Origin of the sequence: Nocardia sp. NPDC050718 (assembly GCF_040654235.1) — a bacterium.
Lineage (GTDB): Bacteria > Actinomycetota > Actinomycetes > Mycobacteriales > Mycobacteriaceae > Nocardia.
The window spans coordinates 1-54,836 of the sequence record NZ_JBFAHQ010000014.1 but is presented as its reverse complement, the minus strand read 5'-3'; the positions used below and the strand labels follow the sequence as shown (position 1 = coordinate 54,836).

Here is a 54,836-nt window from a genome sequence, read left to right as displayed (position 1 = left end):
CGGGCAGCGCCACCTTCGGCGCGGCGTAGGTGATCGCGGTACCGCTCGCGGCGCTCTGGAAGGCCGAGGTCAGCGCGGGCATCTTCAGCACCACCTCGCGCAGCGATCCGACGTTGGCGCGCAACAACTTCACCAGCGGGACGGCGCCGTCGAGGGCGCCGATCAGCGGGTCACCGAGGATGGTGGTGACGTCGTTGAGCATCGGCAGCAGCTCGCGCAGGCCGTCGAACAGCGTGGTCGCGGGGCCGAGCAGGTCGTCGGAGGCCTGGTTGAGCAGCGGCGCCAGCCGGACCAGCATCGATTGCAGGTCACCCCAGTTGGCGGCGACCCGGTTCGAGACGGAGGCGAACGCGTCGAACAGACCGGCCAGGTGGCCGATGTCGGCGTCGGGCTTGTTCATCGCCGAGCCGAGCTTGTGCACCAGTTCGTTGACCGTCGGGCCGACGCCCTCGGTCGCGCGGTCCAGTGAGGACAGCCCGTCCACGAGCGCGCTCGGCTGCCCGGCCTCGACGCCGGAGAGCTCCTCGGACAGGCTCGCCAGCGCGGTCAGCGTCTCGGTGATGGACTTGGGCGTCAGCGTCTTGGTGATGCAGCCACCGGTGAACTTCGTGGTGTCCTTGCCGCTGGACAGCACGGCCAGATTGCGGTCGGCGGCAACGGAATACGCGACGGTGGTCGCGGAAGCGTCGGCGTAGACCGGATGGTCGGCGTCGACCTCGAACTCGACGCGCACCTTGGCGCCCTCGTTGCGCACCGCGGTCACCTCGCCGACGTCGATGCCGCGCATCGTGACGTGGTTGCCCGGGTAGAGCCCGATCGCGTCGGGCATGAGCGCGCAATAGGATTCGGTCTTCTTCAGCGGATCGAAGGTGACGAAGTAACCGGCGATCACCAGCACCGCCAGCACGCCGACCCCGGCGATCGACATGAACGCCTGGGATCCGAGCAGTCGTTTCAGCATCAGCACGCCTTCCCCGGCAGCGGCACGCAGACGCGCGCGCCGGACTGGTCGACCACGACGCCCGCGTCCGGGGTCACCAGCTGCGCCAGCTTGGTCTGCAGGTCGTGCACGGTCCCCAGGACCGGCTCGAACCCGCCTTCGAGCTGCTGCAGGCGCGGCAGCGCGTCGGCCAGCGCCTTGGCCTGCGGTTTCAGCGTGGAATCCCAGCTGGGCGCGAGCCCGGCGAGCCGATTCACCACCGAGACCAACAGCCGGACCGCCTCGGCCAGTTCGGCCTTCTTGCTCAGCAGCACATCCTCGAGCAGGTTCACGTTGTCCATCAGCCTGCCCAGGTCGGACTTGGCGCCGTCGTACATGGAGATGTACTCGTCGAGGATCGCGATCGACTTCGACACCTGCGAGCGCTGCCGGTCGAGCATGTCGACGTACTTGCCGACGGTGTCGAGGGTCGAGCGCAGCGCCTCCGGGGAGGCCGCGATCGCGGTGTTCGCGGCGGCCAGGTTCTTGCGCACGGTGTCACCGTCGACGGCGGCCAGCGGCGTGGTGGCGTCCTGGAACGTCTCGATCAGGCTGTAGGGCAGGCGGATTCGATCGGCGGGAATCGGCTGCTCACCCAGCGGTCGCGAACCGGCCGGGTAGAGCGCGACGTAGTGACCGCCGACGACGGTCAGCATGCGTACGTCGAGGGAGGTCTGATCGCCGACGAAGACGTCGGAGTCGACGGTGAACTCCATCAGTACCTTGTCCGGCCGCAGCTCGAGCGAGACCACGCTGCCGACCGAGATGCCGGCCAGGCGCACGTCGTCGCCCTCGCGCACGGACTGCGCCTCGCTCAGCTCGGCGGTGTAGGTGTGCTTGCCCAGCGGCACCACGTAGATCACCGCGGCGCCGATCATGAACAGCACCACCAGGCTCAGGCCGATGATGCCCATCCGCAGTTCGCGGGCGCGCTTGCCCGCCTCGTCCAGGATCGGCCGATCACCGGAGAAGAACTTCAGGCGTTGCATACCGTCACCTTCTGTCCGGCGATCAGCACCTGCAGCGGCGCGGGCACCTGGGCGGCGCCCTTGCTGCAGTGCGGCGTGAAGTCGGCGAAATCGCGGGACAGCGACGCGTCGACCGTGGCGAGCAGCCCGGGCAGCCGCCCGAAGACCGCGACCGCCTCCTGCGGGTCGGGGAACAGGCCGCGGATCATCGCGTCGACCTCGGCGCTGCCGCCCTCGACCAGGCCGAGCGAGGCCAGCAGCCGGTCGACCGGGGCGAGCACCGACGGCGCGGTGGCCGCGAACTGCGCGACACCGCCGATATTGCGCTGCATCGCCTCGAAGATGTCGGTGAGCCGGGCCAGCAGCGGCAGCAGGTAGCCGACGCGGCCGCCGTGCCGGTCGCCCAGCGTCGACAGGTTGCGGATCAGGGTGTCGATGACCTGCTGGCGATCCTCGGCGTAGCTCGCGAGCTGGTCGATCGCGGTCAGCGCGGGCCCGAGGCCGCTGCCGTCACCCTCGATGACGGCGAGCATGCTGGCGGTGAACTGGTTGATCGCCTCCGGCGACAGCGTCGCCAGCACCGGCTTCAGGCCGCTGAACAGGCTGGTCACGTCGAACGACGGGACGGTCATGTGCGCGCCGATCCGGGCGTCGGCGGCGATCCGCTTGCCCGGGTTGGGGGCCTGCTGCAGGTCGATGTAGCGCTGGCCGGTCAGGTTCTGGTAGCGGATGGCCAGCTTGCTGTTGTCGTAGATCGGGGTGTCGGTCTTGACCGTCAGTCCGACCTTGGCCTTGTCGCCCTCGAGGCTGATCTTCTCGATCTTGCCGACCTGCACGCCGAACATCCGCACGTCGTTGCCGACCTTGAGGCCGTTGGCGTCGGTGAACAGCGCGTCGTGAGCCTCGGTGTCACCGGAGACCGGGCGCTTGATGAGGGTGAAGACGAGTCCGAGCACGGCCAGCATGACCAGCGAGAACACGCCGAGTCGCAGTGCGACACCGCGAATCTTCATCACGCACCGGCCTTTCCGAACAGCGGCACCGCGATGGCGGGCACGCCGCTGAGCTCGACGTCGAGGTTGAGCACCGGGCCGTTCGGGCCGTCGGGCATGGCGCCGCGCAGGTTGGTCAGCAGGGCCTGCAGGTCGGCGCCGGTCTGCCGCGCGTTCGGCGACATCTGGGCCAGCGCGAACAGCATCGGCGCGAGCATGTCGGTGGTCTCGGCGAAGTGGCCGCCCGCGGTGGTCAGCGTGGTGGTCAGGGCGGGCAGGATGCTGCCGCCGATCACGCCGACGCCGATGTCGTAGCGGTCCTTGTCGACCTGGGTCACCTTGATGTCGCTGAGCCTGTCGATCACCTGCATGGTGGCGCCGGCGAACTGGCCACCGCCGTCGAAGGCGGGGCCGAGCTTGCCGAACAGCTCCGAAGGCGACACGTCCTGGTTGTCGGCGATGGTCTTCGCCATCGTGATCAGCGCCTGGACCAGCGGGGTGAAGGCCTTGAAGTCGGCGGCCAGCTGGGAGATGACCGTGGCCATCTGCGGGCTGGTCACCGTCATGCCGACCTGCGAGAGGCTGCGCAGGATCGCGCTCATCGTCGCGTCGTAGACCCGGCCGGAGTTGGCCCCGGTCAGGTCGAGCACCGTGCCCGCGCGCAGCGGCGCGCCGCCGGTGCCGCGGCGCAGTTCCAGCTCGGCGATGCCGAACAGGTTGGTCGGGGCGTAGTCGACGGCGAGACTGTCGTCGATGCCGTGCAGGCGGTCGGCGTCGAGCAGCAGCGAGATCTGCTGGGTGCCGCGCTCGCCGGGGGTCACCTCGGCGACCTCGCCGATGGTGACGCCGTCGATGCGGACCTGGCTGCCCGCGCCGATGCCGTCACCGAGGTGTTCGGTGTGCAGCGCGATCCGCAGGCCGTCTTCGGTCTTCAGCGTGCGGTAGCAGACCGTGGCGAGCACGACCGCGGCGATGAGGCCGAGGATGATCGCGCCGGTCAGCCGCGCGGTGCGCCGATCGGCGGCGACGCCGGGCATTCCGTAGTTAGGCACTAGCTCACCCCGTAAAACTGATCGCCGAGTTGAAGCCCCAGAGCACGATCGACAGCACCATGTCGATGGCGACGATGGCCACCGAGCTGGCGCGCACCGCGCGACCGGAGGCGATGCCGACGCCCTCGGGGCCGCCGGTGGCGAAGAACCCGAAGTAGCTGTGCACCAGGATCACCACCGTGCCGAACACGGCCACCTTGATGACGGCGGCGATCATGTCGAACCCGGAGATGAACTGGAAGAAGTAGTGGTCGTAGACGCCGGCCGACTGGCCGTAGACCATCGTGAGCAGGCCGCGGCAGGCGCCGTAGGACAGGATCAGCGCGATCAGGAAGGTCGGCACGATGGCGATCGCGCCCGCGATGACGCGGGTGGTCACCACGAACGGCACCGAGCGCAGGCCCAGCGCCTCGATCGCGTCGATCTCCTCGGAGATGCGCATCGAGCCGATCTCGGCGGTGATCCGGCAGCCCGCCTGGGCGGCGAAGCCGATGGCCGCCGCGATCGGGGCCAGCTCGCGGGTGGTGGCGTAGGCCGAGATCACGCCGGTCACCGGGCCCATGCCGAGCATGTCGAGCGAGGCGAAGGATTCGACGCCGACCGAGGCACCCATCACCAGGCCGAGCACGATCATCATCGGGACGGTGCCGCCGCCGACGATGATCGACCCGCGACCCCAGGTCATGTCGGTGACCGCGCGCAGCGTCTCGTCCCGGTAGCGGCGCAGCGTCAGCGGCACCGAGGACAGCACCTGCCAGACGAACACCGCGACGAAGCCGAGCGATTCGCCCGCCGAGCCGATCCGCTTGCCGAGCCGGGCCGGCTTGCGCAGCCAGTGCAGGGAGGTGGGGATATAGGAGGAGGCAGCCATCACGCCAACTTCGTCGGCAGGAACATGGCGCTGATCTGGGTGGCCAGCAGGTTCACGATCGCGATCGAGACCACCGAGAGCACCACGGCCGCGTTCACCGCGTCGGCGACACCGCGCGGACCGCCCTTGGCCTCGAGCCCGCGCTGGCAGGAGATGACGACGACCAGGAAGCCGAAGATCAGCGCCTTGAGCAGCGACACCCACACGTCACCGGCGGTGGCGAAGGAACCGAAGGTCGACCAGTAGCTGCCCGGGGTCACGCCCTGGCCGCCGACGGCGACCGCGTACCCGGCGAGCACGCCGACGAAGATGATCAGCACGTTGAGCATCGGCGCGACGATGAGCATCGCCATCATGCGCGGGATGACGAGCCGGTGCACCGGGCTGATGCCCATGGTGTTGAGCGCGTCGATCTCCTCGCGGATGGTGCGCGCGCCGAGATCGGCGGCGATCGCGGCCGCGCCCGCGCCGCCGAGCAGGAAGCCGGTGGCGATGGGCGCGCCCTGCTTGATGACGCCGAGACCGCCGGTCGCGCCGAGCATGGAGTCGGCGCCCAGGCTGTGGATCAGGTTGCCGACCTGGATCGAGACGATCACGCCGAACGGAATGGCCATCAGGATCGCGGGGATCGCGGTGACCGTGATCAGCCGCCAGGCCTGGACGAGGGTCTCGCGCCACTGGAAATGTCCGCGGGCGATATCGGCGACGGTGCCGGTGACCGACTCCTGCGCGAGGTCGACCGCGCGCCCGAAGGTCCGCAACGACGACACGACCGTGTCGGTGAAGTTCTTGCGGACGATCTGGGTGGCGGAATCCGGCTTCGCGGAATGCAGATCGGTGGACATCAGCGATGCCCCCGGCCCGCTCGCGAAGCGCGGAGCATGGTGATTTTCATACCGCACTCTCTGGCTTCGGCGTCGGTGCCAACTCCAGCAAGCTAGCCGGTACTCTGCGTCACAACAAAATTTCGGGGTGGTGACCCTCGTCGCTTTTTCGCGGTTTCAATGACAGATCACCACCCCCTGTGATCCGCAACACCTCAGCTACGGACTTGCGGCCAGGAACACAAAAGCGGCGAACAACGCCAGGTGAACGCCACTGTGCAGGAGGGTCGCGCGGCCGGGAACGATGGTCAGCGTGCTCACCACGACGGTCAGCGCGAGCAGCACCATCTGGGTGGCGCCGAGGCCGAGCACCAGCGGCCCGCTCAGCCAGATCGTCGCCAGGGCGATCACCGGAATGGTGAGGCCGATGCTGGCCATGGCCGAGCCCAGCGCCAGGTTCAGGCCGATCTGCACCTGGTTGCGGCGCGCGGAGTTGACCGCGGCCAGCGTCTCCGGCAGCAGCACCAGCATCGCGATCACCACGCCGACCGCCGACTGCGGCAGCCCGGCCGAGGCCACGCCCGCCTCCAGCGCGGGCGAGACCACCTTGGCCAGGCCGACCACGCAGACCAGCGCGAGCACCAGCATGCCCAGACTGATCAGCGCCGCCCGATTGGACGGCGAGTGGTCGTGGATATCGGCGTCGTCGACCGCGCCGCCGTCCTCCACCGGGAGGAAGTCGTCGGGGTGGCGCACCGTCTGCACCATCACGAACAGCAGATACAGCGCCAGCGAGGCGACGGCGGCGAAGGCCAGCTGCGCGGGCGAGAACTCCGGGCCCGGCTTGCTGGTGGTGAAGGTCGGCAGCACCAGGCTCAGCGTCGCCAGGGTGGCGACGGTGGCCAGCGCGGCACCGGTGCCCTCGGAGTTGAACACCGCGACCCGCCTGCGCAGCGCGCCGACGAGCAGGACCAGGCCGAAGATGCCGTTACAGGTGATCATCACCGCGGCGAAGACGGTATCGCGGGCCAGCGAGGCCGCCTTGTCGCCACCGGAGATCATCATCGTCACGATCAGCGCCACCTCGATCACGGTGACGGCCACGGCCAGCACGAGCGAGCCGAACGGTTCGCCGACCCGATGCGCGACCACCTCCGCGTGATAGACCGCGGCCAGTACCGCGCCGACCAGCGCGGCGCTGACCACCGCCACCACGAGTCCAGGCACGTCGCGCCCCCAGGTGACGGCGAGTACGAGCGCGGCGAGTATCGGGACTAAGAGGGTCCATCTGGTCGTCAACGCGGCAATCATGGCCTCCATCGTTCCAGCCGCGCCGGAGTGCGCCGGGATACGCGGCCGCGAAAGATCCGCCGATGGATTCCCCGGGACCGCCTCGATGGGGAACAATTCAGCCCGTGCGGACCCAGTTCACCCTCGAGCTCGTTGCCCTGTCCAACGATCTCACCCTGATGTCGCGCTTGGCCCATGATGCGACCGAGCGAGTCACCGAGGCGCTGGCAGGCGCCGACCTGACCGCCGCCTACGAGGTTTTCGCGCTCGACGAGCAGCTCCAGCAGATGTTCGCCGCCTGCGAGAGCCGCACCATGGCCCTGCTCGCGTTGCAGGCGCCGGTCGCCCGCGACCTACGACACGTGGTGACCGCGATCCAGATCGCCGGGGAACTCTCGCGGATCGGCAGGCGCACCGAGACCGCGGGGCAGTACGTGTACCGCGCGCATCCGCGCGCCGTCGCGCCGGAGCCGGTCGTCGCCGAGCTGGTGGCGATGGGCATGCTCGCCGCGGAAAGCGTTGCGCGAGTGAGCGCGTCGGTCGCGACCGGCCGTTTCACCGAGGACGACGGCACCGCGGCCGCCACCATGGAGACACGCTGCGGGCAGCTGCGCACGGTGCTGACCACGGCGGAGATCGGCGTCGGCACCGGCCCGGCGATCGATCTGGCGTTGCTGGGCAGCCAGTTCCAGCGCTGCGTCGACCACGCCGCCCGCATCGCCCGCCTGATCCGCTTCCTGGACACCGGGATTCCGCCGGAGACCGGCACCCTGCCCGACTGATCCGCTCAGTCGAGCAGCGGAAACCGTCCCGAGCCGAGCAATCCGGTGATGGCCGCGATCTTCTCCCGCGGCGCCGCGTAATCCGGGTGCGCGGTCAGCACCGCTGCCGCGTCCCGCAGGTCACGCAGCTGCGCCGCCGCCTCCGCGACCGTCCGACCACCCGGCCGCACCGCGTGTTTCGTGTAGACCGGGCGCGCGGGATCGATCCGCCCGAGCTCTCCCGCGCGGGTCACCCGCCGCGCGCACCGGCACGGCGCCGCCGGATTCGCCAGCCCGCACGCGCCGCGCAGGAAGGCGCCGAGCCGCTGTTTGGCCCGCTCCCAGCGCTTCTGGTACGCGGCCGGGGTGATGTCGAGCACCCAGGCCGCCTCGGCCACCGAGAGGCCGAACACCTCACCGAGGACGAAGGCGATCCGCTCGTCCCGGCTCAGGCATTGCAGGACCGCCTGGGTACAGCTGAGCCGGACCTCCTCGGCGAGCAGGGTGGCTTCGGGACCGCGATAGTCCTCGGTGGCCAGTCCGTCGAGCAGACTCGCGCCGAACTCGTCGAGGCCCACTTGCTCGCGCTCGACCGCCGAACGCCGGTGCTGGGAGATCAGATAGTTCGCCCCGACCCGATAGGCCCAGGTGCGCAGGGCGGCCTCGCCGCGCCAGGTCGACAACCGCGTGACCACCCGGATCAGGATCTCCTGCACCGCGTCCTCGGCGTCGGCGGGCCGGCCGGTCATCCGCAGCGCCAGGCGGTACAGGGGATCCTGCAGGTGCGCGATCACCTCGCCCAGCGCCGCCCGGTCGCCCGCGACGGCGCGGGCGACCAGTGCGGCCTCGTCGGTCTCCATGCCGACATTGTCGCCGGTCACGCCAGTAGCCCGTGCCGGTCCAGCCAGCCCGCAACGGATTTCGCGATGGCCACCGGCTGATCCTCCGGCGCGTGGTGCGAGCCCTGCCCCACCGATTCCACCTCGAGGTCGGCGAAGGTGGCCGTCGCCCAGGCGATCACCTCGGCACCGCCGAGGCCGACGGCGGGTTCGACCGTCATCAGCAGCTTGGGCACGCCCGCGCTCGCCGCCATCCACGCGCCGTAGGCGTCGACCCTGGCCGCGACGTCGGCCGGCTCGCCGTCGAGCGGGAACTCCCTGGCCCAGGCCAGCATCGGCGCCCGCGAGGCCGGAGTGGGATAGGGGGCGCGGTAGGCGTCGAGGTCGGCCTCGGTGAGCGCGGGGACCAGGGTCGGCAGGTTGTATTCGATGAACTTGTTCTCCGCGAGCACCGCCTGTTCGCCCGCGGGCGACCGGAACAGCCGGAACATCTCGGCCGAGCGGGCGGGCAGGTCCGACCAGCGCAGCGGGCGCAGGAAGGTCTCGATCACCGCGATCCCGGCGACCCGGCCGGGATGCCGGGCGGCGAAGTCCATGGCCAGGGTGCCGCCCCAGTCGTGGCCGACCAGGATCGGATCGGTCAGGTCGAGCGCGTCGAACCAGGCGTCGAGGTAGCGGGCGTGATCGTCGAGGCGGTAGGCGATCTCGGGTTTGCCGGAGGCGCCCATCCCGATCAGGTCGGGGGCCAGGCAGCGGGCCTGCTCGCGGACCACCGGCAGCACGTCGCGCCACAGGTAGGAGCTGGTGGGGTTGCCGTGCAGGAAGACGACGGGTCGGGTGTCGGCACCCGCGTCGCTGTAGGAGATGAACGAGTCGATGACGTCGACGGTCGGCATGGCCGGTTCCTTTCGCTGAATGATCCTTCCCCCGGTTGGACGCGCGGAACCGGCCGCCGCCGACACGGATTCATCGTGACGTGCGTCACTCCGGGTTTACGGCACTCCACCGCAGGTCACCACCCTCGATAGGCGAACGCTATTGAGCCGCAATTCCTTTGCGGTGCCGTGTGCCGAACGTCATAGCCGACAATCGGATACGACACCCGGCGCGGCCGTTAGGTTGTGCCGGTTCATTTTCGACGAAGGCATGTGGGTGGTACGGGCATGAAATGGTCATCGATCAGCAGCTCTCCGCTGGGCAAGGCGCTGCTGGCGCTGGCCGCGGCGGTGATCGTCGGCGTCGTGCTCACCGTGGCCAACTCGATGCTGGACAAGGTGAGTCCCACCGCGCCGGGGCCGGGTCCGGCGAGCGCGGCGACGGTGTCGGGCAAGGAGATCGGCGATCTGGTCGGCAAACTCGTTGTCGCCAAGGAAGGCCCGATGACGGGCTACACCAGGGAGAAGTTCCCGCACTGGGACACCAACAAGCCCGAACACGGCTTCGGCGGCGACCTGGCGCAGTACACCAAGTGCACCAGCCGCGACGTGATGATGCTGCGCGACGCGACCGGCAAGGTCACCCTCGACCCGAAGACCTGCGAGCTGACGATCCCCGCGGGCGCCGGCTGGCAGGACCACTACGGTTTCGTGGACAAGAAGACCGGCGAGCTCGGGCCGTACAAGTTCATCACCGACCCGGCCAAGGTCGACGCCGAGCACATCGTGGCGCTGGCCGAGGCGTGGCGGTCCGGCGCCGCCGACCGCGACGAGGACACCCGCCGTCGCATCGCCAACGACTCGATGAACCTGGTCGCCGCCGATCCCTCGGCCAACCGGTCCAAGGGTGATCAGGACCCGGCGAACTACCTGCCGCCCGGCAATTTCCGGTGCGCCTATATCGAGCATTACGTCAAGGTCAAGATAAAGTACGCCCTGACCGTTGATACCGCCGAGCACACCGCGTTGCGCACCGCAGTCGACGACTGCCTCCGCCGAGGAGAGTTCAAATAAGCGAGACGATCGAGATCACCGCCGAGAGCGCCGTCATGACCGAAGAGGAAGGGACGGTGTCCGGCGAGCTCGACGTCATGCTCGACGACGCGGGCAAGGGCCTCGTCCGCTACCGCGGTACCGATACCTGGTACACCATCGGCAACATCGACTGCGAACCCCCACGCGTGTGGGACACCGTCGCCGACCTGGTGAAGGCGATCAAGAAGGTCGCGGGCACCCGCGACGTGACGGGGAACACGGTCGTCTTCGAAGCATGAGGCCGGAGCTGGCAATCTGGTAGCTATGCCGATCGCCTCCCGCCGACCCCCGCCCGACGACCTCGCCTGGTCGGTCCTCGGCCGACGGCCACCGCTGGCCGCGGCCCTGCTCGCGACCGCCGCCGTGCTGCTGGCCGTGCTCACCTGGCAGGTCAACAACGACGCGGGGATCATCCGGATCGATCCACGCGTGCTGGAGTGGATGATCGCGCACCGCGGCGAACCGCTGACCTCGATCGCCCGGGTGATCACCGATCTGGGCGACACCCAGTCGATGACCATCCTGGCGGCCGTCACGGTCACCTGGTTCGCCTGGCGGCGCGAGTGGGCGAACGCCGCGCTGGTCGCCGTGACCTCGGTGGGCGCCGGGGTGCTGGTGGTGGTGATCAAACAGCTGGTCGGCAGGCACCGGCCGCCGGAGGTCACCCGCCTGGTCGCCGAACCGAGCCTGTCCTATCCGTCCGGGCACACGCTCGGCACGACGGTCGTGGTCGGCATCGTCGCGATCACCGTGATACCGACGGTGCGCAGGCGCTGGGTCCGCTGGGTGGCGACGGTGGTCGCGGTGCTGTTCCCGATCGCGGTCGGGCTGTCGCGGATCTATCTGGGCGTGCACTGGTGCACCGATGTGCTGGCCGGTTGGCTGTTCGGCCTGGCCTGGCTGGTCGTGTGCGTCACCGTGTTCTGCCTGCTGCACCGCTCCCCCACCGATCAGCCCACCGTCACCACCGCCGTGCCCGAACGCAGGTAGCAAGGGGCTCTCATCGCGACCCCTCGATGAACTGGTGGTCGGTGACCACGCGGCCGTCGCTGTCGAGGGCGAGCAGGTCGAAGCCGCCGCCCTGCGGTGTGCCGTCGTCGCGGCGGTTCATCGTCCAGGCGACGCCGACCGTGCCCGCCGGGAGTTCGACGGCGGGGCCCGCCGCCGCGAAGACGAATTCGCCGTCGGCCAGGAACATCTCGTAGGCGCGGGTGACCCGGCGGTCGAGCGCGTCGTGACCGTGCACCGCGAGCGGCGGCACCGCGATCGCGAGGTCGGCCGCGGCCGCACGGGCCTCGGCGGGCGGATCGACCAGGTACTGCGCGCCGTCGACGGCGAAGAGGTCCTCGATCAGGGTGCGGCGGGCAGTGGGGTCGGCTTCGTTCCAGAGGGCCACGTAGCGGGTGGCGATGTCGTTGTAGCTCATGGCGACAACTCTGGCGAGACCTGCGGCGCCGCGCGATTCCCCGCGGGGAATGACGGCGGCGCACGGTCGCGCACCGCGTCTCATTCCCTGCCGGGAATGGCGCAGGGCGCGCCTACGCGGTTGACTCGCACCCATGACGACCGCGCTGACCACCACCGCCTTCGGCCCGCAGTTGCGGCACTGGCGCACTCTGCGCCGGATCAGTCAGCTCGACCTGGCGATTCGCGCCGAGACGAGTCAGCGCTACCTGAGCTTCCTCGAACAGGGCCGGTCCCAGCCGGGCCGCACAATGGTGGTGCGGCTGGCCGAATCGCTGGACCTGACCCTGCGCGATCGCAACAATCTCCTGCTGGCGGCGGGTTTCGCGCCGGTGTTCCCCGAAAGCGACCTGGCCGCACCGGAATTGGCGCCGGTGCGGGAAGCGCTCACCGCCGTCCTCGACGGGCATCTGCCGTATCCGGCGCTGGTCGCCCGGCCGCGCGGGGAGCTGGTCACCGCCAATGCCGCGTTCGACCTGTTCACCGATGGCGTGGCCGATCACCTGCTGCGCGCGCCGATGAATGTGCTGCGCCTGGCCCTGCACCCGGACGGCGTCGCGCCGCGCGTGCGCAACCTGCCCGAATGGGGCAGGCACATCATCGACGCACTGCGCAGCCGGGCCGCCCACACGCCCGATCCCGCCGTCGACGCGCTGATCGCGGAACTGTCGGGCTATCTGCCCCCGGTGGCCCCTGGTCCCGACCATGTCGGCTTCGCCGTGCCCCTGCACCTGCGCACCGACGACGGCGACCTGCGCCTGATCACCACCCTCACCTCGTTCGCCACCGCGACCGACGTCACCCTCGCCGAACTCCACCTCGAGGCGTTCCTGCCCGCCGACGCGGAGTCCGCGCGCATCCTGACCCTGCGCGCGGCGCGGCGCCGACCCGCCGGTCGATAGGAATCGGCTATTTCCGGGTGCCGCGTCAGCCCGTCGCCGACACCAGCGGCCCCCAGGTGGCCCGGGCGCCCGAGTCACCGACCCGGACGACCTGCACGGTCGCGGCCACGCCGGCCGCCACCGCGAGCACGGCCACCACCGCGACCACGCCGCGCGTGAGCCGCCTGCCCGCGCGCTCGGCCAGGTGCACCCCGACGAGCAGGGCCGCGACCACCAGCATCGGGATCACGAAATACAGCAGCGTGCCGCCGAGATCGATGTGGGTCTGGATGGCGGGCGTGCGGCCGACCCGCTGCGCCAGCCAGCGCCCCGCGCTCACCGTCACCGGGGTGAGGGCCACGGTGAGCGCCGCCAGCGCCGCGGTCGGCCAGACCAGGACGCGGCGGGCCGCGGGCCAGAGCGCCGCCAGGATCAGCAGCAGCGCGGTCAGCGGGACGAGCACCACGAGCAGGTGCACCAGCAGGATGTGGGCGGGCAGTCCGTTGATCGTCGACACGAGCGTCTCCTGGCAACCAGAGTCTGTCGTCCCAGTATGCGCGCGCGAACGCCCCCGGTCGGCGAATACCGGCCGGGGGCGAGCGCGGATCAGGACCCGATCGTGGCGAGTTCCCGCTGGACCGGGGCGTCCCAGTCGATGCGGTAGCGGCGTTCGGCGCCCATCGTCTTCTCCGGGTTCATCACCGTCTTGACCATCAGCGGCATCATCGCGTTCATGATCCTGCGGGCGAACGGGCCCGGCGTCTTGCTGTGGTTGACCTTCGCCGCGCGCGCCGCGATGCCCTCCACCCTGGACCGGCGCAACCGCTCGTAGGCCGCGAAGGCCGCGGTGGGCGCGTCGATGTCGCGCAGGCAGCGGGCCAGCTGCACGGCGCTCTCGATGGCCAGCGACGCGCCCTGCCCCGAGCTGTTGGACGGCGCGTGCACGGAGTCACCGACCAGCACCAGCCGGTCGCGATACCAGTGCGGCACCGGCGGCATGATGTGCAGCGCCCCGGTGATCTCCAGGTTCTCGGCGGTCGTGCGGCGCGCGAACTCCCCACCCGGGGTGTCGGGCGCGTAGGTCTCGCGCAGCACGCGCAGCCAGTGCTCGGCCGGGACCGCGCGGGCCTCGGTCAGCGAGTAGTACTGCTCGCTGGGCAGATTCGCGCCCCACACGACGCGGCCGTCGGCGTGCTGCCAGTACAGGTAGTAGGCCTTGGCGCCGAAGGCGAACACCATGGTGTCGGCGGGCAGGTCCTGATCGCAGTCGACGAGCGCGCCGAAGCCGAGCATGCCCGTGTAGTCGGGTCCGGGCGCGGCCGGATCGATCAGGGTGCGGACGGTGGACCGGATACCGTCGGCGCCGACCAGGATGTCGGCCGACGCGGTGGAGCCGTCGGTGAAGTGCGCGGTCACGCCGTCGGCGTGCTCGTCGACGCGCACCAGCCGCTTGTCGTAGCTGAACGGCACGCCGGCGGCGACCGCGTGATCGTGCAGCGCGCGGTGCAGTTCACCGCGGTCCACGACCTGTAGCGGCGGCTGATCGGCCAGCACCGGCAGGACGTGTTCGCGGCCGCCGACGGCCAGCCGCATGCCGCGCACGGGCAGCGCGATCGCGCGGACGGCATCGCCGGCGCCGATGAGGTCGAGGGCCGCGACTCCGTTGGGAGCGAGGGCGAGCCCGGAGCCGATGCCCTCGGACGGCCCGGAATAGGCCTCGTAGACGTGGGCGTCGATGCCTGCCCGGAGCAGGGCGGTGGCGGCGACGGGTCCGGCGATGCCACCGCCGATGACCAAGGCGGAACGGGTGTTGGACATGAGTGATCTCCAGATCTGAGTCCGCGTCACCCGGGCTATCCTGTGGTAGCCAGCCTCGTAGCCGGGTGCGCGTATGTGTGAACACGGTGTCGGGACGGTTTCTCGGACTCGGTGGGGTGTTGCCGCACACCACCGGGTCCGGGGTCTTTTCTGGGCGAGAGCTAGCCGGTCCCCCCTTCGCCGAATTCCGGAATCCGGTCGGCGGGCATGCCGTCGGCATGCCACTGCCGCCACATCTCGAGGCCGTCGAAGGTGCCGTCGCGCAGTTCGTCGCGTAGCGAGCGCGCCCAGCGCGCCTCGGCTTCCAGCATCGCCACCCCGAATTCGGTCTCGACGAGGAACAACCGGGGCAGGGTGCCCGCCAGGCCGGCGAGTTCGGCCTTCGCGCGGTCGACGGACCGCTCGAGCGCGTCGATCCGCAGCCCGAGCAGCTCGACCACCTCGTCGGGCGGGAGCACGGCCAGGATCGACAGCCCGGCGGTGAACCGGTGGTGTTCGGGCTCGGGCGAGGCGAGCAGTTCCCTGGTCCAGTCGGCCATCTCGGCGCGACCGGCGTCGGTGATCCGGTAGATCACCCGTTCGGGGCGGGCGCCGTCGCGTTCGCTGCCGACGACTTCGAGGAAACCGGCCTTGGCCATGTTCTGGACGACCGTGTAGAGCGAACCCCACTTGATGTCCATGTCCTTGTCTTTGCCATGGGCCCGCAGGGTGGCGGCGATCTCGTAGCGGTGCATCGGCCGTTGCACGATCACCGACAGCACGGCGAGCGCCAGCAGGTTGTTCACCTTGCGCTTCGTGGCCATGCGCACCTCCTTACTCGTCTACGAATATACGTCTACGAGTATTCGGCGGCAAGGACTGTCCAGCCGACTGGACGAATCGGCTCAGACCTTGGCGACCTCGGCGCTGTCGGCGCCCTGGTCGAGCAGCTTGCCCGCGATGTTCGACAGCGCCTCGTCGAGCAGCGCGCGATCGGCCGGGTCCTGGTAGTTCCAGTCGTCGAGCCGGTCGCCGAGCCAGCGCCGCCACCCCGCCCGCAATCGGTCGACCTCATGGGTGCCCTGCTCGGTCAGGGCCAGCGTGCCGCCGTCGTCGAGCAGCAGACCGTCGTCGACGGCCTGCCGGAACACCGGCGAGAGCACCTCCACCGGCAGCCGGTGCCGGAACGCGATGCCGTGCACCCTGGGCGACAGCCCCTGCTTGTCGTACAGGTACACCTGCCCGAGCGCCCAGGCGGTGTCCGGTTCCAGCGAGCTGCCCGCCGCCGCGATGAGCTCGGGGATGATCGGTTTCTGCGCCCTGGCCTTGCGCACGGTCGCCGCGACCGCGCGTTCCAGCTGCACCACCCGGTCGTCGGAGTCCGGCACCGAGAAGCCCTCGCCGATATCGCCCGCGCCGTGCCTGGCACTGTCGCGCAGCCGGACCTGCGGCAGGAACCAGGCGACGACGAATCCGAGCAGCGCGACCGGGACCACCCAGCGGAAGACGTAGTCGATCGAGTCGGCGTAGGCGTCGATGATCGGCGCGGTCTGCTCGAGCGGCAGCTCCCGCAGCAGTTTCGGATTCGCGATCACCTCCGGGGTGAGGCCGGGGGTCTGCTGGATCGCCCCGGCCAGCGCGGTCTTGCTGTGGTTGTTGTAGAGCGTGCCGAAGACCGCGGTACCGAACGCGCTGCCCAGCGTGCGGAAGAAGGTCACGCCCGAGGTGGCGGTACCGAGGTCGGCGTAGGGCACGGTGTTCTGCACGACGATGGTGAGCACCTGCATGGACAGGCCGAGCCCGGCGCCGAGGATCAGCATGTACAGCGATTCCAGCCAGACGCTGGTCTGGCGGCCCATCGTCGACATCAACCACAGGCCGAGGACCATCACCGCCATGCCGACGATCGGGAAGTACCGGTACTGCCCGGTGCGGCCGACCACCTGGCCGGAGAAGACCGAGGTGACGAACAGGCCGACGACCAGCGGCAGCGTCCGCACCCCCGAGATCGTCGCCGTCGCGCCGTCGACGTATTGCAGGTAGGCGGGCAGATACGTCATCGAGCCGAGCATCGCGAACCCGACGATGAAGCTGAGCACCGACGACACCGTGAACACCCGGCTGTTGAACAACCGCATCGGCAGCATCGGCGCCACCGCCCGCTTCTCCACCATCACGAACGCGGTCAGCAGCACGGCCGCCAGCACGAACAACCCGATGATCTGCCACGAGGCCCACGGATATTCGTTGCCGCCGAACTCCAGACCGAGGATCAGCGCCGAGACGCCGAGCGCGACCAGCCCGATCCCGAGGTAGTCGATCACCGGCCGCGCGACCGCGCGCAGATGCGGCAGTGTGCGCGCCGCCATCGCCACCATGATGATCGCCAGCGGCACATTGACGTAGAAGCACCAGCGCCAGCTCGCGTGATCGGTGAACAGCCCACCCAGCGTCGGGCCGATCACCGTGGTGATGCCGAAGACCGCGCCGAGCGCGCCCTGATACTTGCCGCGTTCGCGCAGCGGGATGGTGTCGGCGATCAGCGCCATCGAGGTCACCATCAGCCCGCCGGCGCCGACGCCCTGGATGCCACGGGCCAGGATGAGCACGCCCATGCCGGGCGCCATGCCCGCCAGCGCCGAACCCGCAATGAAGATGACGCCGCTGATCTGGAACAGCAGTTTGCGGCCGAACAGGTCGCCGAGCTTGCCCGCGAGCACGGTCGCGACGGCCTCGGCGAGCAGATACGCCGTCACCACCCAGGCCATGTGCCCCGCGCTGCCGAGATCGGCCACGATCGAGGGCAGCGCCGCCGACACGATGGTCTGATCGAGCGCGGCCATGAGCATGCCGAGCACGACCGTCGTGAAAATGAGATTGATCTTGGTCTTGCTCATCGGCTCGACGGGCTCGTCTACAGCAACACCATCCGACATGGCCTCAGTATGGGCTTTCCGACCGCGCGCGGTGTCTCAGTGACACGGCAGCAATCGGACCGATACGTCAGCGGACGGCGTACCCGCCCAGTCCCGGCTCGAGCGCGTCGAACGCGATCCGCGCGTATTCGGCCATGGCGGAAGCGATCTCGTCACCGGATTCGCCGTCGAGCGTACGGCGCAGGATCTCCTCGAACAGCACCCGCTGGACGCCGACGAGCTGGGCCGCGGCGATGCGCGGGGTGATGTCGTCGGCCGCCGCGCCGGTGACCTCGCCCAGGACCCGCGCCAGCGCGAGCTGCCGCTCGTCGTGGAACTCGCGCAGGCGTGCCACCAGCGCCGGGCTGTCGGCGATCATCCGCGCGAACGGTTCGCCACTGAACCCGATCAGCTGGGACTGCGCGGCCACCGCGGCCAGGTAGTCACCGCGCAACGCGGCCAGCGCCGATTGCCCCGGCGCGCGGTCACGGACGACGGCGGCCAGCTGCTCGACGAACACCTCGCCCAGGTCGAGCGCGAGGTCCTCCTTGCGCGGGAAGTAGTTGGTGACCGTCATCTTGGCGACATCCGCGGCCGCGGCGACGTCGGCGATCGTCACCTTGTCGAAGCCGCGCTCGAGGAACAGCTCGGTCGCCCGGTGCGAGATCTGCTCCCTGGTCTGCTGCTTCTTCCTGGCCCGGAGCCCCTGCTGCGTCGTCATGGTCGAAGCATAACTGAAGTCGACCCAAAATTGTTCTTGACATATTTTTAGGTCCATTCTAAGTTTGTGTTCGTCGCCCCACCGGGCACCCGGCCAGTCACGCTTTCGCCGTATCGAACGGAGCATTCCTTGACCGTCACCACCGATTCCGTCCGCGACTACCTGACCGCCATCGCCCGCACTCCCCTGCTCACCGCCGAGGAGGAGTACGCGCTCGGCGCCCGCATCGCCGCGGGCGTGGCGGCGCGCACCGAGCTCGACGAGAACGCCGCGGCGGGCATCGAGCTCACCGCCGCGCGGCGCGAACAGCTGCGCCGGACCGAACTCGACGGCCTGCGCGCGAAGGACCGGATGGTGCGGGCGAACCTGCGCCTGGTCGTCTCCATCGCGCGCCGGTTCCCGACCAACACCGGGATGGCGCTGCTCGACCTGATCCAGGAGGGCACCCTCGGCCTGATCCGCGCGGTGGAGAAGTTCGACCACACGCGCGGCCTCAAGCTCTCGACCTACGCGACGTACTGGATCCGCCAGTCGATCGGGCGCGCGCTCACCGATCAGGGCCGCACGATCCGGCTGCCGTCCAATGTCGCCGACGTCCTGCACCGGGTGATCCGGGTGCGCCGCGAGCTGACCCAGCAACTCGGCCGCGCGGTCACCGTCGAGGAGCTGGCCGCGGCCGCCGAGCTCACCGTCGCCCAGGTCGAGGCGGTGCTGCGGCACGAGCCGGAGCCGGTGTCGCTGCACGCGCCGGTCGGCGAGGGCACCGAACTGGGCACCCTGCTGCCCGACACCGCGCCCGCACCCGCGGATGTGGTGGCCGAGCGGATGCTGCCCGGGTACGTCGAGGCGGTCCTCGCGGTCCTCACCGAGCGCGAGTCGGCCGTCATCCGGCTGCGCTTCGGCCTCGATCGCGGCGAGGCGCGCTCGCTGGAGGAGGTGGGTTCGGCGCTCGGCGTCTCCCGGGAACGGGCCAGGCAGATCGAGGCGAAGGCGCTGACCAAGCTCCGCAGGCCCGCCTGCGCCGGTACGCTGGCCGGGCTGCTCGGCTGACCACTTCCCTCCGATCTTACTCCGGAGTAAGGTCGGCCCATGGCATGGAAACCCACTGACATCGCGGACCAGACCGGCCGCACCTTCGTGATCACCGGGGCCAACGGCGGCCTCGGTGCCGAAACCACCAAAGTACTGGCCGGCAAGGGCGCCACGGTGATCATGGCCTGCCGCAACGCCGCCAAGGCCCAGCCGATCGCCGACGCCATCCCCGGTGACGTCCGCGTCGCCGCGCTCGACCTCGCCGACCTGGCCTCCGTGCGCGCCTTCGCCGAACAGCAGGGCGAGTTCGACGTCCTGATCAACAACGCGGGCCTGATGAACATCCCGTTCTCGCGCACCGCCGACGGGTTCGAGACCCAGTTCGGCGTCAACCACCTCGGCCACTTCGCCCTCACCGGCCTGCTGCTGGACCGCATCACCGACCGCGTCGTCACCCTGGCCAGCATCGCCCACAAGCAGACCCCGAAACTCTGGATCGACGACCTCAACTACGACCACCGTCGCTACCAGCGCAACCTCGCCTACGCCCAGGCCAAGCTGGCCAACCTGATGTTCGGCCGCGAACTGCAGCGCAGGCTCACCGAGGCGGGCTCGACCAAGAAGTCCTACGCCGTGCACCCCGGCGTCTCCGCGACCGACCTGTTCGCCCGCACCGAGACCCCGCTCGACCGGGTCAGCAAGCCGTTCATCAAGCTCATCGGCCACCCGCCGGCCAAGGCCGCCCACTCCAGCCTGTTCGCGGCCACCGAACCCGACGCCGACCCCACCGTCTACTGGGGTCCCAACAAGTGGATGCAGTCCCAGGGCCCGGTCGAGGCGTGCCCGTCCAGCGCCATCTCGCGCAATCCGGAACTGCTGCGCAGGCTGTGGGAGGAATCCGAGCGGATGACCGGGATCACCTACAAGTTCTGAGCCGGTGACCTGCTCCTACGCCGCCTGTAGTAGGCGGGTACCGTGGAGCGCGTGTCCGCTTCATCTCCCCGCCCGGCGCACAATCGACCGGCCCTGATCGCGCTGGTCATCGTCGTCGCGCTGGGCTGCCTCGCGCTGGCCTGGTGGCAGTGGGAGCGGTTCGAATCGGCCTCCGGAACCGGCCAGAACCTCGGCTACGCCCTGCAGTGGCCGCTGTTCGCCGCGTTCGCGGTGTTCGCCTACGTCCGGTTCGTCCGCCTCGAGCGCGAGGCCGAGGAACCGGACACGGCACCGCGCGCGGCGAAGGCCGAGGCACCGCGCGAGATCCCCGCCGGGATCCTGCCCGAACGCCCCAGGGCGGCCCCCGCCGACGACCCGGAGACGGTCGCCTACAACCAGTACCTGGCGGGACTGCACGCCAGCGACATCGATGCGCAGGTCCGCTCGGCCGGTCTGCATGCCCCTGAGAGGAACGCCGGGTGACCACCGACGAGAACACGACCGCACCGTCGCTCGACAAGGCCGCCCCGGCGGGTGACACCGCCAAGATCCGCCCGGCGCTGCAGCGCTACCGGGTGCTGGCCTGGGTCACCGGCCTGTGGCTGCTGCTGCTCACCGGCGAGATGATCGCCAAGTACGGCTTCGACGTCGACACCCCGAGCTGGATCGCCGTCGTGCACGGCTGGGTGTACTTCGCCTACCTGCTCGTCACCGCCGACCTCGCGGTGAAGGTGCGCTGGCCGATCGGCCGCACCGTCGGCACCCTGATCGCCGGCACCATCCCGCTGCTGTCGTTCTTCGTCGAGCACCGCAACGCCAAGGACGTCCAGCAGCAGTACGGACTCTGAGTCCCGGAAACGACGACAGCGCCGCCGCACCCGGTATCCGGGGCGGCGGCGCTGTCGTTCGGCTCAGGCCAGGGCGGCCAGGGCGGGCAGGAGCTGGGTGAGGGCCCGGCCACGGTGCGAGACCGCGTCCTTCTCGGCCGGGGTCAGTTCCGCGGCGCTGCCGGTGCCGCCCTCGGGCAGGAACAGCGGGTCGTAGCCGAAACCGCCCTCGCCCATCGGCTTCCGGGCGATGGTGCCCGGCCATTCGCCGCGCACCACGGTCTCGGTGCCGTCGGGCAGCACGAGCGCGCAGGTGGAGACGAACCGCGCGCCGCGGCGCTCGTCGGGCACGTCGCCGAGCTGACCGAGCAGCAGGGTGTTGTTGGCGGTGTCGTCGCCGTGGCGACCCGACCAGCGCGCCGAGAGCACGCCGGGCATGCCGTTGAGCGCGTCCACCTCGATCCCGGAATCATCGGCCACACACGGCAATCCGGTGGCCACGGCCCCGTCGCGCGCCTTGGCGACGGCGTTCTCCTCGAAGGTGGCGCCGATCTCGGGCGCCTCCTCGTAGGGCGGCACCTCGTTCAGGCTCACCAGTTCGATCCCGGCCACGCCCGCCTCGTCGAGGATCCGGCGCAGTTCCTTCAGCTTCTTGGCATTCCGGCTGGCGACCAGCACACGCACGGCCATTGCTACTTCTTACCGGCCGGCTCGGGCAGCGCGCCCGGGTAGGGCTGGGCCAGTACTTCCTTCTGCACCGCGAACAGCTGCTCACAGCCGGCCAGCGCCGAATCGAGCAGCTTGTCCAGGGTCGAGCGCGGGAACGTCGCGCCCTCGCCGGTGCCCTGGATCTCGACCAGGGTGCCGGTGTCGGTGGCGACCACGTTCATGTCGACCTCGGCGCGCGAATCCTCCTCGTAGGGCAGATCCAGGCGCACCCGGCCGTCGACGACGCCGACGCTGACCGCGGCGATCATGCACGAGATCGGTTGCGGGTCGGCCAGTTTGCCCGCGGCGGCCAGGTAGGTCACCGCGTCCGAGAGGGCCACGTACGCGCCGGTGATGGCGGCGGTGCGGGTACCGCCGTCGGCCTGCAGCACGTCGCAGTCCAGCGCGATGGTGTTCTCGCCCAGCGCGGCCAGGTCGATGCAGGCCCGCAGCGAACGCCCGATCAGCCTGCTGATCTCCTGGGTCCGGCCACCGACCTTGCCCTTCACCGATTCCCGGCCGCTGCGGGTGTGGGTGGCGGCGGGCAGCATCGCGTACTCCGCGGTGAGCCAGCCCAGCCCGGAGTCGCGCCGCCAGGGCGGCACGCCCTCGGTGACGCTGGCCGTGCACATCACCCGGGTCTGCCCGAACTCGACCAGCACCGATCCCGCCGGGTGCGTGGTGAAGCCACGGGTGATCCTTACCTCGCGGAGTTCGTCATCCGCCCTGCCATCGGCTCGTCTCGACACGGCACACAGACTAGCCGTTCCGCCGCTCCGGGATTCAGCGAGTCGTCCGGAAGCTCGACCGTTCGCCGGTGCTACAGGTCGAATGTTTCCCCGGGCGAGACCGCGTGGACCGGTCCGGCGAAGGCGGCCTTGGCCTCGGCGATGACGTCCTCGCGCGAGGTCCACGGGGGAATGTGGGTGAGCAGCAGTTCCTTGGCGCCCGCGCGGGTGGCGATCTCGCCCGCCTCGGTGCCCGAAAGGTGAATGCCGGGCGGACGATTGGCCGGATCGTGGGTCCACGAGGCTTCCGCCATCAGCACGTCGGCGCCCTGCGCCAGCTCGACGACGGCATCGCACATGGCGGTGTCGCCGGTGTAGACGAAGACGCGGCCGTCGGCGGCGGTGATCCGCAGGCCGTAGGACTCCGGCGGGTGGTACATCCGGCGGGCCTCGACGGTGTGGCCGGGACCGAACGGCACCGGCACGTTCTCGACCCAGGCCTGCGAGTCGATCACGTCGGACCAGTCGTCGGTCTCGCCGCCGATCTCGGCGGAGGCGTTGCCGATGCGCAGCGCGGCGTCGGAGGGTCCGCGGACCAGCGCCAGGCCCTGCGGCGGATTCGGGTGGTAGCGACGCCACACCAGCAGCGCGGGCAGATCGAGGCAGTGATCCGCGTGCAGGTGGGTCAGGAAGATGTCCACGTCACCCGGGTTCAGGTACTTCTGCAGCGCACCGAAGATGCCGGGACCGAAGTCGATGACGGTCGGCCTCATGTCGGGACCCGTCAGCAGGTAACCCGACGCTGGGGAGTCCGGGCCGGACACGCTGCCCGAGCACCCGAGGACGGTAAGGCGCATGCCCCCATGCTGCCACGACGTGCTGGTGCTCAATGCAGGATCCCCCCATTTTCCAGACCGGATCCCCGGCTACCGCGTAGGTACTGCGCGGCCGACCGATGCTCCACGGCGGCGTCGACGTTCATCACCAGAGAGTACCCAGCCCGCGAGGACTCCACCCACCGCCCCGAAAAGATGTCCCTGCCAAGAAATTAGGGGGTCGCTGGGCAGCACGCCCCACAGCATCGAGCCGTACAGCGCGAAGATCACCACGCCGAGCACGATCTGCCCCACATTGCGGGCGAACCACCCGCGGCAGATCAGGTAGGTCAGCCAGCCGAACACCAGCGACGACGCGCCGACGTGCACGCTGCCCGCCGAGCCGGTCAGCCAGGTGCCGACCCCGGCGACTACCCAGATGATCGCGGTGGCCGCGATGCCGCGCCCGATCCCGGACAGCAGCACCAGGAAGCCGAGGATCAGCAGTGGCAGGGTGTTGGCCATCAGGTGATCCCAGCCACCGTGCAGCAACGGCGCCCACAGGATGCCGTCGAGGCCGTCGAGCTCGCGCGGCTCGATCCCGCCCGCGTCGAGCTGACCGGGCGCGCCGCTCGGCCGGTCGGCCGAGAGCACCGCGTCGACGCCCTCGATCACGTACAGCGACCCGACGAACGCGACGATCACGACCGCCGCGCGCGTCCACGCCCGGACGCCTTCGCGCCGGGCGGGCGGGGTCGCGCCGGGCCGCCCCTGCAACCCGGCGATCCGATCCGGATCGAACGAGGCTCCGATTCCTCCGCCACCGCTCACCGACATCGCCTCCGCTCAGGCCGGGCCGCCAGCGGGCCCACTCCCCACAGGGTACCGAGCCGTCAGGCCCAGAGCTGGCCGTCGAGGCGTTCCTCGGCCTCGTCCAGGGTGCCGTCGTAGGCGCCGGTGGACAGGTACTTCCAGCCGCCGTCGGCGACGACGAACGCGATATCGGCGCGCTTGCCCGCCTTCTGCGCCTTCTTCGCCACGCCGAGCGCGGCGTGCAGGATCGCGCCGGTGGAGATGCCGGCGAAGATGCCCTCCTCGCCGACGAGCTCGCGGGTGCGCTTCACCGCGTCGTACGGGCCGACGGAGAACCGGGTGGTCAGCACCGTCTCGTCGTACAGCTCGGGGATGAACCCCTCGTCGATGTTGCGCAGGCCGTAGACCAGCTCGCCGTAGCGCGGCTCGGCGGCGACGATCTCGATGCCGGGCACCTTCTCGCGCAAAAACCGCCCGGTGCCCATCAGGGTGCCGGTGGTGCCGAGTCCGGCGACGAAGTGCGTGATCTCGGGCAGGTCGGCGAGCAGTTCCGGGCCGGTCGTCTCGTAGTGCGCGAGCGCGTTGGCCGGGTTGCCGTACTGGTAGAGCATCACCCAGTCCGGATTCTGCGCGGCGATCTCCTTGGCCATGGCCACGGCCTGGTTCGACCCACCGGCGGCCGGCGAATCGATGATCTCGGCGCCGAACATGGTGAGCAGCTGACGCCGCTCGACCGAGGTGTTCTCCGGCATCACGCAGACGATCCGGTAGCCCTTGAGCTTGGCCGCCATGGCCAGCGAGATCCCGGTGTTGCCGCTGGTCGGCTCCAGGATCGTGCAGCCGGGAGTGAGCTTGCCGTCGGCCTCGGCCTGCTCGATCATCCGCAGCGCGGGCCGGTCCTTGATCGACCCGGTGGGATTGCGGTCCTCGAGCTTGGCCCAGAGGCGGACGTGATCGTCGCCGTCCCACTGCGGGGACAGCGTCTTCAGTCCGACGAGCGGGGTGTTGCCGAGGGTCGCGATGAGCGATTCGTAGCGGGCCACGTCAGCGCGCGCCGCCGGCGACGGCCGGCAGGATGGTGACCGACGCGTCCGCGGGCACCTCGGCGTCGAGCCCGCCGGCGAACCGCACGTCCTCGTCGTCGACGTAGATGTTGACGTAGCGGTTGAGCTTGCCGTCCTTGAGCAGCCGCTCCGCCAGACCGGGGTGGTTGGCCTCGAGGTTGTCGATCAGGGCCGACAGGGTCGCGCCCTCACCCTGGACGCGCTTCTCGCCTCCGGTGAGACCTCGCATGATGGTCGGAATGGACACGGTTACCGGCATGGGGACTCCTCGGGTGTGACTTCGTTTCGGTGGGTTCAGGCGTCGTAGGAGGCGACGATCCGCACGGGCTCTTCGGTGACCTCGCCGTCGACGATGCGGTAGCTGCGCAGTTCGTGCTGCTCCGGATCGCGGGTGGAGATCAGCACGTAGTGCGCGAACGGCTCGGAGGCGTAGGAGATGTCGGTGCGGCTGGGGTAGGCCTCGGTGGCGGTGTGCGAGTGGTAGATCACCACGGGGGTCTCGTCGGCGTCGTCCATCGCGCGCCAGACCTTCAGCTGCTCGCCGGAGTCGAAACGGTAGAACGTGGGCGAGCGCTCGGCGTTGACCATGGCGACGAAGCGTTCCGGCCGGTCGCTGCCCTCGGGTCCGGCGATGATGCCGCAGGCCTCGTCGGGGTGGTCGGCGCGCGCGTGCGCCACCATCGCGTCCACGAGATCGGCCCTGATCACCAGCACTTCCTCGACCCTTTCCACAAACCTGCCTGCGTGCTGTCGAGCACCACCTCGACAACGACCCACCCTATTCGGCTATTCCGCGCCGCGCGCATCCCGGTCCCCACCTGCGGGGAGTCGGCGCGGAAACAGATCTCGATAGGCCGGGATCCCGGCGATCGAGGTCGCGCTGAGCACGGCGTCGACGACGGCCCGTTCCACGACCACGGCCGCCGCGGTGCACAGCTGGTCCAGCAGCAGCAGATCGCCGGGGAACGCGCCGGGCAGCGGGATCGGTGGCACCTCGATCGTGCCGGTGGACAGCGCGAACAGGGTGTCGCCGTCGAGCGGGGAATGCACCGGGCGGATCGCGCGGGCGAGGCCGTCGTGCGCGGTGGTGGCCAGTCTGCGGCAGGCGATCGGATCGAGCGCGGCGTCGGTGGCGACGACGCCGATGGTCGTGTTGAGCACGGTGCCCTTCACCGGCAGGGCGGCGAGCGCGGCGATCTCGGCCGCGGTGCCGGGCCGCAACCCGAAGAAGTCGGGCCCGTCGGTGCCCGCTCCCCACGGCAGACCGGTGCGCGGATCGACCACCGAGCCGACCGGATTGGCGACGATCACCGCGCCCACCGTGACCCCGGCGCCCGGCCCGTCGGCGAGAACCACACTCGCCGAACCGATTCCGCCCTTGAGCGCCCCGGCCCGCGCTCCGACCCCGGCACCCGCGGTACCGCGCGCGAACTCCTCCGCGGCCGCCTCGGCCGCCAGGAAACCGAAGTCGGCGTCGGGCCGGATGTGCCACGCCCCCACCGGCAGGTCGAAGATCACCGCGCCGGGCACGATCGGCACCACCCGGCTCGGATCGGTGGGGTCCATCGGGATGCCCTCGCCGTGTTCCTCCGACCAGCGCATCACGCCGTCGGCGGCGGCCAGCCCGTACGCGCTGCCGCCCGCGAGCAGGACCGCGTTCAGCTGCCGGACGGTATTGCCCGGATCGAGCAGGTCGGTCTCCCTGGTGCCGGGCCCGCCGCCGCGCACGTCCACCGCGGCGGTCGCGCCGCCGGGCACGCGCACCACGGTGCAGCCGGTCGCCGCGCCGGTGCCGAGGGTGACGTCGTCGTCGAGGACCTGATGATGGCCGACCAGCACGCCGGACACATCGGTGATCGCGTTGCGTGGACCGGGAACGCCGCTCATGCCCCGACCCTAACGCGCGGAAATCAGGGCGCGAGCGCCTGCAACAGCGAGTCCTGCATCCAGGTCAGCCAGTGGTAGACGTCCAGGTGCGGCGCGCGCGGATCACTCGGATCGAAGTGTTCGGGCGTGTCGTCGTCGATGTCGAGCAGGGTGCCCAGCGCCAGGCGGACATCGGTGAGCGCGGCCAGCCAGGCGTCGGCCTGCTCGGGGGTGAGCACGATCTTGCCGCCCACCTCGGGACAGCTGTCCAGCACGACCCGGCCCGCGGCCAGTTTCGCGTCGATGATCTCGGGCTCGTGCAGGCTGCGCAGGGCGGAGTTGAGGTCGGCGCGCTTGGCGTCGGGCGACCCCGGCTCGGCACGGTGGAAATCGGGCAGCAGGCGCAGCAGCTGCGGATCGTCGGGCGGGGTGGAGTTGCCGGTGCGCAGGCCGGTCAGCGCGGCGAGTTCGTCCTCGGGCGCCTCGGCCGCGCGGTCGCTGAGCAAGCCGGACACGGCCCCGACCAGGGAGCGCAGAACGGTGGCCTCGTGCTCGTCCATCTCGGATCGAAGCTTCAGGCCACTCAGTGAGTTCTTCCTGCTCCACTTGCGCACAGGGTTACGGTACTCAGTCGTCTCGCTGCATGGTTGCCCAGAGTCCCGCCGCGTGCAATCGGCGGACGTCCTGCTCCATCTTGTCGCGTGATCCGGAGGACACGACCGCTTTGCCCTCGTTGTGCACCTGCAACATCAACTCGGTCGCCTTGGCTTTGCTGTAGCCGAAGAGCTTCTGGAAGATGTAGGTGACGTAGTGCATGAGGTTCACCGGGTCGTCCCAGACCACGGTGACCCAGGGCCGGTCCTCGGCCTCGAGGATCTCGGTCTGCTCGACCGCTTCCGGCGTCGCCTGTGCCGCTGACAGTGCGGCGTTCACGGCGTCGGTGACGGCGCCGGCTCGAACGGAATTGCACACGGCCATAAATCCCAGGGTACGACGCGGCCACACAGAAACAACACCCGCGGTGACTACAGTTTCCGGTGTGCAGATCCGTGACGAGTTCGCCAGCACCGCGCTGCTGACCGATCAGTACGAGCTGACCATGCTCGCCGCCGCCCTGGCCGACGGCTCGGCGCATCGGCAGTGCACCTTCGAGGTGTTCGCCAGGCGCTTGCCGCACGGTCGCCGCTACGGCGTGGTGGCCGGTACCGGGCGGCTGCTCGACGCGCTGACCCACTTCCGCTTCGGTCCCGCCGAACTCGAGGTGGTCGCCGGGTTCCTCGACCCGGCCACCGTCGACTGGTTGCGGGAATATCGCTTCACCGGCGATATCGACGGCTACGCCGAGGGTGAGCTGTACTTCCCCGGCTCGCCGATCCTGTCCGTGCGCGGCAGTTTCGCCGAATGTGTGCTGCTGGAGACGCTGGCCCTGTCGATCCTCAATCACGACAGCGCGATCGCCTCGGCGGCCGCGCGCATGGTGAGCGCGGCGGCGGGCAGGCGGATGATCGAGATGGGCTCGCGGCGCACCCACGAACTGGCCGCGCCGTCGAGTTCGCGCGCCGCCTACCTGGCCGGTTTCGACGCCACCTCCAACCTGGAAGCCGTGCGCGGCTTCGGCGTGCCGGGCGCCGGCACCAGCGCGCACGCGTTCACTCTGCTGCACAGCGGCGCCGACGGCGAGCACGAAGCGGCCGCGTTCCGCAGCCAGATCGACGCGCTCGGCGTCGGCACCACCCTGCTCGTCGACACCTTCGACATCACCAGGGGCGTGGCGACGGCGATCGAGGTGGCCGGTCCCGAGCTCGGCGGCGTGCGGATCGACTCCGGCGACCTCGGCGTGCTGGCCAGGCAGGTGCGCGACCAGCTCGACGGGCTCGGCGCCACCGGCACCCGCATCGTGGTCTCCGGCGATCTCGACGAGTACGCGATCGCGGCCCTGCGCGCCGAACCGGTCGACGTCTACGGCGTCGGCACCTCGCTGGTCACCGGCTCCGGCGCGCCGACCGCGGGCATGGTCTACAAGCTGGTCGAGGTCGACGGCATCCCGGTGGCCAAGCGCAGCAGTCACAAGCAGTCGCGCGGTGGCACCAAGAAGGCGGTGCGGCTGGCCCGCGCGACGGGCACGATCGTCGAGGAGATCGTCTACCCCGCCGACGGAGAAGCACCGGCCACCAACGGTTTCCAGGCCAGGGAGCTGCTGGTGCCGCTGGTCCGCAAGGGCGCCGTTGTCGAAGGTGTCGCGACGCTGGCGCAGAGCCGGGAGCTGGTCGCGCGCGGGCTGGTCAGCCTGCCGTGGGAGGGGCTCAAGCTGTCGGCGGGCGAGCCTGCGGTGCCGACGACCTTTCTGGGCTGAGCCCACACGCCGGCGCACCCACGACGGCGCGACCGCAGCCGGGGACGGCGGCGGAGGCCGGGGACGGCGGCGGCCAGGAGCGGCGCGGCCGAGTGGCCGCACCGGCATAGGCAGCGGAGAATGATGTCGTCGAGGCCCGGCGTGACGCGACCGGTCGCGCGAGTTCGGACCGGCGGAGAAGTGGAGGACGGCATGGCACGCGGTCTGGTGATCGTGGATGTGCAGAACGACTTCTGCGAGGGCGGCTCGCTCGCCGTCGCGGGTGGTGCCGCCGTGGCGGCGGCGATCAGCGAGTTCGTCGCGGGCGCCGACTACGACGCGGTGGTCGCGACCAGGGACTATCACGTCGATCCCGGTCCACATTTCTCCACCGAACCCGACTACGTCGACACCTGGCCGCCGCACTGCCGGGTCGGCACGCCCGGCGCGGACTTCCATCCCGCCCTGGATACCGGCTCGATCGAGGAGATCTTCTCCAAGGGCGAGTACTCGGCCGCCTACTCCGGCTTCGAAGGCGCGGCCGCCGACGGCACCACCCTGGCCGACTGGCTGCGCGCGCGCTCGATCGACACCGTCGACGTCGTCGGCATCGCCACCGACCACTGCGTGCGCGCCACCGCCCTCGACGCCCGCGCCGCCGGGTTCGGCACCCGCATCCTGCTCGACCTCACCGCGGGCGTCGCCCCGGCGACGGTCGCCACCGCGCTCACCACGCTGCGCGAAGCAGGCGTCGAGTTGTCGGGCGAAATCCCCGCCTGACCCGGTCCTCGGCGCAATCGGCTCCCGGCGCGGGCGGCCGCGTGACCGCTCGCGGCGAGCGGGTGGGACACGGCTAGCCTGCCCCCATGGACTACCGATTCCCGGCGCAGGCGCGCGCCCGACTGACGACGGCGCTGGCCGAGATCGACTCCATCCACGACGCCGCCGACATCGTCTTCTGGTCCAACCTGGTCACCGACGACCTCCAGCGTCGCGGCATCGGCGCCTTCGCCGAACTCCCGCCCGCCTTCGCCCACCTGCTGGCCCTGTCGAGCCTGCACACCAGCGTCCTGGACACCGGCTTCAGCGGCTACCTGCGCACCCGGCGCGGCGAACTCCCCTGGGCCACTCGTGGTTTGCGCGCCGCGGGCATGCCGCGCCTGGCCGCCGCCGCGATCCTGGCCGCCCGCGACGCCTCCCCCAGCTCCCCCGACGACGCCCTCGACCGCTTCTTCGACGACGAACACCAGACCCTGGCCAACCCCGGCCAGATCCGCCGCCCCGACGGCGCCCGCGCCGACGACCCCGACGAGATCTACGACATCAACGAGCCCGCCGACTTCGAACAGCGCGTCCTCGACTACATCCGCGCCAACCTCGACGACTTCGTCCGCGAGTCCTGACCGGGGCTCGCCGTCGGCCGATCGGACTTGTCCGAGGGGGCGGATAAGCTGCCAGCGTGCCCGAACTTCCTCCCGTCGCCGACCTGCTCGCCACCGCCGTGCATGCCCTGGGAGGCAAGGAACGCACCGGCCAGACCACCATGGCGACGGCGGTCGACCACGCGATCGACACCAAGGAGCACCTGGCGGTGCAGGCGGGCACCGGCACCGGTAAATCGCTGGCCTATCTGGTGCCGAGCCTGCGGCACGCGGTGCGGACCGGGCGCACCGTGGTGGTCTCCACCGCGACGATCGCCCTGCAACGTCAGCTCGTCGACCGCGATCTGCCGCGCCTGGCCGACGCGCTGAGCAAGCCGTTGGGCCGGGTACCGCAGTTCGCGATCCTCAAGGGCCGCAACAACTATCTGTGCCTGAACAAGATCAACAGCGTGATCCCCGAGGACACCGGCGGCGAGGCGGAACTGTTCGACGCCTTCGCCATCTCCAAGCTGGGCCGCGAGGTGCAGCGGCTCAACGAGTGGGCCTCGGACACCGAGACCGGCGACCGCGACGAGATCGCCCCCGGCGTGAGCGACCGGGCCTGGCGTCAGGTCAGCGTGTCCTCGCGCGAATGCCTCGGCAAGACCCGCTGCCAGTTCGGCCAGGACTGTTTCGCCGAGAAGGCGCGCGCCGAATCGGCCCAGGCCGACGTCGTGGTGACCAACCACGCGCTGCTGGCCATCGACGCGATCAGCGGCATCCAGGTGCTGCCCGAACACGATGTCGTGGTGATCGACGAGGCGCACGAACTGGTCGACCGGGTCACCGGCGTCGCCACCGCCGAACTCGCCGCGACCGCGATCAGCGCCGCGGCCCGGCGCTGCACCAAGCTCATCGACGAACGCGAGGTCGACCGGCTCGAGGGCGCTGCCGAGGCGTTCCACGAAGCGCTCGAGGACATGCCGCCCGGCCGCTGGGACCAGCTGCCCGACGGCATCGCCCCGGTCCTCGCGCTGGTCCGCGACGCCGCCTGGAACGCGCGCACCGCCCTCGCCCCGACGGGCAGCGTGAAGGCCACCGACGATCCCGACAACGCCGCCGCCCGCACGATGGCCGTGGCCGCCATCGACGACGTGCACGACGCGGCGGTGCGCACCCTGACCGCGTTCGAGGAGGCCGATCCGGCCGCGCGGCGCGATGTCATCTGGCTCTCGGCCGACGAGATCCGCGGCGTCGCCCGCCGCACCCTGCGGATGGCGCCGCTGTCGGTGGGCGGCCTGCTGCGCAGCAGGCTGTTCGGCACCGCGACCGTCGTGCTCACCTCGGCCACCCTGCAGATCGGCGGCTCGTTCGACGGGCTCGCGATCACCTGGGGCCTGCCCTCGCAGTCCGGCGGCAAGGTCGACCCGGCGCTGGCCAACGGCGCCACCGCGCCCGCCGACGTGGAGTCGGTGCGCTGGAGTTCGCTCGATGTCGGTTCGCCGTTCGATCACGCGAAGTCCGGCATCCTCTACGTCGCCAAGCACCTGCCCGCGCCGGGCCGCGACGGCCTGGCCCCCGCCTACCTCGACGAGATCGAGCAGCTCATCACCTCCGCGGGCGGGCGCACGCTCGGCCTGTTCTCCTCGATGCGCGCCGCCAAGGCCGCCACCGAGGCACTGCGCGAGCGGCTCGACACCCCGGTGCTGTGCCAGGGCGACGACTCGATGGGCGCGCTGGTGCGCAAGTTCGCCGACGACCCGGCCACGTCGCTGTTCGGCACGCTCACCCTGTGGCAGGGCGTCGACGTGCCCGGCCCGTCGCTGAGTCTGGTGATCCTGGACCGCATTCCGTTCCCCCGCCCCGACGACCCACTGCTCACCGCCCGCCAGCGCGCGGTGGAATCGCGCGGCGGCAACGGCTTCATGACGGTGGCGGCCAATCACGCGGCGCTGCTGCTGGCCCAGGGCACCGGCAGGCTGTTGCGCAGCGTCGACGATCGCGGCGTCGTCGCGATCCTCGACTCGCGGCTGGCCACCGCCCGCTACGGCGGCTACCTGCGCGCTTCGCTGCCGCCGTACTGGGAGACCACCGACCCCGAGGTGGTCGCGAAGGCGCTGCGCAGGCTCACCGCGTCCGCGTGAGCTGAGGGACTTTTACACCCGGTCTTGCAATCGACATGACCACACCCGTGAATTCACCGCCGGGCGAACGCAACTCGTGAGAACGTTGGGTGATGAAGCACCACGCCGATGGCGAGGTACTCGGCGAATTTCTGGTCAGCGCAAGATCTTTGGCCGAGTACCGCGCGATGTTTCACCTGTCCGACGACGATCTCACCGGCCGCAGGGTGCTCGATTGCCCCGGTGGCGCAGCGAGTTTCGCGGCCGAGGCCACCGCCCTGGGGGCCACGGTCACCGCGATCGATCCGATCTATGCCCGTCCGACCACCGACCTGGCCGTCGACGCCGTCACCGAGAACGACCGCGCCGTGGCCTGGGCCGCCGCCAATGCCCACCGCTACCGCTGGGACTGGTACGGCTCCCCCGACGGCCATGCCGCCATCCGGCGCGGCGCGGCCCGGCGCTTCGCCGCCGATCTGCGCGCCGCGCCCGACCGCTACATCGCCGCGAGCCTGCCCGAACTCCCGTTCCCCGACAAATCCTTCGATCTGTCGCTGAGCTCACACCTGCTGTTCAGCTACGCCGACCGCCTCGACGCCGAATTCCACCTGTCCGCCCTGCTCGAACTGTCCCGCGTCACCGAGGGCGAGGCCCGGCTCTATCCCCTGCTCGACTACACCGGCGCACCACTGGACGACCTCATCGCCGGGCTGCGCACCGAACTCCACGACAAGGGCGTCCCCACCGCGCTGCGCAAGACCCGTTACGAATTCCATCACGGCGCCGACACCATGCTGGTCCTGCAACCGGCCGCGTGAGGCGGGCCTTGCCGAGTTCGGTTCGCCACCGGGCCGACCGGCTTCATAGGAATCGTCTACCAAAGGCGGGCCACACCGCGCCACTCCGACGGGCGGGCGGTAGGTTCTTAGTCGTGCATACGATGCGAGCCGGCCGGTAGTACGGCAGTGGTGGAGAAATCTCGACGCGCGGAGCTCCCGCGCACGGTCTCGACGCTCCTCCTGCTACTCGGTACCGCCGTCCTCGGCGTGACTCTGCTGTTCACCACCATGGATCCGTGGATGGACAGCGGCGGCATCCTCGTCGGCGGCCTCGACGTCCACATCTACCGCGACGGCGGCTGGCGGGTGCTGCACGATCGGGCGCTCTACATCGAGCCCACGCACTACGGACTCCTCTACACCTACACGCCGTTCTCGGCGCTGGCCTTCCTGCCGCTGGTGCTGGTGCCGTGGTCGGCCGTCACCACGACCTGGCTGGTCCTCAACCTCGCCGTGCTGTTCGCCTGCGTGCTGCAGAGCTGGCGGATGCTCGGCTACCGGGTGACGCCGCGCCTGGCCGTGGTCAGCGCGCTGATCATGCTGGCGTTCGTCTTCGCCGAGCCGGTGCGCACCACGCTCTACTACGGGCAGATCAATCTGTGGCTCATGCTGCTGGTGCTGTGGGACTTCTCCCGCGCCGAGCACAGCAGGCTGCGCGGTCTCGGCGTCGGCATCGCGGCGGGCATCAAGCTGACCCCGCTGTTCTTCGTTGCCCAGTATCTGGCGCAACGGCAATGGCGCGCCGCGGCCACCGCCGCGCTCACCTTCGCCGCGACGATCGGCCTGACCGCCCTGGTCCTGCCGAGTGATTCGTACCAGTACTGGACCTCGACGTTCTTCCAGTCCGGTCGCATCGCCCCCGATGTCCACCCCGCCAATCAGTCGCTGCGCGGCGCCGTCGCCCACCTCGTGCACGGGCCTGCCCCGGTCTGGTTGTGGCTGCTGATCGCCGTCCCGATCGCGCTGCTCGCCCTGTGGCTCGCTGCCGAGCTGGTGCGCCGCGACGAACCGCTGCTGTCGGTGACCCTCGGCGGGCTCACCGCCTGCGCGGTCTCGCCGTATTCGTGGGGGCACCACTGGGTCTGGTTCGTCCCGCTGACGGTCTATCTGATCCATCGCGCCCAGACCCGCGGCCGCTGGTGGGTCGCGGCGGGCGCGCTGTACCTCGCCATCGCGGCGTGGACCTACACCTACACCCCCACCTGGGTCAGTGTCGGCACCTTCCTGCTGCCGCCGTGGTGGCCGGGCGCGCAGGTGATGATGAACATCTACGTGGTCGTCTACCTGATCGTGCTGATCGGGGTGTTCCGCCTGGTCCGTTCGACGCCGCCGCGCCGGCGCCCCGAGCCGATCGAGCCGACCGTCATCGATCCCCCTGCCGCGCAAGAACTCTCCCGCGCGATCCGGCCGCCGCGCGTCGCCGGCGGGGCGCACCCCGACGACGACCGCCCGGCCATGGTCGACTGAGCGCTACCCGCAGGCCCAGTCGAAAACGCCCGACTCCAGGTCGAGCTGGGCGTTGCCGCCGCCGAAGTTCATCCCGGAGACCTCCTCGATCTCCAGGTAGAACGGGGTCAGGCCCTCCGGGAGCGCCTGGACGGGGAACGCGGTGCCGCCGAGGTGGGAGCGGCCGAACAGCGGCTCGGCCCAGGGGTTCCAGCCGGAGTCCTCGGTGAGCGGGTCCTGGTAGCGCGAGTTCGGGACGTATTCGACCGGCGGGATACCGACATTGGGGTCGGCGACGCGCTCGGCCAGCCAGACGCCGATGGTGGGGTGCACGTCGTCCCAGGCGTTGCAGCCCTCGTCGCTCGCGACCGGCGAGCCGGGCAGGCGCACGTCGGCGGGCGGCGCGACCGGGCCCGCGGCGAATTCCGCTTCGGTCAGCCAGACCAGCGCGAAGACGCCGCCGATCTCGTCGTGCAGGAGCTGCAGCTGCGAGTGCAGCCGGGTGGAGACCAGCTCGCGGGCGACCGGATCGTCGGCGGCCGCGTCGGCCACGATCGGGTCGGTCGCGTCGGCGAACTGCCCCTCGCCCTGGAAGAAGGCGATGGCCGGGTATTTCGGCCCGCGGCGCTGATAGTCGACGGGCAGTCGCAGGGTGAGCGCGTGCATCATCGGCAGCCCGGTGACCGGCCCGCGCGGCCAGCTCGCCGGATCGATCGCGGGCCCGTCGCTGCCGATCCACCCGGAGCGCACCGGCGTGTCGAGCGTCAGCGGCTCACCGCCGGGCGTCTCCGCCAGTTTGTCCGCCGAATCCCCGAAACCCAGGTCGTAAGCCTTCATCGCAGCTCTCCTCTTCGATGCGCGGACGGTGCGTGGCGCCGCTTCGACAAGCGCCGTCGCCGAGGGTAACCGCTACCGGCGACAGGCGCGGGCACTGCGTGGAACCACGGGCATACGGCCGATGACGAAACGTCGCACACCGGGAACGAAAGCGGCGGCGCGGCAACCGGATACCGGTCACCGCGCCGCCGCGGACGAACGCCGCTCAGCTCAGAGCGCGGCCTTCAGGATCAGCGTCAGCACCGCGGCGACCACGGCGACGGCCACGGCCGCGCCGCCCCAGACGACACCCTGGCGCGCCCACGGGCGGCCCGCGTCGAGCGAGAAGCGGCCCGGGCCGGTGAAGGCCAGGCCCGCGGCGGCGATGGCGTAGACCAGCGGCGTCGAGTAGCCGGTCACCGACGGGTCGGCCGGGAACAGGCCACCGGCCCAGAGCACATTGATCGCGTTGATCATCGTGCCGAGCACGATGGCGGCGGCCAGCGGTGTGAACAGACCAAATACCAGGAGCAGGCCGCCGACCAGCTCGCTGAGTCCGGCGAGCGTGCCGAAGAGTACGCCGGGGTTGTAGCCCATCGCCTCGAAGCTGTCGGTGGTGGTCTGCCACCCCATGCCGTTGAACCAGCCGAACAGTTTCTGCGCGCCGTAGGCGGCCATCAGGCCACCGAAGCCCACGCGCAGCACCAGCAGGCCGATGCCCGCGGCGGTGACCTCGTCGGTGGTGGAGGGGGAAGTAGCGGGAGTGGTGCGGGTAGCGGTGTCGGTCATCGTTTCCTCATCTGCGATTCGATACATGCCCGCAACCGGACCATGGTCCGATTGCCTCGTCCGGTCACAACCCCGGGTCCGGCGCGACTATTTCCCGCCGCCCCCAGCACTTCCGTGACCCTGCTCACACACAACAGAAAGGCCGCCCCGAAGGGCGGCCTCTGCGCGAAGACTCAGTTCACCACGCCATGGTCGCGTAGCTGACCAGGGTGCTCTCCGACTCCTGCGACAGCTTCCAGGTGCCGCCGATGTTCTTCCAGGTCACCGGGATCGGGTAGGCGTAGTCGCCGAGGCGGCTGTTCAGGGTCGCCGAGAGGGTGTCACCGTCGACGGTGACCGGGCCCGAGACGTCCCAGCTGTAGCCCGGGATCCGGTTGACGGTGTCGCGAACGACGATGAGGCTACCGGCGTTGCCCGACTCGAGCTCGGCGGCGGAGCCGTTCATGGCCGCCTGGAGCTTGCCCTGGAGCTCACCGGCCGACGGGGTCGCCGGGGCGGCGATCGCGGCGGGGGCGGTGGCGACGACAGCCGCGGTGACCGGCGCGAAGATGGTGGCAACCGCCATCGACGCGGCAACGAGCGAGCGCTTCATAGGTAACTCTCCTTCAAGCTTGGCTAGGCTAGCCTAAGTATAGGCACACCTATGGTGAGTTCACCTACTCGACGAGGAAGAAGAAGTACCCCAGGAACAACACCATCAAAACCCACATGGCCGGATGGACTTCCTTGACCCGGCCCCGGGCGACCATCACCACCGGGTAGAAGATCATGCCCATCGCCAGTCCGTTGGCGATCGAATAGGTCAGCGGCATCATGATCACGGTCAGGAACGCGGGCACGGAGTATTCGAGGTGCTGCCAGTCGATCTCGCCCAGCGAGCGCGCCATCAAGACGCCGACCACGATCAACGCGGGCGCGGTCACCTCGGCCGACCCGGCGATCACCGAGAAGATCGGGTAGCAGAACATCGCGATCACGAACCAGCCCGCCGTGGTGATCGCGGTGACACCGGTCCGGCCGCCCGCCGACACACCGGCGGTCGATTCCACATAGGCGGTGGTGGTGGAGGTACCGATGATCGCGCCCGCCGTCGTGCCGACCGAGTCGGCGGCCATCGCGCTGCGCGCCCGTGCCAGCGTGCCGTCCTTGTTGAGCAGGCCCGCCTGGTTGGCGACACCGATCAGGGTGCCCGAGGCGTCGAAGAAGTCGACGAACAGCATGGTGAGCACCACCACGATCATCTGCCCGGTGAACGCGTCGGGCAGATGGATGATCGCCTGGCCGAAGGTCTGATCCAGGCCCTTGGGCAGCTCGGCGATCCCGTCCGGGATGCCGACCAGGCCGGTGACCATACCCAGGACCGTGGTCGCGACGATGCCGTAGAGCACCGCGCCGTGCCAGCCGATCACCAGGAAGACCACCGTCACGACCAGACCGAACAGGGCGAGCAGGGTGGTGCCCTTGGTGAAGTCGCCGAGCGTGACCAAGGTCGCGTCGCTGTTGACCACGATGCCCGCGTTCTTCAGCCCGAGGAACGCGACGAACAGACCGATGCCCGCGCCCACCGCGAACTTCATCTGCAGCGGAATGGCATTGAGGATTCGTTCCCGGATCTTGGTGATCGCCAGGATGAAGAAGATGATGCCCGACAGCAGGGTGCCCGACAGGGCGACCTGCCACGGAATGCCCATGCTCAGCACGACCGTGTAGGCGAAGAACGCGTTGAGGCCCATGCCGGGCGCGAGCGCGATCGGATACCGCGCCCAGATGCCCATGACCAGGGTGCCGAAGATCGCGGCCACCGCCGTCGCGGTGAACACGGCCTGCATCGGAATGCCCTTGTCGCCCAGGGCGCCCTCGTCACCGAGGATCGACGGATTCACCGCCAGCACATAGGACATCGCCAGGAACGTGATCGTGCCCGCCATCGCCTCGCGCCGGAAGGTGGACCCGCTCGACGTGACACCGAAGTATCCGTCGATGCGCCCTCGGGCGCGGGTAACGACATCGCTGGCCATGACACTCCAGTCCGAATTTCAAAGAAGAAGGATGCCCAGGAACGGTAGCGGAAAGTTCACTGAATCGAAGAACCCGGCATCCGTGTCACGACGCAGGTCACGCCCCCGCGACGGCCACCAGCCCCAGTTCGGCATCCGACGCGAGCAACGCGTTGTGGGGCAGCACACGCACGGTGTAGCCGACGGCGCCCGACAGCGGCACCGGCGACTGCACGGCATACAGCTCCACACCCTCGTCGGTCCCGGTGTGCGTCATCTCGATGGTGGTGGTGTCGGACAGGTCGTCGGCGGGCGAGACCCGGCCGAGCACCGCCTGCACCACCACATCAGACGGCGCGAGCCCGCCGAGTTCGACGCGCGCCTCCAGCGACAGCTTCGCCCCGATTACCGGGGTGTCGGGCAGGCCGGAGCTGTCGACCTGCGCCACCCAGACCGACGACCAGGCCGCGTCGACCCGCTTGCGGTACTCGGCGACCTGCGCCGCGCCGGCGAATCCGTCGGCGGCGGCCCGGCCGAACGCCGCGGCCGCCGGGCCGTAGTACTGCTCGGCATAATCGCGAACCATCCGCGAGGCCAGCACCTTCGGGCTGGTGGTCTGCAGGGTGTGGCGCACCATCTCGGTCCAGCGCACCGGCACGCCCGCGGCGTCGCGGTCGTAGAAACGCGGAGCGACCGTGCGCTCGACGAGCTCGTAGAGCGCGGCGGCCTCGAGATCGTCGCGGCGGTGCTCGTCGCGCACGCCGTCGGCGGTGGGAATCGCCCAGCCGTTCTCGCCGTCGAACATCTCGTCCCACCAGCCGTCCCGGATGGACAGGTTGAGGCCGCCGTTGAGCGCGGACTTCATGCCGGAGGTGCCGCACGCCTCGAGCGGGCGCAGCGGATTGTTCAGCCACACATCGCAACCCCAGTAGAGGTAGCGGGCCATCGACATGTCGTAGTCGGGCAGGAAGACGATGCGGTGCCGCACCGCCGGATCGTCGGCGAAGCGCACGACCTGCTGGATCAGCGCCTTGCCGCCGTCGTCGGCGGGATGACTCTTGCCCGCGACCACCAACTGCACCGGCCGCTCGGGATCGAGCAGCAGCGCGCGCAGCCGCTCGGGGTCGCGCAGCATCAGCGTCAGCCGCTTGTAGGTGGGCACGCGCCGGGCGAACCCGACGGTGAGCACCGAGGGGTCGAAGACCTCGTCGATCCAGCCCAGTTCCGCGTCGGCCGCGCCGCGCTGATGCCACGAGTCGCGCAGCCTGCGGCGCACCTCCTCGATCAGGACGCCGCGCAGGGTGTTGCGCGTCGACCACAGCTGTCCGAGATCGACATCGCTGAGCTTCTCCCAGCCGCGCGCCTCCTCGACCAGCTCCGGGCCGACGAGTTCGCGCGCCTTGTCGATCCACTCCCTGGCCGCCCAGGTCGGCGCGTGCACGCCGTTGGTGACCGAACCGATCGGCACCTCGGCCGCGTCGAAGCCCGGCCACAGCCCGGCGAACATGTCCCGGCTGACCTCGCCGTGCAGCTTCGAGACACCGTTGGCGCGCTGGGCCATGCGCAGACCCATGTGCGCCATGTTGAACACGGAGGGATCGGATTCCCGGCCGAACGCCAGGATCCGGTCGACGGACAGTCCCGGCAGCAGCGCGGACTCGGACTCACCGTGCGCGCCACCGAAATAGCGGCGCACCAGCGGCATCGGGAACCGGTCGATGCCCGCGGGCACCGGGGTGTGCGTGGTGAACACGGTGCCTGCCCGGACCGCGGCCAGCGCGGTGTCGAAGTCCAGTCCGCCCGCGATGAATTCCCGGATCCGCTCCACCCCGAGGAAGCCGGCGTGGCCCTCGTTCATATGGAACACATCGGGATCGGGCAGCCCGTTGGCGCGGGTGTAGGCCCGCACCGCGCGGACCCCACCGATCCCGGCCAGGATCTCCTGCTTGATCCGGTGATCCTGATCGCCGCCGTAGAGCCGGTCGGTGACCGCGCGCAACTCCGGATCGTTCTCGGCGATATCGGAATCGAGCAGCAGCAGCGGAATCCGGCCCACCTGGGCGATCCACACCCGCGCCCGCAGCACCCGGCCCTCCGGCATGCCGACATGGATCAGCACCGGCGAGCCGTCGCTGGTGAGCAGCCGCAACGGCAGACCCTGCGGGTCCAGCGCCGGGTAGTGCTCCATCTGCCAGCCGTCGGCCGACAGCGACTGCCGGAAATACCCGGAGCGGTACAGCAGCCCGACGCCGATCAGCGGCAGACCCAGATCGGAGGCGGCCTTGAGATGGTCACCGGCCAGGATGCCCAGCCCACCCGAGTAGTTCGGCAGCACCTCGGTGACACCGAACTCCATCGAGAAGTACGCGATCCCGGCGACATTCGTCCCGGTCTGCTGCTGGAACCAGCGCGGCCGCGCCAGATAGTCGCGCAGCCCCTCGGCGGCCGCGTCCACCCGGGCGACATACGCGGCATCGGCGGCGAGCGCGTCGAGCCGCTCGGCGGGCACCTCGCCCAGCATCCGGACCGGATCCTGGCCGACCGCGCGCCACAGCTCCGGGTCGAGGTCGGCGAACAGATCCTGCGTCGGGCCGTGCCACGACCACCGCAGGTTCGTCGACAACTCGCCCAGCGCGGTGAGCCGCTCCGGCAGATGGGCACGGACAGTGAACCGACGAAGTGCCTTCACCCGCCAGAGAGTACCCTGACCGACCCGCTGGGACGCACCCGAACAAGGCTGAACCCACTGATCACGCGAGGACATGGGTAACTCCCCGCCCACCTCCCAGCCCCGATCAGCCGAACGCGAGCCCGACTGCCAACAGCCGAGCTACCGGGAGTCCCGCCGAATACTCGGAGAGGCGGAAAAGGCGGCGAACTCCGGGGTTGGCGGTACCTCGGTGATGACGTCGACGAGGACGCCCGAGGGGTCGCTGACGATGAAGTGGCGCTGGCCGAAGTCCTCGGTGCGGAGGGCGAGTTCGGGGTGCAGGCCACCGGTTTCGACCAGGCGGTGCCATTCGGCGTCGACGTCGTCGACCTCGAAGTTCAGGACCAGGCCCTGGACCGGCTTGCCGTAGCCCTCGGGGATGGTGGGGTGGGTGGGATCGAGCAGGGCCAGTTCGTAGGCGGGCTCGGCGTCGCGGGCGGGGCGGCGGAGGCTGACGTACCAGTCGGCCTCGAAGGTGATCTCGAAGCCGAACCAGCGCGTGTAGAAGTCGCGGGACTCCGCGATCCGGGAGGTGGCCAGAACCGGGTAGAAGCTGCTCAGTGCCATGACTTTTCCTTTCACATACCGATGGTATGTGTCGTAGGCTAGTTCACATACCACCGGTAGGTCAATGGGAGGACGGCGGATGACAGCCACGGCGCGGGCACGACAGCGCGAGGAGACGCGGCGGGTGCTGGTAACACAGAGCAGGCGGCTGTTCGCCGCGAAAGGCTATGCCGCCGTTGGCCTGTCGGAGATCGTGTCGGCGTCGGGTGTCACCAAGGGCGCGCTCTACCACCACTTCGACAGCAAGGCCGAGCTGTTCCGCGCTGTGCTCACCGAGGTGCAGCAGGAGGTCGGCGAGCAGGTCGCCGCGGCCGCCGACGCCGAGCCCGATCCGTGGGCCCAGCTGACCACCGGATGCGCCGCGTTCCTCCGGGCCAGCGCCGATCCCCTGGTCCAGCGGATCATGCTGATCGACGGCCCCGCCGTGCTCGGCTGGCACGAATGGCGCGCCCTGGACGAGGCCAACTCGGCCCGGCACCTGCACGAGGCCCTGGCATCCCTGGTCGACGCGGGCATCCTGGCGCCCCAGCCGATCGCTCCCCTCACCCAGCTGCTCTCCGGCGCGATGAACGAGGCCGCCCTCTGGCTCGCCACCACCGCCGACCCCGGCGCACTCCCCGACACCATCACCGCCCTGGACAAGCTCCTCGCGGGACTGCGCACCACCTGACCGCCACAAAACCGCTGGCAGCCACCGCCGACCCCATGTCACCATGCAGCGATGCCGCACTGGGTCGATGTCCTGCCCGAATTCCTGCTCGCCTCGCTGATCCTGGCCGCCCTGCCGGGCCCGGCGACCGCGCTGTTCCTGCAGCGCTCGGTGCGCGACGGCCGACGCGCGGGGCTGGCCGCGGTCGCGGGCAACGAGATCGGCGTACTGGGCTGGACGCTCGCCGGCGGCACCGGGCTGTCGATCCTGCTGGCCGCGAACCGGTGGCTGAACACGGCGATGCACGTCGTCGGCGCGGCGGTGCTGATCTGGCTCGGTGTCCAGGCGTGGCGCCACGCCCGCGGCGCCGACGACGATTTCGGCGCCGCCCTGACGGCGAAACTCCCCGGCGGCAACACCCCCGCCGCCGCCTTCCGCGCGTCCCTGCTCTCGATCGCCGCCAACCCCAAGGCCGCGGTCTTCGGCATCACGATCCTGCCGCAGTTCCTGCCGACCGAAGGACCGGTGCTGCCCACCCTGCTGATCCTGGCCACCATCCAGGTGATCCTGGACGGCGCCTGGTGCGTCGCGGTCGTCCTGGCCGCCGATCGGGCGGGGGCCTGGCTGCGCCGCGCCGCCATCCGCCAACGCGTGGAACGGACCCTGGCCGCGATCTTGGTCGCCCTCGGCCTAGGCCTGGCCGCGGACGCTCGCTGAGCGCAGGCGGCCCGCGTTCTCGGCTGGTCCGCGGGTTGCGGCGCTCAGCGCCCGGTCGGCGGAAATGCAGTAGGTTTGTGCGGTGACCGGCCGGATTGCCATAGATGACATCGCCCCGTCCATCCCCGGCGGCCGCCCGGCCAAGGCCGCCGTCGGCGAGGTGTTTCCCGTCCGCGCCGTGGTGTGGCGCGAGGGGCACGACGCCGTGGCGGCGACGCTGGCGGTGCGCGCGCCCGGCTCGTCGCGGATCACCCGCCTGCGGATGACCCCCGATTACGAGCCCGACGTGTTCAACGGCCTGTTCACCCCGCACACCCCCGGCGTGTGGACCTTCCGGGTCGAGGGCTGGAGCGATCCGATCGCGACCTGGCGCTCGGCCGTGGAGGCCAAGCTCGCGGTCGGCCAGACCGCCCTCGACCTGGCCAACGATCTCGAGATCGGCGCCACCCTGTTCGAGCGGGCCGCCCAGGCAGTGCCCAAGAAGCAGTTCGAGCGGTTGCGCGCCGCCGCCACCGCCCTGCGCGGCGACGAGCAACTGCCGGCCAGGGTCGCCCCGGCGTTCAGCGAGGAGGTCGCCGAGATCCTGCGCGCGACCCCGCTGCGCGAGATGGTCACCCGCGGCGCCCAGCATTCGGTGCTGGTCGAACGCAGGCGCGCGCTGGTCGGGTCCTGGTACGAGTTCTTCCCGCGCTCGACCGGTGGCCGCGACGCCGACGGCCATCCGGTGCACGGCACCTTCGCGACCGCAGCGCGCGAACTCCCCCGCATCGCGGGCATGGGCTTCGACGTCGTCTACCTGCCGCCGATCCACCCGGTCGGCGAGATCAACCGCAAGGGCCGCAACAACGCGCTCACCACCGAGCCGGGTGACGTCGGATCACCGTGGGCGATCGGCTCGGCCGACGGCGGCCACGACGCCACCAACCCACTGCTCGGCACCGAGGCCGATTTCGTCGACTTCGTCGCCACCGCAACAGGTCTCGGCCTCGAGGTCGCGATCGACCTGGCCCTGCAATGCGCCCCCGACCACCCGTGGGTCCAGGCGCATCCGGAGTGGTTCACCACCCTGCCCGACGGCACCATCGCCTTCGCGGAGAACCCGCCGAAGAAGTACCAGGACATCTATCCGGTCAACTTCGACAACGACCCCGACGGCCTCTACGCCGAGGTGCTGCGGGTGGTCCGGCACTGGATCGCCCTCGGCGTCACCATCTTCCGCGTGGACAACCCGCACACCAAGCCCGCCGACTTCTGGGAGTGGCTGATCGCGCAGGTGCGCCGCACCGACCCCGACGTGATCTTCCTGTCCGAGGCGTTCACCCGCCCGGCCCGGCTCTACGGTCTGGCACGGCGCGGATTCAGCCAGTCCTACACCTATTTCACCTGGCGCGTCTTCAAATGGGAGCTGGCCGAATTCGGCACCGAGCTCGCGGCCAAGGCCGACGAGGCCAGGCCGAACCTGTTCGTGAACACCCCCGACATCCTGCACGAGAGCCTGCAGCACGGCGGTCCCGGCATGTTCGCCCTGCGCGCGGTCCTCGCCGCGACCCTCGCGCCCACCTGGGGCGTGTACTCCGGCTACGAGCTGTTCGAGCACGAGGCCGTGCGCGCGGGCAGCGAGGAATACCTGGACTCGGAGAAGTACGAGCTGCGCCCGCGCGACTTCACCGGCGCGCTGGCCCGCGGCGAGTCCCTGGAACCGTGGCTGACCAGGCTCAACGAGATCCGGCGCGCCCATCCCGCGTTGCAGCAGCTGCGCTGCATCCATTTCCACGAGATCGACAACGACGCGCTGCTGGCCTACTCCAAGATCGATCCGGCCTCCGGCGACGCGGTGCTGGTGATCGTCAACCTCAACCCCTACGGCGCCGAGCAGGGCCACATCTCGCTCGACCTGCCCGCGATCGGCCGCGAATGGCACGACCACCCGGTGGTGTTCGACGAGGTCACCGGCGAGGAATACCACTGGGGCCAGCACAATTTCGTGCGCCTGGACCCGGCGCGGGCCCCCGCCCACATCCTCGCGCTGCCCGCCGTGCCCGCCGCCGCGCGCGCTCCCCTGGCCTACCGCCGGACGTTCCGATGAAACGCCGCGACCTGATGCTGCTGGCGGCGGGCACCCACCCCGACCCGCACACCGTCCTCGGCGCGCACCCGCAGCCGGACGGCACCGCGATCCGGGTGCTGCGCCCGCACGCCGAGTCGGTGACCGTGCTGGTCGGTGCCACCGAGCATCCGCTGAAGTCGCTGGGGCACGGCGTGTTCGCCGCCGTCCTGCCGTATCCGCAGGTCGACGACTACCGCGTGCGCACCGCCTACCCCGGCGGCCAGACGGTGATCACCGCCGACGGCTACCGCTTCCTGCCCACCGTCGGCGAGTTCGACCTGCACCTCATCGGCGAGGGCAGGCACACCCGGCTGTGGGAGGTGCTCGGCGCGCACCCACGGCACTACACCACCCTCGACGGCGATGTCGACGGCACCTCGTTCGCGGTGTGGGCGCCGAATGCGCGCGGCGTCACCGTCTTCGGCGATTTCGACCACTGGAGCGGCAACTCCGCGCCGATGCGCGCGCTCGGGTCGTCCGGGGTGTGGGAGGTGTTCGTGCCCGGTGTCGGGCCGGGCACGCGCTACAAGTACCGGGTGCACGGCGCCGACGGCCGCGTCGTCGATCACGCCGACCCGCTGGCCTTCGCGACCGAGGTCCCGCCCGCGACCGCCTCGGTGGTCAGCCGCGCCGACCACGTGTGGACCGACAGCGCGTGGCTGGACCGCCGGGCCGCGGCCGACGCCGTCCGCTCCCCCATGAGCGTCTACGAGGTGCACCTCGGCTCGTGGCGGCCCGGCCTCGGCTATCGGGCCCTGGCCGAACAGCTGGCCGAGTACGTGCGCGCGACCGGGTTCACCCACGTCGAACTGCTGCCGGTCGCCGAGCACCCGTTCGGCGGGTCCTGGGGCTACCAGGTCACCTCCTACTACGCCCCCACCTCCCGCTTCGGCGGCCCCGACGACTTCCGCTACTTCGTCGACCACCTGCACAACGCGGGCATCGGCGTGCTGCTCGACTGGGTGCCCGCGCACTTCCCGCGCGACGAATGGGCGCTGGCCCGCTTCGACGGCACCCCGCTCTACGAGCACCCCGACCCGCGCCGGGGCGAGCAACTCGACTGGGGCACCTACGTTTTCGACTTCGGCCGCAACGAGGTGCGCAACTTCCTGGTCGCCAACGCCGCGTTCTGGATCGAGGAGTTCCACATCGACGGCCTGCGCGTGGACGCGGTGGCCTCCATGCTCTACCTGGACTACTCGCGGCCCGACGGCGGCTGGGAGCCGAATGTCTACGGCGGCAGGGAGAACCTGGAAGCCGTCGACTTCCTGCAGGAGCTCAACGACACCGTGCATCGCGCGTATCCCGGCGTCGTCACCGTCGCCGAGGAGTCGACCACCTGGCCCGGCGTCACCCGCGGCACCGATGTCGGCGGCCTCGGCTTCACCATGAAGTGGAACATGGGCTGGATGCACGACACCCTCGGCTACCTGGGCCGCGACCCGATCCACCGGTCCTGGCACCACAACGAGATGACGTTCTCCCTGGTCTACGCGTGGAGCGAGAACTACGTGCTGCCGATCAGCCACGACGAGGTCGTGCACGGCAAGGGCACCCTGTGGACCAGGATGCCCGGCGACGACTTCGCCAAGGCGAGCGGTGTGCGCGCCCTGCTGGCCTACATGTGGGCACACCCCGGCAAGCAACTGCTGTTCATGGGCCAGGAGTTCGGCCAGTTCCGCGAGTGGGACAACGATCGCGGCCTGGACTGGCAGGAACTGGACAACCCACTGCACCAGGGCATCTCGACGATGGTCGGCGATCTCAACCGCACCTACACCGCGCACCCGGCGCTGTGGAGTCAGGACACCACACCCGGCGGGCACTCCTGGATCGAGGCCGACGACAGCGCCGCCAACGTCTTCGCGTTCCTGCGCTGGGGCGCCGACGGCAGCGCCGTCGCCTGCGTCTTCAACTTCTCCGGGTCGACCAGGGAGAACTACCGGATCGGCCTGCCGCACACCGGGATCTGGCGCGAAGTCCTCAACACCGACGCCCAGGAGTACGGCGGGTCCGGTGTCGGCAACCTCGGCGGGGTCGACGCCGAGGACACCCCCTGGCACGGCCGGCCCGCCTCGGCCACCGTCACCATGGCCGCCAACAGCGCGGTCTGGCTGGCCGCCGAACGCTAGTCGGTCAGCTCGATCCGAATTGTGAGCAGGTCGGTCCCGACTGTGCGGACGGCGGCGCTGTTGTAGCGCGGCAGCTCGCGCAGCCGGGCGTGCGGGTCGTCGTCGGGCACCAGGTGGGCGACGCCGTTGTGCCAATGCCCACGCAGCCGCACCCGGACCCGGTTGTCGGCCAGGATGTTGCGGACATACTGCGAGCGCTCGCCGAACTCGGAGACCAGCCAGAACTGGTCACCCACCCGGCGCCCGCCGATCGGTGTGGTCCGTGGCTGCCCGCTCACCCGGCCGGTGGTCTCGAGCAGCTGCTGGCCGGGCAGCCGCCGCGCGACCACATTGAGCGGCCGCTGGAACGTGGTCACGATCCGGTGCTGAATGTCGTTCTTGGAGCCCATGTTCCGACCGTAGCAGCGGCGGCGGCTCAGCCCTTGCTCGCGAGGTAGTAGGTATTGAGCGGATCACCGTCGACGTGGCTGGTGCCGACCTCGGTGAAACCGGCGTCGGCGAGCATCGCCAGCGCGCGCTGTTCGCCCCACACCGTGCCGAGCCCGTCGCCGCCCTGCCCCAGCGACACCGACATGCAGTGCATCGTCGACACCGCGTAGAGGAACGGGCCCAGCGGCAGGTCCAGGTTCTCCTCGAGCACGCTCGACGCGTGCACGTCGACCATCAGGAACACACCGTCGGAACGCAACGCCGTCGCGATATTGGCCAGCACCCGGGCCGGGTGCGCCTGATCGTGGATCGCGTCGAACACGGTGATCAGATCGCAGGACCCGGGCGCGTGCAGCGCCGCCACGTCCTGCTCGACGAATTCGACATTGGTCAGGCCCATCGCCGCCGCCTCGGCCCGTCCCGCCGCGATCGCGTCGGCGGAGAAGTCGTAGCCGCGGAACCGGCTGGCCGGGAAGGCCCGCGCCATCAGGTTCACCGCGTGCCCGCTGCCGCAGGCGATGTCGGCGACGTCGATCCCCATCAGCAGCCGATCGGTCAGCCCGGGCGCCATCGGCAGGATGACGTCGAGCAGCGCGGCGTCGAACACCTCGGCGCTCTCCTCGGCCATCAGCGCGTGGAAGCGGGCGTAGTCGTCGTAGGACAGGCCGCCACCGATCCGGAACCGCTCGACGATCTTGGGTTCCACCTCACCGAGCTGCCCGATGAACTGCATGACCCTGGCGAGATTGTCCGGTCCCGCGGCCCTGGTCAGGCTGGCCGCGTGCGCGGGCGGGAGCGTGTAGGTGGCCGTCGGCGGGTCGTAGCGCACGATGCCCGCGGTGGTGACGGCGCCGAGCCATTCGCGCACGTAGCGCTCGTCCAGCCCCGCGGCCGCGGCGAGTTCCGGGCTGGTCGCGGCCGGGTTGGCGGCCATCGTGTCGAACAGGCCGACCTGGTGGCCCATGCTGATCATCAGCGCGGTGCTCGCGTGGTCGAGCACCTCGACCATCTTTCCCGCGAAGGCTTCCACCTCGGCCTGATCTACCGCGCCCGAGTGGTCGAGTGAGGTCATGTCGTATCTCCTCGAGTCAGCTCGCGGCCCGGTGCCGCGGGTCTACCAGGAGATACGACGGGGCCGCACCGGCAGTTCAGCCGGGACGGCCCTGAGGACGAGGTCAGTACAGCGCGGTCGCGAGCTTGCGGCGGGCCGCGACGACGAAGGGCTCGGCCGGGTCGAACAGTTCGAACAGCTCGAGCAGCCGGGTGCGCGCCTTGGTGCGGTCGTCGCCCGCGGTGCGCTTGATGGCCGCGATGATGCGATCGAAGGCGGCCTCGGGGCGCTGCTCGAGCAGTTCCACGTCGGCGGCGTCGAGGGCGGCGTCCAGGTTCGCCGGATCGGCGTCGGCGGTGGCGACCACGGCCGGGTCGAGCTGCTGGGCCCTGGTCAGGAAGCGCAGCTGACGCAGCGCGGCCTTGGCCTCCTCGTTGCCGGGCTCCTCGACCAGGATCGCCTCGTAGGCCGCCTCGGCGCCGGCGATGTCACCCTCGGCGAGCGCGTCCTCGGCGGCGGTGAAGCGCGGGTCCTCGACCTCGGGTGCCGCGCCCGCGGCGTTCGGGTCACCCTCGAGCTTGCCCGCGGTCGCGTCCATCACCGCGTCGAGCCACTGGCGCACCTGCGCCTCGGGCTGGGCGCCCTCGAAATCGGCCAGCGGCTGCCCACCCGCGACCGCGATCACCGTGGGAATGCCCTGCACCCGCAGCGCCTGCACGATGTTCATGTTCGCTTCGGCCTCGATCGCGGCCAGGTCCCAGCCGCCGCGATCGTCGGCGTTGAGCCGCTCCAGCGTGCGGACCAGCTCGACGCTGCCCGGGCTGCGCTGCGAGTACAGCGCGACCACGACGGGCACCTGCATCGAGCGGCGGATGACCTTGGCTTCGAAATCCGCCTCGGTGACCGTATGGTTCCCCGGGGCCGCAGGCGCGCCGCCGGGAGCGGCGGGCGGCTGCTTCAGCGCGGACAGATCCACCGCGCCGGACATGGCGGCGGCGACGGCGGGCGAAGGACGACGGGCAGCGGGTCGAGTCACGCTTTCCAGTTTGTCACGAAGCCGTCGGCGCGGCTGCCGGGGAGCCCTTGGTCGCGCCCGCGCTCAGTTCGCCCAGCTGACCGGTGCGCACGGCCCAGATCTCGAAGGCCACGGTGAACAGCGGCGGAATGCTCGACGCCAGCGCCAGCACGGTGGTCTTCCAGCCCCAGTTCAGTTCGCGCGCGGCCAGCAGTGCGGTGATCACGAACAGGACGAAGATCGCGCCGTGCACCGGCCCGAAGATCTTCACGCCGATCTCGTTGCCCTCGGCGGGCAGGTACTTGAACGCCATGCCGGTCAGCAGACCGATCCACGACAGCGCCTCGAGCACCGCGAAGAACCGGAAACGACTGGCGGTGGACCGCAGATCGAAGAAACCCATACCAGCCATTGTGCAGCATGATCTACGACACTGAGTAGTTGGTCCGCTCACACAAACGGGCCCCCGCGCTCGGTAGCGCGAGGGCCCGTTCGTGTCGGAACGAATCAGGCGGGCACGCGGATGATGAGCGCGTCGCCCTGACCGCCGCCACCGCACAGGGCGGCCGCGCCGACGCCGCCACCGCGACGCTTCAGCTCCAGCGCCAGGTGCAGCAGGATGCGTGCACCCGACATGCCCAGCGGATGGCCGATGGAGATGGCGCCACCGTTGACGTTGACCTTCTCCGGATCGAAGCCCAACTTCTTGGTCGAGGACACGCCGACGGCCGCGAACGCCTCGTTGATCTCGATCAGATCCAGCTCGGCCGGGGTGATGCCCTCCTTCGCGCACGCGGCGAGGATGGCGTTGGCAGGCTGGTCCTGCAGGGTCGAGTCCGGACCGGCGACCTGACCGGCGGCGCCGATCTCGGCGATCCACTCCAGCCCCAGCTCCTGCGCCTTGGCCTTGCTCATCACGATCACCGCGGCGGCGCCGTCGGAGATCTGCGAGGCGGTGCCCGCGGTCACGGTGCCGTCCTTGCGGAAGGCCGGACGCAGCTTGCCCAGCGACTCGACGGTGGTGTCGGCGCGGATGCCCTCGTCCTCGCTGACGTAGACCGGGTCGCCCTTGCGCTGCGGCACGGCGACCGGCACGACCTCATCGGTGAACAGGCCGTTCTTCCACGCGGCGGCGGCGCGCTGGTGCGAGGCCGCGGCAACCGCGTCCTGCTCCTCGCGGCTGACCTTGTCCAGGTCGTTGCGCTCCTCGGTCAGCAGACCCATCGCCTGATCGGTGATCACGTCGTGCAGGCCGTCGTAGGCCATGTGGTCGACCAGGGTGGTGTCGCCGTACTTGTGGCCCTCACGGCTCTTGGGCAGCAGGTGCGGGGTCTGGCTCATCGACTCCATGCCACCGGCCACGACGATCTCGTGCTCCCCGGCGCGGATCAGCTGATCGGCCAGCGCGATCGCGTTGATGCCCGACAGGCACACCTTGTTGATCAGCAGCGACGGCACATCCATCGGGATGCCCGCGGCGATCGCCGCCTGGCGGGCGGGCAGCTGCCCGGCACCGGCCTGCAGCACCTGACCGAGGATGACGTAGTCGACCTGCTCGGGCGCCACACCACCCTTCTCCAGCGCCGCCTTGATCGCCACACCGGCCAGATCCGAGGCCTTGAAGTCCTTCAGACCGCCCAGGAGCCTGCCGACCGGGGTACGCGCACCGGACACGATGACAGAAGTCGTCACGAAAGCCTCGCATTCATTGAGTCGAACCTCGCCGCGACGCACACGGCGGTCAGCCGCGCACGTCAAGGGTTGCACTCAACGGTAACCGGTATCGGAGCACACCCGGCACCCAGGTACGCGCTAGCTTCGAGGGGTGAGCAACGAGAACATCATCCCCGCCGACTACGTCATCGCCGTCGACCACGTGGGCATCGCCGTGCCCGACCTCGACGCGGCCGTCGCCTGGTACACCGACAATCTCGGCATGGTCGAGACCCACCGCGAGGTCAACGAGGCCCAGGGCGTCGTCGAGGCGATGCTGTCGTGCCCCGCCGCGGCCGACCGGGCGACCGCCCTGCAGTTGCTGGCCCCGCTGACCCCGGAGTCCACGATCGCCAAGTTCATCGACCGCAGCGGGCCGGGTCTGCAGCAGCTGGCCTACCGGGTCACCGACATCGAGGCGGTTTCGGCCTTCCTGCGCGACCGTGGCCTGCGTTTGCTGTACGAAGCGCCTCGTCACGGCACCGCCGATTCCCGCATCAATTTCATCCATCCGAAGGATGCTGGCGGTGTGCTGGTGGAGCTCGTCGAGCCGAACCCGAATGTTACGCACTAGTAGGCGGATACGGTCGGTAAATCTCGGCGAGATCACAATCACGGTCGAGTCTCCATAGGCTCGCTCGAGGCTGTATTTTGTGTGCCATGTCGTCACCTGAGTCCGATCGCAATCGCTTCGTTGCACTGCCCTTCACCGTTGTGCGCAAGGGTTATGCGCAAGACGAGGTGCGCAACTACTTCGACCGCTTCGACGCCGAGCTCCGCGTCACCGCCACCGACCGGGATGCTGCCGCCGCGCAGGCCCGGAATCTCGCCAGCCAGCTGGAAGACGCGCGGGACGAGATCGACGAGCTCCGCAAGGAGGTCGACCGGCTGTCCGTGCCGCCGACCACCGCCGAAGGAATGTCCGACCGTATCTCGCGCATGCTGCGCCTGGCCTCGGACGAAGCGTCCGAGGTCCGTGCGCTGGCGCAGGCCGAAGCCGCCGAGATGGTGTCGATCGCCGAGCAGCAGGCCACCGAGATGCGTGGCAAGTACGAGTCGCTGCTCGCGGAGACCAAGGAGAAGCGCGAGGCGCTCGAGATCGAGTTCGAGCAGACCCTCGCGAACGCGCGCACCGAGTCCGCCAAGATCATCGAGGCCGCGCAGGCCGATGTGGAACGTCTCGGCAAGGAGGCCGAGGCCAAGCGCAAGGCCACCCAGCAGGACTTCGAGGCCACCATGAACGATCGGCGCACCAAGCTGACTCGTGCCATGGAGGAGCTCGAGGCCACCAGCCGCGCCGAGGCCGCCCAGCGGATCAAGGACGCGACCGACGAGTCGAACCGTCTCATCAGCTCCGCCACCCAGACCTCCGAGCGCAAGATCGCGCACGCGAAGGAACTGGCCGAGGAGATGCGCGTGCTGCGCGGCCGGGTCCTGGCCCAGCTGCTCGGCATCCGTGGTCAGCTCGACTCGGTGCCCGCCATGCTCGCCGCGGTCAACCGCGAGAGCGAGCTGCTCGACGGCGCCCCCGAGCGCAAGTCGATCGGCAACAACGGCAACAACAAGTCCGTCTCGGGCTCCCGCCAGACCAAGGCCATCCCCGAGGTCGCCGACGCCGACGAGGACATCGTCGACGAGGACCGCGAGAGCGCCGACATCAGCAACTGACGTCGGACCAACGACGACATTGCTCCACCCTCATAACCGAAGAACCGAAGGCCGCCTCGAATGTTCGAGGCGGCCTTCGGTTTTCGTTGCTCTCGGGACTCAGGACCAGCGACGGGTGATGCCGCGGGTGCGCCTGCCGTTCCAGCAGCCCTGATGCCAGTGCCTGCGGTCGTCCTCGCCGCCGTTGGCGGCCCAGGCGACGATATGGGCGACCCCGGGCGCGATCTCGTGGTCGCAGCCCGGACACCGGTACGTCTTGACCGCCCTGGCACCGGGAACGGTGCGGACGATGTAGGTCTCCTCGCCCGGCCCGTCCTCGGTGCGCCCGTAGACGTCACCGATCGGCGCCGGCTCGCTACGTCGCCCTGAGCGTGGTTTACGTCGCGGCATGGCTCTCAGCCTAGAAGAGGCGGAAAACGTTGCTCTCCGTGCCACGCAGCTCGTCGTAATCGAGCGTGAGGCAGCGGATTCCCCGGTCCTCGGCCAACGTCCGCGCCTGCGGCTTGATCTGCTGCGCCGCGAACACGCCGGCGACCGGCGCCAGCAGCGGATCGCGATTGAGCAGTTCCAGGTACCGGGTGAGCTGTTCGACGCCGTCGATCTCGCCGCGCCGCTTGATCTCCACGGCCACCGTCGCGCCGTCGGCGTCGCGGCACAGCAGATCCACCGGGCCGATGGCGGTCATGTACTCGCGCCGGATGAGGGTGTACCCCTCACCGAGCTTCGTCACGTGTTCCGCCAGCAGCTCCTGCAGATGCGCTTCCACGCCGTCCTTGACCAGACCGGGGTCGACGCCGAGTTCGTGCGAGGAATCGTGCTCGATGTCCTCGATGGAGATGCGCAGTTCCTCGCCGGCCTTGTTGGTCACCACCCACAGCGCCTTGATGTTGTCCGGCACCGCCGTCTTGCCCTCCCGCAGCGGCGTCACGCCGTCGGGCAGCTCCGCGGGGACCAGGGTCGCGATATCGCGTTCCTCCAGCCAGCACGGCGGGCTCATCCAGTTCAGCGGCTTGTACGAGCCCCCATCGGAGTGCACGAGCACCGAGCCGTCGGCCTTGATCAGCAGCAACCGGCGAGCCATCGGAAGGTGGGCGGTCAGTCGGCCGACGTAGTCGACCTGGCAACGAGCAATGACGAGGCGCACCACAGCACTGTAGGTGACGGGTCCGGGAACGCAAAAAGGCCCTCCAGCAATGCTGGAGGGCCTTTCGCAATGATGTTCCGGCGGTGTCCTACTCTCCCACACCCTGTCGAGTGCAGTACCA

Annotated in this window: 59 protein-coding genes (1 of these 59 running past the window's edge); 21 read left to right on the top strand and 38 right to left on the bottom strand. The window is 70.1% G+C overall.

The features are described 5' to 3' along the window. The 7 genes from AB0H54_RS33355 to AB0H54_RS33325 all read right to left on the bottom strand — a co-directional run. Nucleotides 1–961: the 5' portion of an MlaD family protein gene (locus tag AB0H54_RS33355; protein ID WP_357350996.1), read on the bottom strand. Its footprint begins 128 nt before the window's first position; only the first 961 of its 1,089 coding nucleotides appear in the window; it begins with the start codon at nucleotides 959–961; its stop codon lies beyond the left edge, outside the window. Next, complete coding sequence (locus AB0H54_RS33350; protein ID WP_357350994.1) at nucleotides 961–1,968, bottom strand: MlaD family protein; 1,008 nt, start codon at nucleotides 1,966–1,968, stop codon at nucleotides 961–963. Before AB0H54_RS33350 ends, AB0H54_RS33355 begins: the two co-directional genes overlap by 1 nt. Beyond that, nucleotides 1,956–2,960 carry an MlaD family protein gene (locus AB0H54_RS33345; protein ID WP_357350992.1) on the bottom strand — a complete coding sequence of 335 codons (1,005 nt, stop codon included), beginning with the start codon at nucleotides 2,958–2,960 and terminating at the stop codon, nucleotides 1,956–1,958. Before AB0H54_RS33345 ends, AB0H54_RS33350 begins: the two co-directional genes overlap by 13 nt. Next, on the bottom strand, nucleotides 2,960–3,991 hold the full coding sequence (locus AB0H54_RS33340; protein ID WP_357350990.1) for a mammalian cell entry protein: 1,032 nt from the start codon (nucleotides 3,989–3,991) through the stop codon (nucleotides 2,960–2,962). The genes AB0H54_RS33345 and AB0H54_RS33340 overlap by 1 nt, the downstream gene beginning before the upstream one ends. Before the next feature lie 4 nt (nucleotides 3,992–3,995). Next, entirely contained in the window at nucleotides 3,996–4,862 is an 867-nt protein-coding gene (locus AB0H54_RS33335) for an ABC transporter permease (RefSeq protein ID WP_355284124.1), read from the bottom strand. Beyond that, entirely contained in the window at nucleotides 4,862–5,707 is an 846-nt protein-coding gene (locus tag AB0H54_RS33330) for an ABC transporter permease (RefSeq protein WP_355284127.1), read from the bottom strand. The genes AB0H54_RS33335 and AB0H54_RS33330 overlap by 1 nt, the downstream gene beginning before the upstream one ends. Nucleotides 5,708–5,905: 198 nt before the next feature. After that, a complete protein-coding gene (locus AB0H54_RS33325; protein WP_357350987.1) occupies nucleotides 5,906–6,997 on the bottom strand; it encodes an ionic transporter y4hA in 1,092 nt (363 codons plus the stop codon). 104 nt (nucleotides 6,998–7,101) lie between these two features. On the opposite strand from AB0H54_RS33325, the gene AB0H54_RS33320 reads away from it, so the two are divergent. Continuing rightward, nucleotides 7,102–7,758 (top strand): PhoU domain-containing protein, encoded by a 657-nt coding sequence (locus AB0H54_RS33320; protein WP_355284133.1) that lies wholly within the window; start codon nucleotides 7,102–7,104, stop codon nucleotides 7,756–7,758. Between the two features lie 5 nt (nucleotides 7,759–7,763). Here AB0H54_RS33320 and AB0H54_RS33315 read toward each other — a convergent pair whose 3' ends face one another. Both AB0H54_RS33315 and AB0H54_RS33310 read right to left on the bottom strand, forming a co-directional pair. Beyond that, complete coding sequence (locus AB0H54_RS33315; RefSeq protein WP_357350984.1) at nucleotides 7,764–8,597, bottom strand: RNA polymerase sigma factor; 834 nt, start codon at nucleotides 8,595–8,597, stop codon at nucleotides 7,764–7,766. Nucleotides 8,598–8,614: 17 nt separating this feature from the next. Continuing rightward, nucleotides 8,615–9,538 carry a haloalkane dehalogenase gene (locus AB0H54_RS33310; protein WP_357350982.1) on the bottom strand — a complete coding sequence of 308 codons (924 nt, stop codon included), beginning with the start codon at nucleotides 9,536–9,538 and terminating at the stop codon, nucleotides 8,615–8,617. Between the two features lie 201 nt (nucleotides 9,539–9,739). Here AB0H54_RS33310 and AB0H54_RS33305 point away from each other — a divergent pair, with 201 nt between their 5' ends. Genes AB0H54_RS33305 through AB0H54_RS33295 form a run of 3 tightly spaced genes read left to right on the top strand, consistent with a single transcriptional unit; the run spans nucleotide 9,740 to nucleotide 11,536 of the window. Continuing rightward, the gene (locus AB0H54_RS33305) at nucleotides 9,740–10,525 is read left to right on the top strand and encodes an HNH endonuclease family protein (protein ID WP_357350980.1); all 786 of its coding nucleotides are present in this window, start codon (nucleotides 9,740–9,742) and stop codon (nucleotides 10,523–10,525) included. 35 nt (nucleotides 10,526–10,560) lie between these two features. Next, nucleotides 10,561–10,785: a hypothetical protein gene (locus AB0H54_RS33300; RefSeq protein WP_355284144.1), complete on the top strand. Its 225-nt coding sequence runs from the start codon at nucleotides 10,561–10,563 to the stop codon at nucleotides 10,783–10,785. Between the two features lie 25 nt (nucleotides 10,786–10,810). Further along, complete coding sequence (locus tag AB0H54_RS33295) at nucleotides 10,811–11,536, top strand: phosphatase PAP2 family protein (protein WP_357350978.1); 726 nt, start codon at nucleotides 10,811–10,813, stop codon at nucleotides 11,534–11,536. 10 nt (nucleotides 11,537–11,546) lie between these two features. On the opposite strand, the gene AB0H54_RS33290 is transcribed toward AB0H54_RS33295, so the two are convergent. After that, nucleotides 11,547–11,972, bottom strand: coding sequence for a hypothetical protein (locus AB0H54_RS33290; RefSeq protein ID WP_357350976.1), 426 nt, complete (start codon nucleotides 11,970–11,972; stop codon nucleotides 11,547–11,549). A 133-nt stretch (nucleotides 11,973–12,105) separates the two neighbouring features. Between AB0H54_RS33290 and AB0H54_RS33285 the strand changes: the two genes are divergently transcribed. After that, on the top strand, nucleotides 12,106–12,912 hold the full coding sequence (locus tag AB0H54_RS33285; protein WP_357350974.1) for a helix-turn-helix transcriptional regulator: 807 nt from the start codon (nucleotides 12,106–12,108) through the stop codon (nucleotides 12,910–12,912). Between the two features lie 25 nt (nucleotides 12,913–12,937). Here the strand turns inward: AB0H54_RS33285 and AB0H54_RS33280 are convergent, their stop codons facing one another. The 5 genes from AB0H54_RS33280 to AB0H54_RS33260 all read right to left on the bottom strand — a co-directional run bounded on the left by AB0H54_RS33280 (nucleotide 12,938) and on the right by AB0H54_RS33260 (nucleotide 18,324). Then, entirely contained in the window at nucleotides 12,938–13,408 is a 471-nt protein-coding gene (locus tag AB0H54_RS33280) for a DUF2231 domain-containing protein (RefSeq protein ID WP_357350972.1), read from the bottom strand. An 89-nt stretch (nucleotides 13,409–13,497) separates the two neighbouring features. Then, complete coding sequence (locus AB0H54_RS33275; protein WP_357350970.1) at nucleotides 13,498–14,709, bottom strand: NAD(P)/FAD-dependent oxidoreductase; 1,212 nt, start codon at nucleotides 14,707–14,709, stop codon at nucleotides 13,498–13,500. Nucleotides 14,710–14,870: 161 nt separating this feature from the next. Beyond that, nucleotides 14,871–15,512: a PadR family transcriptional regulator gene (locus AB0H54_RS33270; RefSeq protein ID WP_357350968.1), complete on the bottom strand. Its 642-nt coding sequence runs from the start codon at nucleotides 15,510–15,512 to the stop codon at nucleotides 14,871–14,873. An 81-nt stretch (nucleotides 15,513–15,593) separates the two neighbouring features. Beyond that, nucleotides 15,594–17,585, bottom strand: coding sequence for an MDR family MFS transporter (locus tag AB0H54_RS33265; RefSeq protein ID WP_357351017.1), 1,992 nt, complete (start codon nucleotides 17,583–17,585; stop codon nucleotides 15,594–15,596). 106 nt (nucleotides 17,586–17,691) lie between these two features. Further along, nucleotides 17,692–18,324 carry a TetR family transcriptional regulator gene (locus tag AB0H54_RS33260; RefSeq protein WP_357350966.1) on the bottom strand — a complete coding sequence of 211 codons (633 nt, stop codon included), beginning with the start codon at nucleotides 18,322–18,324 and terminating at the stop codon, nucleotides 17,692–17,694. A gap of 129 nt (nucleotides 18,325–18,453) precedes the next feature. Here AB0H54_RS33260 and AB0H54_RS33255 point away from each other — a divergent pair, with 129 nt between their 5' ends. Genes AB0H54_RS33255 through AB0H54_RS33240 form a run of 4 tightly spaced genes read left to right on the top strand, consistent with a single transcriptional unit; the run spans nucleotide 18,454 to nucleotide 21,137 of the window. Next, nucleotides 18,454–19,374: a sigma-70 family RNA polymerase sigma factor gene (locus AB0H54_RS33255; RefSeq protein WP_357350963.1), complete on the top strand. Its 921-nt coding sequence runs from the start codon at nucleotides 18,454–18,456 to the stop codon at nucleotides 19,372–19,374. A gap of 39 nt (nucleotides 19,375–19,413) precedes the next feature. Then, nucleotides 19,414–20,289 (top strand): oxidoreductase, encoded by an 876-nt coding sequence (locus AB0H54_RS33250; protein WP_357350961.1) that lies wholly within the window; start codon nucleotides 19,414–19,416, stop codon nucleotides 20,287–20,289. A 51-nt stretch (nucleotides 20,290–20,340) separates the two neighbouring features. Beyond that, on the top strand, nucleotides 20,341–20,772 hold the full coding sequence (locus AB0H54_RS33245; protein ID WP_357350959.1) for a transcriptional regulator: 432 nt from the start codon (nucleotides 20,341–20,343) through the stop codon (nucleotides 20,770–20,772). Further along, entirely contained in the window at nucleotides 20,769–21,137 is a 369-nt protein-coding gene (locus tag AB0H54_RS33240) for a DUF3817 domain-containing protein (protein WP_357350957.1), read from the top strand. Before AB0H54_RS33245 ends, AB0H54_RS33240 begins: the two co-directional genes overlap by 4 nt. Before the next feature lie 63 nt (nucleotides 21,138–21,200). On the opposite strand, the gene rdgB is transcribed toward AB0H54_RS33240, so the two are convergent. From rdgB to clpS, 10 genes are all read right to left on the bottom strand, one after another. Next, complete coding sequence (rdgB, locus tag AB0H54_RS33235; RefSeq protein ID WP_357350955.1) at nucleotides 21,201–21,806, bottom strand: RdgB/HAM1 family non-canonical purine NTP pyrophosphatase; 606 nt, start codon at nucleotides 21,804–21,806, stop codon at nucleotides 21,201–21,203. Between the two features lie 2 nt (nucleotides 21,807–21,808). Next, a complete protein-coding gene (gene rph, locus AB0H54_RS33230; protein ID WP_218716805.1) occupies nucleotides 21,809–22,573 on the bottom strand; it encodes a ribonuclease PH in 765 nt (254 codons plus the stop codon). Between the two features lie 71 nt (nucleotides 22,574–22,644). After that, nucleotides 22,645–23,409, bottom strand: coding sequence for a cyclic nucleotide-degrading phosphodiesterase (locus tag AB0H54_RS33225; RefSeq protein ID WP_357350953.1), 765 nt, complete (start codon nucleotides 23,407–23,409; stop codon nucleotides 22,645–22,647). Nucleotides 23,410–23,478: 69 nt separating this feature from the next. Further along, a complete protein-coding gene (locus tag AB0H54_RS33220) occupies nucleotides 23,479–24,204 on the bottom strand; it encodes a rhomboid family intramembrane serine protease (protein ID WP_355284184.1) in 726 nt (241 codons plus the stop codon). A 56-nt stretch (nucleotides 24,205–24,260) separates the two neighbouring features. Then, nucleotides 24,261–25,223, bottom strand: a complete 963-nt coding sequence (locus tag AB0H54_RS33215) for a cysteine synthase (RefSeq protein WP_355284187.1) — start codon at nucleotides 25,221–25,223, stop codon at nucleotides 24,261–24,263. 1 nt (nucleotide 25,224) lies between these two features. Further along, nucleotides 25,225–25,503, bottom strand: a complete 279-nt coding sequence (locus AB0H54_RS33210; RefSeq protein ID WP_355284190.1) for a MoaD/ThiS family protein — start codon at nucleotides 25,501–25,503, stop codon at nucleotides 25,225–25,227. 35 nt (nucleotides 25,504–25,538) lie between these two features. After that, nucleotides 25,539–25,958 (bottom strand): M67 family metallopeptidase, encoded by a 420-nt coding sequence (locus AB0H54_RS33205; RefSeq protein ID WP_357350950.1) that lies wholly within the window; start codon nucleotides 25,956–25,958, stop codon nucleotides 25,539–25,541. A gap of 72 nt (nucleotides 25,959–26,030) precedes the next feature. Continuing rightward, nucleotides 26,031–27,131 (bottom strand): P1 family peptidase, encoded by a 1,101-nt coding sequence (locus AB0H54_RS33200; protein WP_357350948.1) that lies wholly within the window; start codon nucleotides 27,129–27,131, stop codon nucleotides 26,031–26,033. Between the two features lie 23 nt (nucleotides 27,132–27,154). After that, nucleotides 27,155–27,724, bottom strand: coding sequence for a DUF2017 domain-containing protein (locus AB0H54_RS33195; protein WP_355284194.1), 570 nt, complete (start codon nucleotides 27,722–27,724; stop codon nucleotides 27,155–27,157). 13 nt (nucleotides 27,725–27,737) lie between these two features. Continuing rightward, nucleotides 27,738–28,088, bottom strand: coding sequence for an ATP-dependent Clp protease adapter ClpS (clpS, locus tag AB0H54_RS33190; protein ID WP_355284197.1), 351 nt, complete (start codon nucleotides 28,086–28,088; stop codon nucleotides 27,738–27,740). A 61-nt stretch (nucleotides 28,089–28,149) separates the two neighbouring features. Between clpS and AB0H54_RS33185 the strand changes: the two genes are divergently transcribed. The 6 genes from AB0H54_RS33185 (at nucleotide 28,150) to AB0H54_RS33160 (ending at nucleotide 35,232) form a co-directional block, all read left to right on the top strand. Then, nucleotides 28,150–29,463 (top strand): nicotinate phosphoribosyltransferase, encoded by a 1,314-nt coding sequence (locus tag AB0H54_RS33185; RefSeq protein ID WP_357350946.1) that lies wholly within the window; start codon nucleotides 28,150–28,152, stop codon nucleotides 29,461–29,463. A 192-nt stretch (nucleotides 29,464–29,655) separates the two neighbouring features. Then, a complete protein-coding gene (locus AB0H54_RS33180) occupies nucleotides 29,656–30,222 on the top strand; it encodes an isochorismatase family protein (protein WP_357350944.1) in 567 nt (188 codons plus the stop codon). Nucleotides 30,223–30,308: 86 nt separating this feature from the next. Continuing rightward, nucleotides 30,309–30,845, top strand: coding sequence for a hypothetical protein (locus AB0H54_RS33175; RefSeq protein WP_357350942.1), 537 nt, complete (start codon nucleotides 30,309–30,311; stop codon nucleotides 30,843–30,845). A 56-nt stretch (nucleotides 30,846–30,901) separates the two neighbouring features. Further along, entirely contained in the window at nucleotides 30,902–32,947 is a 2,046-nt protein-coding gene (locus AB0H54_RS33170; RefSeq protein ID WP_357350940.1) for an ATP-dependent DNA helicase, read from the top strand. 167 nt (nucleotides 32,948–33,114) lie between these two features. Beyond that, the gene (locus AB0H54_RS33165) at nucleotides 33,115–33,744 is read left to right on the top strand and encodes a methyltransferase domain-containing protein (RefSeq protein ID WP_355284209.1); all 630 of its coding nucleotides are present in this window, start codon (nucleotides 33,115–33,117) and stop codon (nucleotides 33,742–33,744) included. Between the two features lie 150 nt (nucleotides 33,745–33,894). Beyond that, nucleotides 33,895–35,232 (top strand): glycosyltransferase 87 family protein, encoded by a 1,338-nt coding sequence (locus AB0H54_RS33160; protein WP_357350938.1) that lies wholly within the window; start codon nucleotides 33,895–33,897, stop codon nucleotides 35,230–35,232. A 3-nt stretch (nucleotides 35,233–35,235) separates the two neighbouring features. Here the strand turns inward: AB0H54_RS33160 and AB0H54_RS33155 are convergent, their stop codons facing one another. The 6 genes from AB0H54_RS33155 to AB0H54_RS33130 all read right to left on the bottom strand — a co-directional run bounded on the left by AB0H54_RS33155 (nucleotide 35,236) and on the right by AB0H54_RS33130 (nucleotide 42,090). Then, on the bottom strand, nucleotides 35,236–36,048 hold the full coding sequence (locus AB0H54_RS33155; RefSeq protein WP_357350936.1) for a hypothetical protein: 813 nt from the start codon (nucleotides 36,046–36,048) through the stop codon (nucleotides 35,236–35,238). A gap of 210 nt (nucleotides 36,049–36,258) precedes the next feature. Continuing rightward, nucleotides 36,259–36,816 carry a DoxX family protein gene (locus AB0H54_RS33150; protein ID WP_357350934.1) on the bottom strand — a complete coding sequence of 186 codons (558 nt, stop codon included), beginning with the start codon at nucleotides 36,814–36,816 and terminating at the stop codon, nucleotides 36,259–36,261. Nucleotides 36,817–36,994: 178 nt separating this feature from the next. Beyond that, nucleotides 36,995–37,408 (bottom strand): hypothetical protein, encoded by a 414-nt coding sequence (locus AB0H54_RS33145; protein WP_357350932.1) that lies wholly within the window; start codon nucleotides 37,406–37,408, stop codon nucleotides 36,995–36,997. Between the two features lie 64 nt (nucleotides 37,409–37,472). Next, entirely contained in the window at nucleotides 37,473–38,834 is a 1,362-nt protein-coding gene (locus tag AB0H54_RS33140; RefSeq protein WP_355284224.1) for an NCS2 family permease, read from the bottom strand. A 97-nt stretch (nucleotides 38,835–38,931) separates the two neighbouring features. Beyond that, nucleotides 38,932–41,502: an alpha-glucan family phosphorylase gene (gene glgP, locus AB0H54_RS33135; RefSeq protein WP_357350929.1), complete on the bottom strand. Its 2,571-nt coding sequence runs from the start codon at nucleotides 41,500–41,502 to the stop codon at nucleotides 38,932–38,934. A 141-nt stretch (nucleotides 41,503–41,643) separates the two neighbouring features. Then, nucleotides 41,644–42,090: a VOC family protein gene (locus tag AB0H54_RS33130; RefSeq protein WP_357350927.1), complete on the bottom strand. Its 447-nt coding sequence runs from the start codon at nucleotides 42,088–42,090 to the stop codon at nucleotides 41,644–41,646. 79 nt (nucleotides 42,091–42,169) lie between these two features. On the opposite strand from AB0H54_RS33130, the gene AB0H54_RS33125 reads away from it, so the two are divergent. The 4 genes from AB0H54_RS33125 (at nucleotide 42,170) to glgB (ending at nucleotide 47,695) form a co-directional block, all read left to right on the top strand. After that, a complete protein-coding gene (locus AB0H54_RS33125) occupies nucleotides 42,170–42,760 on the top strand; it encodes a TetR/AcrR family transcriptional regulator (protein WP_357350925.1) in 591 nt (196 codons plus the stop codon). A gap of 51 nt (nucleotides 42,761–42,811) precedes the next feature. Further along, on the top strand, nucleotides 42,812–43,456 hold the full coding sequence (locus AB0H54_RS33120; protein WP_355284235.1) for a LysE family translocator: 645 nt from the start codon (nucleotides 42,812–42,814) through the stop codon (nucleotides 43,454–43,456). Between the two features lie 82 nt (nucleotides 43,457–43,538). Continuing rightward, nucleotides 43,539–45,542 carry an alpha-1,4-glucan--maltose-1-phosphate maltosyltransferase gene (locus AB0H54_RS33115; protein WP_357350923.1) on the top strand — a complete coding sequence of 668 codons (2,004 nt, stop codon included), beginning with the start codon at nucleotides 43,539–43,541 and terminating at the stop codon, nucleotides 45,540–45,542. After that, entirely contained in the window at nucleotides 45,539–47,695 is a 2,157-nt protein-coding gene (glgB, locus tag AB0H54_RS33110) for a 1,4-alpha-glucan branching protein GlgB (RefSeq protein ID WP_357350921.1), read from the top strand. The genes AB0H54_RS33115 and glgB overlap by 4 nt, the downstream gene beginning before the upstream one ends. Here the strand turns inward: glgB and AB0H54_RS33105 are convergent. The 5 genes from AB0H54_RS33105 to AB0H54_RS33085 form a co-directional block, all read right to left on the bottom strand. After that, nucleotides 47,692–48,084 (bottom strand): nitroreductase/quinone reductase family protein, encoded by a 393-nt coding sequence (locus AB0H54_RS33105; RefSeq protein ID WP_355284243.1) that lies wholly within the window; start codon nucleotides 48,082–48,084, stop codon nucleotides 47,692–47,694. The genes glgB and AB0H54_RS33105 overlap by 4 nt on opposite strands. 26 nt (nucleotides 48,085–48,110) lie before the next feature. After that, complete coding sequence (locus AB0H54_RS33100; RefSeq protein ID WP_357350918.1) at nucleotides 48,111–49,196, bottom strand: class I SAM-dependent methyltransferase; 1,086 nt, start codon at nucleotides 49,194–49,196, stop codon at nucleotides 48,111–48,113. A gap of 103 nt (nucleotides 49,197–49,299) precedes the next feature. Beyond that, nucleotides 49,300–50,163, bottom strand: coding sequence for a tetratricopeptide repeat protein (locus tag AB0H54_RS33095; protein WP_357351015.1), 864 nt, complete (start codon nucleotides 50,161–50,163; stop codon nucleotides 49,300–49,302). Nucleotides 50,164–50,224: 61 nt separating this feature from the next. Continuing rightward, a complete protein-coding gene (locus tag AB0H54_RS33090; protein WP_357350916.1) occupies nucleotides 50,225–50,602 on the bottom strand; it encodes a DUF3817 domain-containing protein in 378 nt (125 codons plus the stop codon). Between the two features lie 95 nt (nucleotides 50,603–50,697). Further along, nucleotides 50,698–51,882, bottom strand: a complete 1,185-nt coding sequence (locus AB0H54_RS33085) for an acetyl-CoA C-acetyltransferase (protein WP_357350914.1) — start codon at nucleotides 51,880–51,882, stop codon at nucleotides 50,698–50,700. A gap of 133 nt (nucleotides 51,883–52,015) precedes the next feature. Here AB0H54_RS33085 and mce point away from each other — a divergent pair, with 133 nt between their 5' ends. Both mce and AB0H54_RS33075 read left to right on the top strand, forming a co-directional pair. Next, a complete protein-coding gene (gene mce, locus AB0H54_RS33080; protein WP_355284254.1) occupies nucleotides 52,016–52,477 on the top strand; it encodes a methylmalonyl-CoA epimerase in 462 nt (153 codons plus the stop codon). Between the two features lie 86 nt (nucleotides 52,478–52,563). After that, entirely contained in the window at nucleotides 52,564–53,571 is a 1,008-nt protein-coding gene (locus tag AB0H54_RS33075) for a hypothetical protein (protein WP_355284256.1), read from the top strand. 99 nt (nucleotides 53,572–53,670) lie between these two features. On the opposite strand, the gene AB0H54_RS33070 is transcribed toward AB0H54_RS33075, so the two are convergent. Next, a complete protein-coding gene (locus AB0H54_RS33070; protein ID WP_357350911.1) occupies nucleotides 53,671–53,961 on the bottom strand; it encodes an ATP/GTP-binding protein in 291 nt (96 codons plus the stop codon). 10 nt (nucleotides 53,962–53,971) lie between these two features. Next, nucleotides 53,972–54,715, bottom strand: coding sequence for an endonuclease NucS (gene nucS, locus AB0H54_RS33065; RefSeq protein WP_357350909.1), 744 nt, complete (start codon nucleotides 54,713–54,715; stop codon nucleotides 53,972–53,974). Between the last annotated feature and the right edge of the window lie 121 nt (nucleotides 54,716–54,836).

Excerpts from the sequence above, each read along its gene's own strand:
- AB0H54_RS33350 (WP_357350994.1), bottom strand. The coding sequence starts at position 1,968 with ATGCAACGCCTGAAGTTCTTCTCCGGTGATCGGCCGATCCTGGACGAG.
- AB0H54_RS33345 (WP_357350992.1), bottom strand. The coding sequence starts at position 2,960 with ATGAAGATTCGCGGTGTCGCACTGCGACTCGGCGTGTTCTCGCTGGTC.
- AB0H54_RS33335 (WP_355284124.1), bottom strand. The coding sequence starts at position 4,862 with ATGGCTGCCTCCTCCTATATCCCCACCTCCCTGCACTGGCTGCGCAAG.
- AB0H54_RS33330 (WP_355284127.1), bottom strand. The coding sequence starts at position 5,707 with ATGTCCACCGATCTGCATTCCGCGAAGCCGGATTCCGCCACCCAGATC.
- AB0H54_RS33325 (WP_357350987.1), bottom strand. The coding sequence starts at position 6,997 with ATGATTGCCGCGTTGACGACCAGATGGACCCTCTTAGTCCCGATACTC.
- AB0H54_RS33315 (WP_357350984.1), bottom strand. The coding sequence starts at position 8,597 with ATGGAGACCGACGAGGCCGCACTGGTCGCCCGCGCCGTCGCGGGCGAC.
- AB0H54_RS33305 (WP_357350980.1), top strand. The coding sequence starts at position 9,740 with ATGAAATGGTCATCGATCAGCAGCTCTCCGCTGGGCAAGGCGCTGCTG.
- AB0H54_RS33300 (WP_355284144.1), top strand. The coding sequence starts at position 10,561 with ATGACCGAAGAGGAAGGGACGGTGTCCGGCGAGCTCGACGTCATGCTC.
- AB0H54_RS33295 (WP_357350978.1), top strand. The coding sequence starts at position 10,811 with ATGCCGATCGCCTCCCGCCGACCCCCGCCCGACGACCTCGCCTGGTCG.
- AB0H54_RS33290 (WP_357350976.1), bottom strand. The coding sequence starts at position 11,972 with ATGAGCTACAACGACATCGCCACCCGCTACGTGGCCCTCTGGAACGAA.
- AB0H54_RS33285 (WP_357350974.1), top strand. The coding sequence starts at position 12,106 with ATGACGACCGCGCTGACCACCACCGCCTTCGGCCCGCAGTTGCGGCAC.
- AB0H54_RS33275 (WP_357350970.1), bottom strand. The coding sequence starts at position 14,709 with ATGTCCAACACCCGTTCCGCCTTGGTCATCGGCGGTGGCATCGCCGGA.
- AB0H54_RS33270 (WP_357350968.1), bottom strand. The coding sequence starts at position 15,512 with ATGGCCACGAAGCGCAAGGTGAACAACCTGCTGGCGCTCGCCGTGCTG.
- AB0H54_RS33265 (WP_357351017.1), bottom strand. The coding sequence starts at position 17,585 with ATGAGCAAGACCAAGATCAATCTCATTTTCACGACGGTCGTGCTCGGC.
- AB0H54_RS33260 (WP_357350966.1), bottom strand. The coding sequence starts at position 18,324 with ATGACGACGCAGCAGGGGCTCCGGGCCAGGAAGAAGCAGCAGACCAGG.
- AB0H54_RS33250 (WP_357350961.1), top strand. The coding sequence starts at position 19,414 with ATGGCATGGAAACCCACTGACATCGCGGACCAGACCGGCCGCACCTTC.
- rdgB (WP_357350955.1), bottom strand. The coding sequence starts at position 21,806 with ATGGCCGTGCGTGTGCTGGTCGCCAGCCGGAATGCCAAGAAGCTGAAG.
- AB0H54_RS33225 (WP_357350953.1), bottom strand. The coding sequence starts at position 23,409 with ATGCGCCTTACCGTCCTCGGGTGCTCGGGCAGCGTGTCCGGCCCGGAC.
- AB0H54_RS33220 (WP_355284184.1), bottom strand. The coding sequence starts at position 24,204 with ATGTCGGTGAGCGGTGGCGGAGGAATCGGAGCCTCGTTCGATCCGGAT.
- AB0H54_RS33210 (WP_355284190.1), bottom strand. The coding sequence starts at position 25,503 with ATGCCGGTAACCGTGTCCATTCCGACCATCATGCGAGGTCTCACCGGA.
- AB0H54_RS33200 (WP_357350948.1), bottom strand. The coding sequence starts at position 27,131 with ATGAGCGGCGTTCCCGGTCCACGCAACGCGATCACCGATGTGTCCGGC.
- clpS (WP_355284197.1), bottom strand. The coding sequence starts at position 28,088 with ATGGCCGTGTGCAATTCCGTTCGAGCCGGCGCCGTCACCGACGCCGTG.
- AB0H54_RS33180 (WP_357350944.1), top strand. The coding sequence starts at position 29,656 with ATGGCACGCGGTCTGGTGATCGTGGATGTGCAGAACGACTTCTGCGAG.
- AB0H54_RS33175 (WP_357350942.1), top strand. The coding sequence starts at position 30,309 with ATGGACTACCGATTCCCGGCGCAGGCGCGCGCCCGACTGACGACGGCG.
- AB0H54_RS33165 (WP_355284209.1), top strand. The coding sequence starts at position 33,115 with ATGTTTCACCTGTCCGACGACGATCTCACCGGCCGCAGGGTGCTCGAT.
- AB0H54_RS33155 (WP_357350936.1), bottom strand. The coding sequence starts at position 36,048 with ATGAAGGCTTACGACCTGGGTTTCGGGGATTCGGCGGACAAACTGGCG.
- AB0H54_RS33150 (WP_357350934.1), bottom strand. The coding sequence starts at position 36,816 with ATGACCGACACCGCTACCCGCACCACTCCCGCTACTTCCCCCTCCACC.
- AB0H54_RS33145 (WP_357350932.1), bottom strand. The coding sequence starts at position 37,408 with ATGAAGCGCTCGCTCGTTGCCGCGTCGATGGCGGTTGCCACCATCTTC.
- AB0H54_RS33140 (WP_355284224.1), bottom strand. The coding sequence starts at position 38,834 with ATGGCCAGCGATGTCGTTACCCGCGCCCGAGGGCGCATCGACGGATAC.
- AB0H54_RS33130 (WP_357350927.1), bottom strand. The coding sequence starts at position 42,090 with ATGGCACTGAGCAGCTTCTACCCGGTTCTGGCCACCTCCCGGATCGCG.
- AB0H54_RS33125 (WP_357350925.1), top strand. The coding sequence starts at position 42,170 with ATGACAGCCACGGCGCGGGCACGACAGCGCGAGGAGACGCGGCGGGTG.
- AB0H54_RS33120 (WP_355284235.1), top strand. The coding sequence starts at position 42,812 with ATGCCGCACTGGGTCGATGTCCTGCCCGAATTCCTGCTCGCCTCGCTG.
- glgB (WP_357350921.1), top strand. The coding sequence starts at position 45,539 with ATGAAACGCCGCGACCTGATGCTGCTGGCGGCGGGCACCCACCCCGAC.
- AB0H54_RS33105 (WP_355284243.1), bottom strand. The coding sequence starts at position 48,084 with ATGGGCTCCAAGAACGACATTCAGCACCGGATCGTGACCACGTTCCAG.
- AB0H54_RS33100 (WP_357350918.1), bottom strand. The coding sequence starts at position 49,196 with ATGACCTCACTCGACCACTCGGGCGCGGTAGATCAGGCCGAGGTGGAA.
- AB0H54_RS33095 (WP_357351015.1), bottom strand. The coding sequence starts at position 50,163 with ATGTCCGGCGCGGTGGATCTGTCCGCGCTGAAGCAGCCGCCCGCCGCT.
- AB0H54_RS33090 (WP_357350916.1), bottom strand. The coding sequence starts at position 50,602 with ATGGCTGGTATGGGTTTCTTCGATCTGCGGTCCACCGCCAGTCGTTTC.
- AB0H54_RS33075 (WP_355284256.1), top strand. The coding sequence starts at position 52,564 with ATGTCGTCACCTGAGTCCGATCGCAATCGCTTCGTTGCACTGCCCTTC.
- AB0H54_RS33070 (WP_357350911.1), bottom strand. The coding sequence starts at position 53,961 with ATGCCGCGACGTAAACCACGCTCAGGGCGACGTAGCGAGCCGGCGCCG.